Annotated in this window: 54 protein-coding genes (1 of these 54 cut by a window edge); 33 read left to right on the top strand and 21 right to left on the bottom strand. The window is 73.1% G+C overall.

Annotation, left to right across the window (positions count from 1 at the left end; all coding sequences use genetic code 11):
* Positions 1–1,944, top strand: partial view of a DEAD/DEAH box helicase gene (locus tag ACYQ77_RS26045; RefSeq protein WP_459715747.1) — the 3' portion only. Its footprint begins 561 nt before the window's first position; 1,944 of the gene's 2,505 nt are visible here — the last part of the coding sequence; its start codon lies beyond the left edge, outside the window; its stop codon occupies positions 1,942–1,944.
* An 820-nt stretch (positions 1,945–2,764) separates the two neighbouring features.
* Here the strand turns inward: ACYQ77_RS26045 and ACYQ77_RS26040 are convergent.
* Positions 2,765–3,640: an aldo/keto reductase gene (locus tag ACYQ77_RS26040; protein ID WP_459715745.1), complete on the bottom strand. Its 876-nt coding sequence runs from the start codon at positions 3,638–3,640 to the stop codon at positions 2,765–2,767.
* A gap of 87 nt (positions 3,641–3,727) precedes the next feature.
* Here ACYQ77_RS26040 and ACYQ77_RS26035 point away from each other — a divergent pair, with 87 nt between their 5' ends.
* Positions 3,728–4,276, top strand: a complete 549-nt coding sequence (locus tag ACYQ77_RS26035; protein WP_459715744.1) for a TetR/AcrR family transcriptional regulator — start codon at positions 3,728–3,730, stop codon at positions 4,274–4,276.
* Here the strand turns inward: ACYQ77_RS26035 and ACYQ77_RS26030 are convergent.
* Positions 4,273–4,767 carry a barstar family protein gene (locus ACYQ77_RS26030; RefSeq protein ID WP_459715743.1) on the bottom strand — a complete coding sequence of 165 codons (495 nt, stop codon included), beginning with the start codon at positions 4,765–4,767 and terminating at the stop codon, positions 4,273–4,275. The genes ACYQ77_RS26035 and ACYQ77_RS26030 overlap by 4 nt on opposite strands.
* A 4-nt stretch (positions 4,768–4,771) precedes the next feature.
* Complete coding sequence (locus tag ACYQ77_RS26025; protein WP_459715741.1) at positions 4,772–5,401, bottom strand: phosphoribosyltransferase; 630 nt, start codon at positions 5,399–5,401, stop codon at positions 4,772–4,774.
* 270 nt (positions 5,402–5,671) lie between these two features.
* Between ACYQ77_RS26025 and ACYQ77_RS26020 the strand changes: the two genes are divergently transcribed.
* The 6 genes from ACYQ77_RS26020 to ACYQ77_RS25995 all read left to right on the top strand — a co-directional run bounded on the left by ACYQ77_RS26020 (position 5,672) and on the right by ACYQ77_RS25995 (position 11,287).
* Positions 5,672–6,721 carry a glucose 1-dehydrogenase gene (locus tag ACYQ77_RS26020; RefSeq protein WP_459715740.1) on the top strand — a complete coding sequence of 350 codons (1,050 nt, stop codon included), beginning with the start codon at positions 5,672–5,674 and terminating at the stop codon, positions 6,719–6,721.
* An 11-nt stretch (positions 6,722–6,732) separates the two neighbouring features.
* Positions 6,733–8,199 carry a peptide MFS transporter gene (locus ACYQ77_RS26015; protein ID WP_459715738.1) on the top strand — a complete coding sequence of 489 codons (1,467 nt, stop codon included), beginning with the start codon at positions 6,733–6,735 and terminating at the stop codon, positions 8,197–8,199.
* A gap of 78 nt (positions 8,200–8,277) precedes the next feature.
* Positions 8,278–9,084, top strand: coding sequence for an AraC family transcriptional regulator (locus ACYQ77_RS26010; RefSeq protein WP_459715736.1), 807 nt, complete (start codon positions 8,278–8,280; stop codon positions 9,082–9,084).
* An 11-nt stretch (positions 9,085–9,095) separates the two neighbouring features.
* Positions 9,096–9,980 (top strand): alpha/beta hydrolase, encoded by an 885-nt coding sequence (locus tag ACYQ77_RS26005; RefSeq protein WP_459715734.1) that lies wholly within the window; start codon positions 9,096–9,098, stop codon positions 9,978–9,980.
* Positions 9,977–10,393 carry a nuclear transport factor 2 family protein gene (locus ACYQ77_RS26000; protein ID WP_459715732.1) on the top strand — a complete coding sequence of 139 codons (417 nt, stop codon included), beginning with the start codon at positions 9,977–9,979 and terminating at the stop codon, positions 10,391–10,393. The genes ACYQ77_RS26005 and ACYQ77_RS26000 overlap by 4 nt, the downstream gene beginning before the upstream one ends.
* 102 nt (positions 10,394–10,495) lie before the next feature.
* Positions 10,496–11,287, top strand: coding sequence for an IclR family transcriptional regulator (locus ACYQ77_RS25995; RefSeq protein WP_459715731.1), 792 nt, complete (start codon positions 10,496–10,498; stop codon positions 11,285–11,287).
* On the opposite strand, the gene ACYQ77_RS25990 is transcribed toward ACYQ77_RS25995, so the two are convergent.
* Positions 11,280–11,672 (bottom strand): rhodanese-like domain-containing protein, encoded by a 393-nt coding sequence (locus ACYQ77_RS25990; RefSeq protein ID WP_459715729.1) that lies wholly within the window; start codon positions 11,670–11,672, stop codon positions 11,280–11,282. The two genes, ACYQ77_RS25995 and ACYQ77_RS25990, sit on opposite strands and share 8 nt — an antisense overlap.
* A gap of 113 nt (positions 11,673–11,785) precedes the next feature.
* Between ACYQ77_RS25990 and ACYQ77_RS25985 the strand changes: the two genes are divergently transcribed.
* The gene (locus ACYQ77_RS25985) at positions 11,786–12,148 is read left to right on the top strand and encodes an STAS domain-containing protein (RefSeq protein ID WP_459715727.1); all 363 of its coding nucleotides are present in this window, start codon (positions 11,786–11,788) and stop codon (positions 12,146–12,148) included.
* A gap of 10 nt (positions 12,149–12,158) precedes the next feature.
* Here the strand turns inward: ACYQ77_RS25985 and ACYQ77_RS25980 are convergent, their stop codons facing one another.
* The 4 genes from ACYQ77_RS25980 to ACYQ77_RS25965 form a co-directional block, all read right to left on the bottom strand.
* Entirely contained in the window at positions 12,159–13,097 is a 939-nt protein-coding gene (locus ACYQ77_RS25980) for an anti-sigma factor RsbA family regulatory protein (protein ID WP_459715726.1), read from the bottom strand.
* 167 nt (positions 13,098–13,264) lie between these two features.
* Complete coding sequence (katG, locus tag ACYQ77_RS25975) at positions 13,265–15,541, bottom strand: catalase/peroxidase HPI (protein ID WP_459715724.1); 2,277 nt, start codon at positions 15,539–15,541, stop codon at positions 13,265–13,267.
* Between the two features lie 23 nt (positions 15,542–15,564).
* A complete protein-coding gene (locus ACYQ77_RS25970; RefSeq protein ID WP_459715722.1) occupies positions 15,565–15,993 on the bottom strand; it encodes a Fur family transcriptional regulator in 429 nt (142 codons plus the stop codon).
* 30 nt (positions 15,994–16,023) lie between these two features.
* Entirely contained in the window at positions 16,024–16,887 is an 864-nt protein-coding gene (locus ACYQ77_RS25965; protein ID WP_459715720.1) for a helix-turn-helix transcriptional regulator, read from the bottom strand.
* Between the two features lie 94 nt (positions 16,888–16,981).
* Here ACYQ77_RS25965 and ACYQ77_RS25960 point away from each other — a divergent pair, with 94 nt between their 5' ends.
* A complete protein-coding gene (locus ACYQ77_RS25960; RefSeq protein ID WP_459715718.1) occupies positions 16,982–17,773 on the top strand; it encodes a phytanoyl-CoA dioxygenase family protein in 792 nt (263 codons plus the stop codon).
* Positions 17,774–17,867: 94 nt separating this feature from the next.
* Here ACYQ77_RS25960 and glmS read toward each other — a convergent pair whose 3' ends face one another.
* From glmS to ACYQ77_RS25945, 3 genes are all read right to left on the bottom strand, one after another.
* Positions 17,868–19,691: a glutamine--fructose-6-phosphate transaminase (isomerizing) gene (gene glmS, locus ACYQ77_RS25955; protein WP_459715716.1), complete on the bottom strand. Its 1,824-nt coding sequence runs from the start codon at positions 19,689–19,691 to the stop codon at positions 17,868–17,870.
* 17 nt (positions 19,692–19,708) lie between these two features.
* Positions 19,709–19,981: a hypothetical protein gene (locus tag ACYQ77_RS25950; RefSeq protein WP_459715715.1), complete on the bottom strand. Its 273-nt coding sequence runs from the start codon at positions 19,979–19,981 to the stop codon at positions 19,709–19,711.
* Between the two features lie 73 nt (positions 19,982–20,054).
* Positions 20,055–21,362: an aspartate aminotransferase family protein gene (locus ACYQ77_RS25945; RefSeq protein WP_459715714.1), complete on the bottom strand. Its 1,308-nt coding sequence runs from the start codon at positions 21,360–21,362 to the stop codon at positions 20,055–20,057.
* An 80-nt stretch (positions 21,363–21,442) separates the two neighbouring features.
* Here ACYQ77_RS25945 and ACYQ77_RS25940 point away from each other — a divergent pair, with 80 nt between their 5' ends.
* A complete protein-coding gene (locus tag ACYQ77_RS25940; RefSeq protein ID WP_459715712.1) occupies positions 21,443–21,883 on the top strand; it encodes an Lrp/AsnC family transcriptional regulator in 441 nt (146 codons plus the stop codon).
* A gap of 42 nt (positions 21,884–21,925) precedes the next feature.
* Here ACYQ77_RS25940 and ACYQ77_RS25935 read toward each other — a convergent pair whose 3' ends face one another.
* Positions 21,926–22,684, bottom strand: a complete 759-nt coding sequence (locus tag ACYQ77_RS25935; protein WP_459715709.1) for a S1 family peptidase — start codon at positions 22,682–22,684, stop codon at positions 21,926–21,928.
* A gap of 299 nt (positions 22,685–22,983) precedes the next feature.
* On the opposite strand from ACYQ77_RS25935, the gene ACYQ77_RS25930 reads away from it, so the two are divergent.
* Positions 22,984–23,922: an RNA polymerase sigma factor gene (locus ACYQ77_RS25930; protein WP_459715706.1), complete on the top strand. Its 939-nt coding sequence runs from the start codon at positions 22,984–22,986 to the stop codon at positions 23,920–23,922.
* 26 nt (positions 23,923–23,948) lie between these two features.
* On the opposite strand, the gene ACYQ77_RS25925 is transcribed toward ACYQ77_RS25930, so the two are convergent.
* A complete protein-coding gene (locus ACYQ77_RS25925) occupies positions 23,949–24,344 on the bottom strand; it encodes a PAAR domain-containing protein (RefSeq protein ID WP_459715704.1) in 396 nt (131 codons plus the stop codon).
* Positions 24,337–24,939: a Pvc16 family protein gene (locus ACYQ77_RS25920; protein ID WP_459715701.1), complete on the bottom strand. Its 603-nt coding sequence runs from the start codon at positions 24,937–24,939 to the stop codon at positions 24,337–24,339. The genes ACYQ77_RS25925 and ACYQ77_RS25920 overlap by 8 nt, the downstream gene beginning before the upstream one ends.
* A 158-nt stretch (positions 24,940–25,097) precedes the next feature.
* Between ACYQ77_RS25920 and ACYQ77_RS25915 the strand changes: the two genes are divergently transcribed.
* From ACYQ77_RS25915 to ACYQ77_RS25855, 13 genes are all read left to right on the top strand, one after another.
* Positions 25,098–26,618: a phage tail sheath family protein gene (locus ACYQ77_RS25915; protein ID WP_459715699.1), complete on the top strand. Its 1,521-nt coding sequence runs from the start codon at positions 25,098–25,100 to the stop codon at positions 26,616–26,618.
* A 1-nt stretch (position 26,619) separates the two neighbouring features.
* Entirely contained in the window at positions 26,620–27,117 is a 498-nt protein-coding gene (locus ACYQ77_RS25910) for a phage tail protein (RefSeq protein WP_459715697.1), read from the top strand.
* A gap of 27 nt (positions 27,118–27,144) precedes the next feature.
* Positions 27,145–27,618, top strand: a complete 474-nt coding sequence (locus ACYQ77_RS25905) for a phage tail protein (protein WP_459715694.1) — start codon at positions 27,145–27,147, stop codon at positions 27,616–27,618.
* A gap of 19 nt (positions 27,619–27,637) precedes the next feature.
* A complete protein-coding gene (locus ACYQ77_RS25900; protein WP_459715692.1) occupies positions 27,638–28,030 on the top strand; it encodes a phage tail assembly protein in 393 nt (130 codons plus the stop codon).
* Positions 28,024–28,185, top strand: coding sequence for a DUF6760 family protein (locus ACYQ77_RS25895; RefSeq protein WP_459715814.1), 162 nt, complete (start codon positions 28,024–28,026; stop codon positions 28,183–28,185). Before ACYQ77_RS25900 ends, ACYQ77_RS25895 begins: the two co-directional genes overlap by 7 nt.
* Positions 28,186–29,704: 1,519 nt before the next feature.
* Positions 29,705–30,325, top strand: a complete 621-nt coding sequence (locus ACYQ77_RS25890) for a hypothetical protein (RefSeq protein ID WP_459715690.1) — start codon at positions 29,705–29,707, stop codon at positions 30,323–30,325.
* Positions 30,326–30,334: 9 nt separating this feature from the next.
* Positions 30,335–30,808 (top strand): phage tail protein, encoded by a 474-nt coding sequence (locus ACYQ77_RS25885; protein WP_459715687.1) that lies wholly within the window; start codon positions 30,335–30,337, stop codon positions 30,806–30,808.
* On the top strand, positions 30,805–31,971 hold the full coding sequence (locus tag ACYQ77_RS25880) for a phage tail protein (RefSeq protein ID WP_459715686.1): 1,167 nt from the start codon (positions 30,805–30,807) through the stop codon (positions 31,969–31,971). Before ACYQ77_RS25885 ends, ACYQ77_RS25880 begins: the two co-directional genes overlap by 4 nt.
* Positions 31,968–33,755, top strand: a complete 1,788-nt coding sequence (locus tag ACYQ77_RS25875; RefSeq protein ID WP_459715684.1) for a VgrG-related protein — start codon at positions 31,968–31,970, stop codon at positions 33,753–33,755. The genes ACYQ77_RS25880 and ACYQ77_RS25875 overlap by 4 nt, the downstream gene beginning before the upstream one ends.
* Before the next feature lie 9 nt (positions 33,756–33,764).
* On the top strand, positions 33,765–34,166 hold the full coding sequence (locus tag ACYQ77_RS25870; protein ID WP_459715683.1) for a GPW/gp25 family protein: 402 nt from the start codon (positions 33,765–33,767) through the stop codon (positions 34,164–34,166).
* 2 nt (positions 34,167–34,168) lie between these two features.
* Positions 34,169–36,106, top strand: a complete 1,938-nt coding sequence (locus ACYQ77_RS25865; protein WP_459715681.1) for a putative baseplate assembly protein — start codon at positions 34,169–34,171, stop codon at positions 36,104–36,106.
* Complete coding sequence (locus ACYQ77_RS25860) at positions 36,103–37,503, top strand: NADase-type glycan-binding domain-containing protein (protein ID WP_459715679.1); 1,401 nt, start codon at positions 36,103–36,105, stop codon at positions 37,501–37,503. The genes ACYQ77_RS25865 and ACYQ77_RS25860 overlap by 4 nt, the downstream gene beginning before the upstream one ends.
* Positions 37,504–37,518: 15 nt before the next feature.
* The gene (locus tag ACYQ77_RS25855) at positions 37,519–38,028 is read left to right on the top strand and encodes a phage tail protein (protein WP_459715676.1); all 510 of its coding nucleotides are present in this window, start codon (positions 37,519–37,521) and stop codon (positions 38,026–38,028) included.
* Between the two features lie 12 nt (positions 38,029–38,040).
* On the opposite strand, the gene ACYQ77_RS25850 is transcribed toward ACYQ77_RS25855, so the two are convergent.
* Positions 38,041–40,143, bottom strand: a complete 2,103-nt coding sequence (locus ACYQ77_RS25850; protein WP_459715674.1) for a choice-of-anchor D domain-containing protein — start codon at positions 40,141–40,143, stop codon at positions 38,041–38,043.
* A 195-nt stretch (positions 40,144–40,338) separates the two neighbouring features.
* Between ACYQ77_RS25850 and ACYQ77_RS25845 the strand changes: the two genes are divergently transcribed.
* Entirely contained in the window at positions 40,339–41,658 is a 1,320-nt protein-coding gene (locus ACYQ77_RS25845; RefSeq protein ID WP_459715671.1) for a COG1470 family protein, read from the top strand.
* Here ACYQ77_RS25845 and ACYQ77_RS25840 read toward each other — a convergent pair.
* Both ACYQ77_RS25840 and ACYQ77_RS25835 read right to left on the bottom strand, forming a co-directional pair.
* Complete coding sequence (locus ACYQ77_RS25840) at positions 41,651–42,277, bottom strand: helix-turn-helix transcriptional regulator (protein WP_459715669.1); 627 nt, start codon at positions 42,275–42,277, stop codon at positions 41,651–41,653. The two genes, ACYQ77_RS25845 and ACYQ77_RS25840, sit on opposite strands and share 8 nt — an antisense overlap.
* 84 nt (positions 42,278–42,361) lie before the next feature.
* On the bottom strand, positions 42,362–45,163 hold the full coding sequence (locus ACYQ77_RS25835) for a helix-turn-helix transcriptional regulator (RefSeq protein ID WP_459715666.1): 2,802 nt from the start codon (positions 45,161–45,163) through the stop codon (positions 42,362–42,364).
* 293 nt (positions 45,164–45,456) lie between these two features.
* Between ACYQ77_RS25835 and ACYQ77_RS25830 the strand changes: the two genes are divergently transcribed.
* From ACYQ77_RS25830 to ACYQ77_RS25815, 4 genes are all read left to right on the top strand, one after another.
* Complete coding sequence (locus ACYQ77_RS25830) at positions 45,457–46,608, top strand: hypothetical protein (protein ID WP_459715663.1); 1,152 nt, start codon at positions 45,457–45,459, stop codon at positions 46,606–46,608.
* Between the two features lie 31 nt (positions 46,609–46,639).
* Complete coding sequence (locus ACYQ77_RS25825) at positions 46,640–48,226, top strand: hypothetical protein (RefSeq protein WP_459715660.1); 1,587 nt, start codon at positions 46,640–46,642, stop codon at positions 48,224–48,226.
* A 118-nt stretch (positions 48,227–48,344) separates the two neighbouring features.
* Complete coding sequence (locus ACYQ77_RS25820; protein ID WP_459715659.1) at positions 48,345–48,740, top strand: YkvA family protein; 396 nt, start codon at positions 48,345–48,347, stop codon at positions 48,738–48,740.
* Between the two features lie 38 nt (positions 48,741–48,778).
* Positions 48,779–49,357 carry a DUF2231 domain-containing protein gene (locus ACYQ77_RS25815; protein ID WP_459715657.1) on the top strand — a complete coding sequence of 193 codons (579 nt, stop codon included), beginning with the start codon at positions 48,779–48,781 and terminating at the stop codon, positions 49,355–49,357.
* 265 nt (positions 49,358–49,622) lie between these two features.
* Here ACYQ77_RS25815 and ACYQ77_RS25810 read toward each other — a convergent pair whose 3' ends face one another.
* Entirely contained in the window at positions 49,623–50,132 is a 510-nt protein-coding gene (locus ACYQ77_RS25810) for a DUF1360 domain-containing protein (protein ID WP_459715654.1), read from the bottom strand.
* Positions 50,133–50,608: 476 nt separating this feature from the next.
* Here ACYQ77_RS25810 and ACYQ77_RS25805 point away from each other — a divergent pair, with 476 nt between their 5' ends.
* The 3 genes from ACYQ77_RS25805 to ACYQ77_RS25795 all read left to right on the top strand — a co-directional run bounded on the left by ACYQ77_RS25805 (position 50,609) and on the right by ACYQ77_RS25795 (position 52,585).
* Positions 50,609–51,745: a zinc-dependent alcohol dehydrogenase gene (locus ACYQ77_RS25805; protein ID WP_459715813.1), complete on the top strand. Its 1,137-nt coding sequence runs from the start codon at positions 50,609–50,611 to the stop codon at positions 51,743–51,745.
* Between the two features lie 14 nt (positions 51,746–51,759).
* Complete coding sequence (locus tag ACYQ77_RS25800) at positions 51,760–52,347, top strand: hypothetical protein (protein ID WP_459715651.1); 588 nt, start codon at positions 51,760–51,762, stop codon at positions 52,345–52,347.
* An 85-nt stretch (positions 52,348–52,432) separates the two neighbouring features.
* The gene (locus ACYQ77_RS25795; RefSeq protein ID WP_459715649.1) at positions 52,433–52,585 is read left to right on the top strand and encodes a hypothetical protein; all 153 of its coding nucleotides are present in this window, start codon (positions 52,433–52,435) and stop codon (positions 52,583–52,585) included.
* Positions 52,586–52,657: 72 nt separating this feature from the next.
* On the opposite strand, the gene ACYQ77_RS25790 is transcribed toward ACYQ77_RS25795, so the two are convergent.
* The 3 genes from ACYQ77_RS25790 to ACYQ77_RS25780 form a co-directional block, all read right to left on the bottom strand.
* Complete coding sequence (locus tag ACYQ77_RS25790; RefSeq protein ID WP_459715646.1) at positions 52,658–54,307, bottom strand: AMP-binding protein; 1,650 nt, start codon at positions 54,305–54,307, stop codon at positions 52,658–52,660.
* Positions 54,308–54,510: 203 nt separating this feature from the next.
* Entirely contained in the window at positions 54,511–55,389 is an 879-nt protein-coding gene (locus ACYQ77_RS25785) for a helix-turn-helix transcriptional regulator (RefSeq protein ID WP_459715643.1), read from the bottom strand.
* Positions 55,390–55,449: 60 nt separating this feature from the next.
* Positions 55,450–56,646 carry a lycopene cyclase family protein gene (locus tag ACYQ77_RS25780; RefSeq protein ID WP_459715641.1) on the bottom strand — a complete coding sequence of 399 codons (1,197 nt, stop codon included), beginning with the start codon at positions 56,644–56,646 and terminating at the stop codon, positions 55,450–55,452.
* Positions 56,647–56,687 lie beyond the last annotated feature (41 nt).

Here is a 56,687-nt window from a genome sequence, read left to right as displayed (position 1 = left end):
ACCCGCCGCACCGGCAAGCCGACCGCGGTCGTCACGTCGGCGGAACGGCCGGTGCCGCTGTTCTACTCGTTCCGCCTCACCCCGCTGCACGAGACGATCGAGGAACTGCTCACCACCAACCAGGCGCCGATCTACGTCGTGCACTTCACGCAGGCCGCCGCGCTGGAACGCGCGCAGAACCTGATGAGCATCAACGTGTGCACCCGCGAGGAGAAGGACCGGATCGCGAAGCTGATCGGGAACTTCCGGTTCACCGCGGGCTTCGGCAAGACGCTGTCGCGGCTGGTGCGCCACGGCATCGGCGTGCACCACGCGGGCATGCTGCCCAAGTACCGGCGGCTCGTCGAGCGGCTCGCGCAGGCCGGGCTGATGAAGATCGTGTGCGGTACCGACACGCTCGGCGTCGGCATCAACGTGCCGATCCGCACGGTCGTGTTCACCTCACTGTCCAAGTACGACGGTCAGAAGGTGCGGCTGCTCAAGGCACGCGAGTTCCACCAGATCGCGGGCCGCGCGGGCCGGGCAGGCTACGACACGGTCGGCAACGTCGTCGTGCAGGCGCCGGAGCACGTGATCGAGAACGAGAAGGCGCTCGCCAAGGCCGGTGACGACCCGAAGAAGCGCCGCAAGGTGGTGAAGAAGAAGCCACCGGAGGGCTCGATCGGCTGGGGCGAGCCGACGTTCCAGCGGCTGGTCGAGGCCGAGCCGGAGCCGTTGACGTCGAGCTTCGCGGTGTCGCACGCCATGCTGCTCAACGTGATCGGCCGCCCCGGCGACGCGTTCACGGCGATGCGCAAGCTGCTGGAGGACAACCACGAGGACCGGCCGGCGCAGCGTCGCCACATCCGGCGCGCTATCGCGACCTACCGCGCGCTGCTGTCCGCCGGCGTCGTCGAACGGCTGTCCGAACCGGACGAACAGGGCCGCTCGGTGCGCGTAACCGTGGACCTGCAGCTGGACTTCGCGCTGAACCAGCCGCTGTCGCCGTTCGCGCTGGCCGCGATCGAGCTGCTGGACATGGAGTCGCCGTCCTACGCGCTGGACGTGCTGTCGGTCATCGAGTCCACGTTGGAGGACCCGCGCCAGATCCTGTCGGCGCAGGAGCACAAGGCACGCGGCGAGGCCGTGCAGGCGATGAAGGCGGACGGGGTGGAGTACGAGGAGCGGATGACGCTGCTCGAGAACATCACGTACCCGAAGCCGCTCGCCGAGGAGCTGCTGTACGGGGCGTTCGAGACCTACCGGCGCGGCCACCCGTGGGTGGCGGACTACCAGCTGCGGCCGAAGTCCGTGGCGCGGGACATGTTCGAGCGCTCCATGACGTTCACCGAGTACGTCGCGTTCTACCAGCTGTCCCGCAGCGAGGGCATCGTGCTGCGCTATCTCGCGGACGCGTACAAGGCGCTGCGGCAGACCGTGCCGGACGAGGCCAAGACCGAGGAGCTGAGCGACCTCATCGAATGGCTCGGCGAGCTGGTGCGCCAGGTCGACTCCAGCCTGCTCGACGAGTGGGAGAAGCTGACCAACCCGACCGACGACACGGTGTCCGCGGACGCCGACGAGCGCGCCCCCGCGGTCACGCGGAACGTGCGCGCGTTCCGGGTGCTGGTGCGCAACGCGTTGTTCCACCGGGTGCAGCTCGCCGCCGCACGGCGTTACGCCGACCTCGGCGCGCTGGACGCGGACGCCGGCTGGGACACCGAGGCGTGGATGGACGCGCTGGAGCCGTACTTCGAGGAACACGACGAGATCCGCACCGGCCCCGACGCCCGCGGCCCCAAGTTCCTGATGATCACCGAACACGAGGACCGGTGGGAGGTCCGCCAGATCTTCGACGACCCCGAGGGAGATGGTGACTGGGGGATCGTCGCGGAGGTCGACCTGGCGGAGTCGGACGAGATCGGCGCGGCCGCGGTGAAGGTTCTGGACGCGGGGCAGCTTTAGCGTGCGGGGCCGGGGCCTGACCGCGGCTTGGCACGGCTGGCCCGGGCTGGTGCCGGAAGAACGCGTTGCTAACCGCAGGAGCCGGGCGCTGCGCGCCCAGCCCGCGAAGCGGGCGGGGATCCCAATGCCCGAAAGACCACTCGGCGCAACGCCGACCAGCCAGCGCACCCGCCCTCGTGAACACAGCCGGACAGCGCCGACTCCCCCGGGCCAGAGCCCCGAAGAACACCCTGCGAACCGCAGGAGCCGGGCGCTGCGCGCCCAGCCCGCGAAGCGGGCCACGACGCCTGACAACGCCGCCACGACAACCAGAACACGGCCCGACCGCGGCTTGGCAGCGCTTGCCACCCGGGGCTAATGCCCGTGCGCCTGGCAGAGGCGGGGGCGCTGCGCGCCCAGCCCGCGAAGCGGGCGGGGATCACAATGCCCGAAAGACCACTCGGCGCAACGCCGACCAGCCAGCGCACCCGCCCTCGTGAACACAGCCGGACAGCGCCGACTCCCCCGGGCCAGAGCCCCGAAGAACACGCTGCGAACCGCAGGGGGCCGGGCGCTGCGCGCCCAGCCCGCGAAGCGGGCCACGACGCCTGACAATGCCGCCGCGACAACCAGAACACGGCCCGACCGCGGCTTGGCAGCGCTTGCCACCCGGGGCCAATGCCCGAAGAGTCATGGCGCGAACCGCAGGGCGCTGCGCGTCCGGCCCGCGAAGCGGGCGCGAACGACGCTGTCCCCCCAGCCACGCGTGATCCGCGAGAAAGGCGCGCAGCACCCGGGTCCGCGAAGCAAACGACCCATCCGCCAAAGGCACCCACCACCCTCAGACCAGCGCGTCCAGCGCAGCCTTGGTATCGGCATCGAGCACGACGGCGCCCGCGGCGAGGTTCTCCCTCAGGTGCGCCGGGTTGGTGGTGCCCGGGATCAGCAGCGTGTGCTCGTAGTGGGCGAGGTGCCACGCCAGCGCGACCTGCGCAGGGGTGACACCGAGCCGCGAGGCCGCCGCCCGCACGGCGGGCTGCTCGACGACCTTGGCTGCCCCCGGGAACGCGGACCCGAGCGGGAAGAACGGCACCCATGGAACACCGTGCTCGCGGCACAGGTCGAGGACCGGCTCGCTCGTCCGGTCCACCGGGCTGTGGGCGTTCTGCACGCACGCGATCCCGACGGGCAGGGCGTGGCGCAACTGTTCGGCGCTGACGTTGCTCAGTCCGATGCCCCCGATCTTGCCCTCGTCGCGCAGTGCCGCGAGTTCCGCGAGCTGGCTGTCGAGGTCGACGCGCTGGTCACCCTCCGCGATGATGCCGGGTGGGGCGTCGGCCCGCCGCAGGTTGACCACCGCCAGTTGGTCGACGCCGAGGGTGGTCAGGTTCGCCTCGACGGCCGCGCGCAGTTGTTGCGGTCGCTGGGCCAGCGCGAGGCCACCGGGCACGTGTTCGGCGCCGACCTTGCTCACCAGCGTCAAGCCGTCCGGGTACGGGTGCAGGGCGGTCCTGATCAGTTCGTTGGCGGTGCCGGGCCCGTAGAACTGGGCGGTGTCGATGTGGTTGACGCCGCCGTCGACGGCGGCGCGCAGGATCGCGACCGCCGTGTCCTCCTCGACGACCGGGCGGCCGAAGCCCTCGGCCAGCAGCATGGCGCCGAAGCCGACGCGGGCGACCGGCCTGCCTGCCAGTGTTGTCGTGCCACCTGGGTACATGGGGTTCCCCCGTGGGATAGTGGACCTGAACCGGAGGAGCCTCCGGTTCTTCGAGCCTAGCAGAAACGGAGGAGCCTCCGGTTAGTCATGACGAGAACCGAACGCGCTGACGCCCAGCGCAACCGGAAACGCCTGCTCGAGGTCGCCCGCGAGGCGTTCACCTCGGGTGCGGGCAAGGTGTCCCTGGACGCGATCGCCCGCGGGGCCGGGGTGGGCATCGGCACCCTCTACCGGCACTTCCCCACCCGGGAGGCGCTGGTCGAGGCCGTGTACCGGGCCGAACGGACCCGCGTGTGCGACAGCGCGGCCGAGCTGCTCGCGCAGGAGCCGCCGGACCGCGCGCTGCGAAGGTGGATGGACGGGTTCGCCGCCTACATGGCGACCAAGCGGGAGATGGCCGACGCCCTGCGCGCACTGGTCGCCGACGGCACGATCACCTCGGCGCAGGCACGGGACGAGCTGGCTGCCGCCGCCCGCCTCCTCCTCGACGCCGGCGCGGCGGCGGGCGCGCTGCGGTCCGACGTGGCACCGGAGGACCTGGTCACCGGCCTCGTCGGGCTCCTCTTCGTGACCACCGGACCGGAGCAGACCACCCGGCTGCTCGACCTGCTGATGGACGCGCTGCGCGCCACCTAGTGCCGCGACTCCGCGGGGTTCCACTCGACCGGCGTCGCGCCGACCGGCGCGAACCGGAGGTCCCGGTCGTCGGACTGGACGAGGCAGATCATGCGGTGGCCGTGGAGCAGCCCGACCCGCGCGTTGTCGGCGATGATGTCGAGGACGACCTGTGCGGCCCGCCCGTCGACGGCGGCGAACGCGTCGTAGCCGGTGAACACGAAAACGGTGCCCGCCGACGCGCGGTCGGCGCCGTAGGCGTACGCGGCGACGTCCCGCATGCAGTCGTCGAACGCGTCGAGGTTGCCGCCGAAGTGGCCGGGGAAGTCCAGCTCCTCCCGCACGGCGGCGGCGAACGCCGCTCGCGTGCCCCAGGCACGCGCGTCGAACCGGTGCACGAGGTAGCCGAGCCCCGCGAGCGTCGCGACCGTCTCCTCGAGCACCTCGTGCCGGTGGTAGAGCGTCACCGGACCGTTCTTGAGCAGGTCGACGTCCGCGCCGGAGGGTGCCACGTGATCAGGGTAGTGAGTTCAGCAGCGTGCGCACCCGGTCCTCCGGCACCTGCGTGAAGTCGTCGTACCACTGCCCCACCGCGGCGAAGCGCCTCGGCGTCACCGGGCACACGATCTCGTCGGCGAGCGGGGCGAGTGCCGCGAGCGAGTCCGGCGGCGCGACCGGCACGGCCAGCACGACGTGCGCGGCGCCGAGGTCCCGGAGCACCCGCAACGCGGCGACCACGGTGGCGCCGGTCGCGATCCCGTCGTCGACGAGGATCACCGTGCGGCCGCGCAACGCCGGCCGGGCTCCCGGCCGCAGCACGGCGGCGCGGCGGCGGATCTCGGCGCGTTCGTGCTCGATCCGGTCGGTGAGGTCGTCCCACGACAGGCCCAGCTCCCGCAGCACGGCGTCGTTGCGGACGGTGACCCCGTCCTCCCCGATGGCGCCGACGGCCAGCTCCTCCCGTTCCGGCGCCCCGATCTTGCGCACCAGCACGACGTCCAGCTGCGCGCCGAGCGCGGCCGCCACCTCCGCGGCGACTGGCACCCCGCCGCGTGGCAAGCCGACGACGACCGGGTCGGCGGCGCGGAGGTGCGCCAGGCGCGCGGCGAGCGCCCGTCCCGCGTCGGCGCGGTCTCGGAAGCGCATACCTCCAGTGTGGCCCCTCGGCACGCGCTCCGCCCAGCGCCGCCGGTGGGGTTCAGCCGCTCGGCGGTGTGGTCACGGCGATCCGGTCGGCACGGGCCCGCCGAGCTCGGCGAGCATGTCGTCGGTCGCCGCCTGGCGGGTGCCGAACACGGGCGCAATCGGACACGCGGTCCGCAACCGGTCATCGTCCACAATGTACTGACGGGGCCGCGGGGAAGGAACACCCGGTACGGGGGCGTAGGCCGGCGCGCACCGGGGTAGCCGCCTGTCATGCGTGCGTTGACGGTGGCCCCGGGCCGTGCGGACTCACTCGAGGTCGGGGACGTGCCGGAGCCGGGACCGGCGGCGGGTGCGCTGCTGGTCGACGGGCTGGCGATCGGGGTGTGCGGGACGGACAAGGAGATCGCGCGCGGCGAGTACGGGTGGGCGCCGCCCGGCGCGGACCGGCTGGTGCTGGGACACGAGTCCCTCGGCCGGGTGCGGTCGGCGCCCGACGGCAGCGGGTTCACGCCCGGCGACCTGGTCGTCGGCGTGGTGCGCAGACCGGATCCGGTGCCGTGCGGCGCCTGCGCACACGGCGAGTTCGACATGTGCCGCAACGGCCGGTACACCGAGCGCGGGATCAAGGAGCTCGACGGGTACGCGGCCGAGCGGTGGCGGGTCGAGCCGGAGTACGCCGTCCGGCTGGACCCGCGCCTCGAACCGGTCGGCACGCTGATGGAGCCCACGACCGTCGTGGCCAAGGCGTGGGAGCAGGTCGAGCGGGTCGGTGCGCGGTCGTGGTTCGAGCCGCGCACCGTGCTCGTCACCGGCGCGGGACCCATCGGGCTGCTCGCCGCGCTGCTCGGCGTGCGGCGCGGCCTGGACGTCCACGTGCTCGACCGGGTCACCGACGGCCCCAAGCCCGGCCTGGTCACCGACCTCGGCGCGACCTACCACCACGAACCGGCGGACGACGTCGCCAGGCGGCTCCAGCCCGACGTCGTGATCGAGGCGACCGGCGCGGGCCAGGTCGTGTTCGACGTGCTGGCGCACAACGCCGCCTACGGCGTCGTCTGCCTCACCGGCGTGTCCGCGGCCGGCCGCCACATCCGGGTCGACGCGGGCGCGGTGAACCGGGACCTGGTGCTGGAGAACGACGTCGTCGTCGGCTCCGTGAACGCGAACCTCCGGCACTACCGGCAGGCCGCCGACGCGCTCGCCGCGGCCGACCTCGCGTGGCTGGACCGGATGATCACCCGCCGGGTGCCGCTGTCCGCCGCGGCCGACGCCTTCGCCACGCACGAGGACGACGTGAAGGTCGTCATCACCCTCGAGTGAGGAGCGAACCCATGCACAGCCGGACCGAACCGGCGACCACCGGCCGGGACAGCGGTTTCCTCGGCCACCCCAGAGCCCTCGGCACGCTGTTCGGGCTGGAGATGTGGGAACGCTTCTCCTTCTACGGCATGCAGGGGATCCTCACGATCTACCTGTACTACACGGCGGCCGAGGGCGGGCTCGGGCTGCCCGAGGGGACGGCGGCGAGCATCGTCGGCGCGTACGGCGGGCTGGTCTACCTGTCGACGATCGTCGGCGCGTGGCTCGCCGACCGGGTCGCCGGCTCGGAGCACGTGCTGTTCGCGAGCGCGGTGCTGATCATGCTGGGGCACGTCTCGCTCGCGCTGCTCCCCGGCTTCGCCGGCATCGGCGCCGGGCTGTGCTGTGTCGCGCTGGGCAGCGGTGGGCTCAAGGCGAACGCCACGTCGCTGGCCGGCGCGCTCTACCGCCGCGACGACGAACGCCGCGACGCCGGGTTCTCGCTGTTCTACCTCGGCATCAACCTCGGCGCGTTCACCGGGCCGCTGCTCACCGGGCTCGCCCAGCAGCGGCTCGGGTTCCACGTCGGGTTCGGGCTCGCGGCGATCGGCATGGCCGCGGGCCTCGTCCAGTACGTGTTCGGCAGGCGCAACCTCAGCCCCGCGTCGAACGACGTGCCCAACCCGCTGCCCGCGCACCGGCGCCCGCTGGTCGCGGCGGGTGCCGCGGGCGCCGTCGCGCTGGTCGTCGTGCTCGTGCTGACCGGCGTGATCACGGCGGCGAACCTGTCGACCGCCACCGTCGTGGTGATCGTCGTGGCCGCGGTCGCCTACTTCGCGGTGATCCTCACGAGCCGCCGCGTCGACGGGGTCGAACGCAGCCGGGTGGTGAGCTTCATCCCGCTGTTCCTGGCGAGCTTCGTGTTCTTCTCGTTGTACCAGCAGCAGTTCACGGTCGTCATCCTCTACACCGACCAGCGGCTCGACCGCTCGCTGTTCGGCTGGGACATGCCGGTGCCGTGGGTCAACAGCATCAACCCGGTCTTCATCATCCTGCTGGCCGGTGTGTTCGCGGCGCTGTGGACCCGGCTCGGGCCGCGGCAACCGTCCAGCCCGGTCAAGTTCGCGCTCGGCACCGTCCTGATGGGACTCGCGTTCCTCGCGTTCCTGCCGTGGTCCGGCGGTGCCGGCAACACCACTCCCCTGCTCGCGCTGGTGTTCATCCTGCTGCTGTTCACCGTCGCGGAGTTGCTGCTCTCACCGGTCGGGCTGTCGCTCGCCACCAAGCTCGCGCCGGAGGCGTTCCGCACCCAGATGGTGGCGCTCAACTTCCTGTCCATCGCGCTCGGCACCGCGCTGGCGGGCACGCTCGCGAAGCACTACGACCCGCACGACGAGGCGCCGTACTTCCTCACGATCGGTGGTGTCGCCGTGGTGTTCGGGCTGCTGCTCGCGGTCGCGACGCCGTGGATCCGCGCGCTCATGAAGGGCGTGCGCTGACGTCGACGCGCGCGAACGCACCGCGGGGTGGCCCGGAACCGATCTTGCCGCATGCGGGGCGCACGTACACTGGGGACGATGGGGAGGCGGATCGAGCAGCGGTGGACCGATGTCCGGCGGTGGCCGGGCATGCGGACCGAGTACAACTGGCTCCCGGCCCACGAGGGGGCGACCCGGACCGGGACCGACCAGGTCGGGGTGTCGTTCTCGCAGCACCGCGGCGCGGTGTACGAGGTCGGCGGCCGGACCGTCGAAGGCGACATCGCGAGCGGTTCGGTGTTCGTGACCGGGCCGGAACCCATTGTGTGGAACCGCATCCGGGAGCTGACCGAGGCGCTCGAGATCTACCTGGAACCCGGGTTGCTGAGGGATGCCGAGCCGGTGCCGGTGACCGCCGGTCGCGATGGGACGGTGCTCGGCGTCGCGTCGGTGTTGCGGCGGGCGCACGTCGCGGGCGCCGTCCTGTCCGACGTCGCGGCGAGCACGCTCGCGCACCGGCTCGCCGCGCACCTGCGCCGCGAGTCGCCGCCTCCCGGCGGGCTCGCGGGCGTGGCGGTCGACCGGGTGGCGGAGTACGTCGACGCGCACCTCGGGGACACGCTCACGCTCGACGCGCTCGCCGCCGTGGCGCGGCTGAGCCCGTTCCACTTCGCCAGGGCGTTCAAGGCGACCACCGGGCTCGCGCCGCACCAGTTCGTGACGGCGCGCCGGATGGACCGCGCGCTGCGCGTGCTGGTGTCCACTTCGGTCAGCGTGCCCGACGTGGCGCACGCGGTCGGGCTGTCGAACGTCAGCCACTTCCGCCGGACGTTCACCGCGCACCTCGGGGTGCGGCCCGGCGAGGTGCGCAAGATTCGACCCTCCCCGCGGCGCGGCGGCGTGTGACGATCGCGGCCGTGACCGCTTCTCCCCACCTGTTCTTCGACGGTGACGTGCCGCTCGCGGCGACCGTCCACCGCGACACCGACGACCTGCTCGACCGGCAGCCCGCCGTGATCGTCACCGGCTCCTGGCTCACCGTGAAGGAGCAGATGGCCGACCACTACGCCCGGGCGCTCGCCGCCCGGGGCTACACGGTGTTCACGTTCGACTTCGCCGGTTTCGGCGAGAGCGGCGGCGAACCCCGGCAGCTCGAGGTGCCGTCGCGCAAGATCGCCGACATCACCGCGGCCGCCCGGTACGTGTCGTCGCTGTCGTACGTCCGGCCCGGCGTCGGCTACCTCGGCGTGTGCGCCAGTGCCCAGTACGCGCTCGCGGCGATCGCGGGCGGTGCGCCGATCGCGTCGTTCGTGAGCGTCGCGGGCTGGTACCACGACACGGCGACCGTGGCCCCGTTCTACGGCGGCGCGGCGGGCGTGACCGACCGCGTGCGCCGGGCCGAGGCGGCGCTCGCCGAGTACCGCCGCACGGGCGCGATGCCGGTCGTGCCCGCCTACGAGAGCGGCAACGACCGCGCGGGCATGTTCCTCGAACTCGACTACTACGCCGACGCCGCCCGCGGCGCGGTGCCGTCGTGGCGCAACGAGATGGCCGAGGCGAGCTGGCTGTACTGGCTCACCTTCGACGGCCTGTCGGCGGCCGACCGCGTGTCGGCGCCGACGCTGCTCGTGCACGGCGACGACTGCGTGCTGCCCGCCAACGCGAAGTCCGTGCACGACCGCCTCGCCGGCCCGCGCGATCTCGTGTGGGCGCGGGGCGCCCAGACCGATTTCTACGACCAGCCGGAACAGGTCGCGCAGGCGGTGGACGCCGCGGACCGGCACTTCAGGAGGACGCTGTGACCGTGCTGACCCGGATGCTGCACGCCATCGACACCCACGACTGGACGACGCTGCGCGCCGCCTTCACCGACGAGGTCCGCACGGACTACACGTCGTTGTTCGGCGGCGAACCGGAAACCATCGCGGCGGACGACCTCGTCGCCCGGTGGCGGCCGCTCATGCTCGGCTACACCGCGACCCAGCACCTCACCGGCCCGGTCGAGGCGACCGGCGACATCCTCGACACCCACGTGATCGCCCACCACTGGCTGGACGACGCACCGGGCGGCGACACGTGGGTCGTGTACGGGCACTACACCGCGCGGCTGGCGGGCGGGCGGATCGCGGAGCTGACCCTGCACACCTACCGGCAGACCGGCAACCGCGACCTCCCCGCGCACGCGACGGAACGCGCCGCCGCCCGCACCACGTAGGCCGCCGTCCCCGGCATCTCCCGCTCGGCCTGGCGCCAGGCACGAGGCCGGGCGGGAAGCCGGTGCGCGGCCGGTGGCCCGGCGGTGTGCGAGGATGCCGACGTGTCCGATGCGCCAGCCAACCAGCCACGATCCGGCGCGCAGGCCGTCGAGCGCGCGCTGTCGGTCCTGCGGTGTGTCGAGGCCGACGACGACGGCGTGGGCGTCACGGAACTCGCCCAGCGGACCGGGCTCACCGTGAGCACCGCCCACCGGCTCGCCAGGACGCTCGCCGAGGCCGGGCTGCTGGTCCAGGACACGCGCACCGAGCGCTACCAGCTGGGGCCGGCGCTCGTGGTGCTCGGCAGGAAGGCCGAGCGGCGGCTCGGGTACCAGCAGGCGCTGCCGGTGCTGGAGGAGCTCGCCGCGGCCACCGGCGAGTCGATCAACCTCGGCATCCGCGCGGGCAACGAGGTGCGGGTGGTGCTCGACGTGGTGTCCAGCCAGCCGCTGCGGTTCGCGCAGGCGCCGGGCAGCCGGGTGCCCATGCACGTCTCGGCGATGGGCAAGTGCCTGCTGGCCAACAGCGGCGACATCGACGACCAGATCGACCGGCTCGGTGACCTCGTCCGGGCGACCCACCGCACGATCACCGACCGGGACCAGCTGCGTGCCGAGCTCGAACTGGTCCGCGAACGCGGCTGGGCGCTCAACGACGAGGAACGCAACCCGGGCGTCCGCGCCATCGCGGCGCCCGTGCTCGCGCCCGGCGGCGACGCGCTCGCGGCCGTCGCGGTCCAGGGCCCGACCGTCCGCATCACCGACGACCGGCTGCCCGAGCTGGCCGCGCTGCTGGACAAGGCCACCCACCGGATCGCGCCGCTGCTCGCGGTGCGGGCCCGGGACACTAGGTGATGCCGGGCGACCCGCCGTCGGTCACGGGCAGCCCCGCCTCCTCCCACGCCTTGAACCCGCCGATCATGTCGGTGGCGTGCGGGAGGCCGACGCGGCGCAGGTCGCGGGCCGCGAGGCTGGACGCGTAGCCCTCGTTGCAGAACACGATCACCGTGCGCTCCGCCGAGATCTCCGGGATGCGGTGCGGGCCGTCCGGATCGAGCCGCCACTCCAGCACGACCCGCTCGATCGGCAGGGCGCCGAGGACCTCGCCCTCCGCGAGCCGGTTGTAGTACGGCCGGATGTCCACCAGCAACGCGCCCTCGCGTTGCAGCCGGTAGGCCTTGAGCGCGTCGACCCGCTCGATCTCGGCACGGGCCTGCGCGAGGAACGTCTCCGCGGTCATGTCCGGATCGTGGCACCTCCCGCGCACCGGCACAGCCGCTTCCACGATGTGGGAGCCGATTCCACGAGGGTCGGCGCATGGACCGACCAGGCAATCCATGGCAGGGTCTACCCGTGGACCACACGGCAGCGGACGATCTCCTGAGCCTGACGAGCGAGGTCACCGACCGGGCGGTCGTGGTCCACGCGGTCGGCGAGGTCGACCACCTCACCGCTCCCCGCCTGGCGGTCGAACTGGGCAAGGCAGGTCAGGAAGCGTCCGCGACCCGGCCCCTCGTGCTCGACATGACCAGCGTCTCCTTCATGACGTCCGCCGGCCTCGCGGTGCTCGTCGAACACCACCAGGACCAGGCTTCCCACCACGAGCTGCGGATCGTCGTCGGCGACTCCCCCGTCGCGCAGTCACTGCGGCGGACCGGGCTCCTCATGTTCCTGTCGACCTACGGCACGCTCGCGGCGGCCCTCGCGGACGAGTGACCCGCGCCGTTCAGGCGCGGTCGAACCGGAGGTAGGCCCGGATCGTGGTGCGCCCGGGCGCGGTGTGGGTGCGGACCAGGTCGGACAGGCCGTGCACGAGCAGCAGACCGCGGCCGGACAGCTGCCCCTCGACCGGTGGCCGCCGCCCGGCGAGCGGGTCGGTCCACTGCCCGGGGTCGGTGACCTCGCAGACGAGGTGCTCGTCGTCGGCCCACAGCCGCACGTGCGCGGAGCCGCCACCGTGCACGATGCCGTTGACGACCAGCTCGTTGGCGATCAGCTCGAGGTCGGGGAGCCGGTGCGGCGCGAGGCCCAGCACGGCGGCGCGGTCGGTGACCCACTGGCGGGCGGCGGGCAGCTCGCCGAGCGCGGCCACGTCGAGGGACAGCATCCCGTCCACCCGGCCGTTGAGCGGCTCGTTGTAGCGGGCGACGACGCCGTCCCAGTCGTACTCGGCGCTGGCGCGGCGGTCGTCGGCCAGCCAGACCTCGGGGTGGGTGGCGTACGCGTCGGCCACCACGTGGCCGGGGAGCCTGCTCGTGTCGTACGGGCAGATGATCGTGACGTCCCGGCCCGCGAAGGCCGGGTTGATCAGCGCCTCGTGCTGGACGCAGGCCGGGTACTCGACCGGGGTGCGCTCCGCCCAGATCGGCTCGCCGACGATGCGGACGTGCCGGTCGGGGTGGGCGTCGGCGAAGCGGCGGAGCACCCCGGCGATGATCCGGCCGGGGTTGCGGCCCGCCTCCTGCATGTTGATCATGGTGATCGCGTCGGCGTCCGCGCCGAGACCCGACCGCAGCACGGCGAGGCGCTGCTCGGGGACGGCCACGGCGACCGGCTGCCCCGCGGCGAGCCCGTCGGTGACGAACGGCACCAGAACGGCCAGGTACTCGTCGTCCGAGCGGTAGAAGAACGCTGGGTGGACGAAGGGTCCGGCATCCGCCGTCACGACACGGGCTCCATCGCTTTCCTGCTCATGCGGGCGCCCGCCGCGGCGCGGCCCCTCGCCTGTCCCGGCCCATCGTATGCGCCCGGCGCCCGGAACAGGGACACGATGGCACGCCGAGCGGGCCCGGCCGGTCGCGAAGACCGGCCGGGCCCGGGCATCACCGCAGGTCAGGACAGGTCGAAGCGGTCGAGCTCCATGACCTTCGTCCACGCCGCGACGAAGTCCGTGACGAACTTCTCGCGGGCGTCCTGGCTGGCGTACACCTCGGCGAGGGCACGCAGCTGCGAGTTCGACCCGAAGATGAGGTCGACCGCGGTGGCGGTCCACTTCACCTCGTCGGTCGTCACGTCGCGGATCTCGTACACGTTCTCCTCGGCCTCCGACGCCTTCCACCGCGTGCCCGGCGAGAGCAGGTTGGTGAAGAAGTCGTTCGTCAGCACGCCCGGCCGGTCGGTGAGCACGCCGTGCCGCGAGCCGCCGGTGTTGGCGCCGAGGGCACGCAGACCGCCGACGAGGACGGTCATCTCCGGCGCGGTCAGGTTCAGCATGTACGCGCGGTCGACGAGCAGGACCTCCGGCTGGAGCTTCTCGCCCGCCCGCAGGTAGTTGCGGAACCCGTCGGCACGCGGCTCGAGCACCTTGAACGAGTCGACGTCGGTCTGCTCCTGGCTCGCGTCCGTGCGGCCGGGGTGGAACGGCACGGTCACCTCGACACCCGCGTCCCGCGCCGCCTTCTCGACCGCGGCCGAGCCGGCCAGCACGATCAGGTCGGCGAGGGAGATCCGGGCGCCGCCCGCCTCGTTGAACTCCCGCTGGATGTCCTCGAGCTTCGACAGGACCGTCGCGAGCTGCTCGGGCTGGTTGACCTCCCAGCTCCGCTGCGGCTCCAGGCGGATGCGGGCGCCGTTGGCGCCGCCGCGCTTGTCGGTGGCCCGGAAGCTCGCCGCCGACGCCCACGCGGTCGTGACCAGCTGGGCGGTCGTCAGGCCGGAGTCGAGGACCTTCGCCTTCAGCGCGGCGATGTCGGCGTCACCCACGAGGTCGCCCTCGACGGCGGGCACCGGGTCCTGCCACAGCTGCGGCTCGGGGACCCACGGCCCGAGGAAGCGGCTGACCGGGCCCATGTCGCGGTGCAGCAGCTTGTACCAGGCCTTGGCGAACGCCAGCGCGAACTCGTCCGGGTGCTCCAGGAACCGGCGCGAGATCTTCTCGTACGCCGGGTCGACGCGCAGCGACAGGTCGGTCGTGAGCATCGTCGGCTTGTGTTTCTTCGACGGGTCGTGGGCGTCGGGGATGATCTCCTCGGCGTCCTTGGCGACCCACTGCTTGGCACCGCCGGGGCTGGTGGTGAGCTCCCACTCGTAGCCGAAGAGGATCTCGAAGAAGCGGTTGCTCCACTGCGTCGGCTTGTCGGTCCACGTCACCTCGAGCCCGCTGGTGATCGTGTCCGCGCCCTTGCCGCTGCCGTGGGTGGACAGCCAGCCGAGGCCCTGCGCCTCCAGCGGGGCGCCCTCGGGCTCCGGGCCGACGTGGTCGTCGGCGACACCCGCGCCGTGGGTCTTGCCGAAGGTGTGGCCACCGGCGATGAGGGCGACGGTCTCCTCGTCGTTCATCGCCATCCGCGCGAACGTCTCGCGGATGAAGTGGGCCGCCTCCTGCGGGTTCGCGTTGCCGCGCGGGCCCTCCGGGTTGACGTAGATGAGGCCCATCTCGGTCGCGCCGAGCTCGGGCACCATCTCCGTGTCGGTGGCGTAGCGCTCGTCGCCGAGCCACGCGTCCTCCGGGCCCCAGAAGATCTCCTCGGGCTCCCAGACGTCCTCGCGGCCGAAACCGAAGCCGAAGGTCTTGAAGCCCATCGACTCCAGCGCGACGTTGCCCGCGAGCACGAGCAGGTCGGCCCACGAGATCTTCTGGCCGTACTTCTGCTTGACCGGCCACAGCAGCCTGCGTGCCTTGTCGAGGTTGGCGTTGTCGGGCCAGCTGTTGAGCGGGGCGAACCGCTGGCCACCGTCGCCCGCGCCGCCGCGGCCGTCGTGGATGCGGTAGGTGCCCGCCGCGTGCCAGCTCATGCGGATCATGAGCCCGCCGTAGTGCCCGAAGTCGGCAGGCCACCAGTCCTGCGAGGTGGTGAGCACCTCGACGATGTCCTTCTTGAGGGCCTCGACGTCGAGCTTGGCGAACTCCTTGGCGTAGCTGAAGTTCTCCCCCAGCGGGTTGCCTTTGGACGAGTGAGCGTGCAGCACCGACAGGTCGAGCTGGTTGGGCCACCAGTCCCGGTTGGTGCGCGGGCGGCGGCCCGTCTTCGCGCTCGGCGAGTCGATCGCCGGGTTCTCGCTCTCGCTGCCGTGCGCCGTCACCGAGTCGTGCGCGACGGGGCACCCGGCCGCGGCCTTCTCGTCCACACCCTGCGCGCTGGAGGGGACGTTGTCCTGGGTGGAGCTCATCTACTTCCTTCCGATGTGGCGTTTCATGAGGGGGTGCGCGTGGCCGCGCAGTCGGGGCAGGTGCCCCAGTAGACGACCTCCGCCTCGTCGACCACGAAGCCGTGGTCGTCGGCGGCGGTGAGGCAGGGAGCGTGGCCGACCGCGCACTCGACGTCCGCGATGGCACCGCAGGAACGGCACACTACGTGGTGGTGGTTGTCCCCGACACGGGACTCGTAGCGGGCGGTCGCGCCCGCGGGCTGGATGCGCCGCACGAGCCCGGCGTCGGTGAGTGCCTGCAGCACGTCGTAGATCGCCTGGTGTGACACCGCGGGGAGGTCGGTGCGCACCAGTTCGATCACCGTCTGCGTGTCGATGTGCGGGTTGTCGCGCAGCGCGGCGAGCACCGCCATCCGGGGTCTGGTCACACGCAACGAGACCGCCCGGAGCTGCGACTCGAAGTCGGACGTCACAGCACGACCCTATCGCCTATCTGGAACAAATCAACTTATAGTCGCGCGTGTCGCCCGGCTGTGTCGCCGGTAGTCACTCGGGGTGAGGCCGACCAGCGCCCGGAAGCGGCGGGCGAAGTACGTCGGGTCCGGCCAGCCGACGGCGGCGCCGACCTGGGCGGCGGGCAGGTCGGAGTGCGTCAGCAGGGTAGCGGCGCGCTCGGCGCGCACCCGCGCCAGGAACCCCATGGGCGTCACCCCGACGTGCTGCACGAACAGGCGACCCAGGTAGGCGGGGTCCAGGTTGACCGCGCTCGCGAGGTCGGCCAGCCGCCACGGCCGGTCGAGCGCCGCCTCGAGCCGCGCGACCGTCGCCGCGACGGCGGGGTGGGGCGCGGGCTCGGCGGGCACGCCGCCCCTGCCGTCGGCGAGGACGCCCAGCACGGTGACCAGCCTGCCCAGCAGGCGGCCGGGCCGGGGCGCCGCGAGGTCCCGTTCGAGCCTGCCGATCTCCGCGATGGCCTCCTGCGCGGCGGCCTCGTCGACGGTGACCACGGCGACACCGCGCGTGCCCGCCGCCATCGGATCGGTCCACAGTGTCCTGCGCAGCGCCGGGAAGTCGTGCAGTGCGGCCAGTTCGGTCCGCAGCGCCTGCGCGGACAGGCAGCAGTTGGCGACCGTCAGGTCCGCGCAGCCGGTGAACCCGTGCCACGCGCCGGGACGCAGCACCACGACCTGCCCGCACCGCACGTCGTGCTCGCCCCGGCTGGTGACGTGCCTGCCGCGGCCGGACCCGATCACGGCGATCTCGAGGAAGTCGTGCGCGTGCGCATCGACGTCCGTGTCCAGGTGGTGGACGCCGCCCCAGATCGGCCCGTCCGCGAACAGCGCGTGCTCGTGCAGGGTCGGTGTCATGTCGGGATCGTACGAGCACCGGCAGGGATCCGACTAGGCACCGCCGCGCCTCGCGCCGACACTGAGGTGGTACCCGGACCCGTGGGAGGACAGGATGTTCACGACCGAGAAGACCGGCCCGAGCGATGTCGGCGTCGACGGCCGCGTGCCGGACGAGCTGGTCGGCGCGTACCGCGAGCACGGTTTCGTCCGGGTGCGCGGCGTGCTCGACCCCGGGCAGGTCGCGCGGTTCCGGGCCGGCGCGGCGGCGTTCCTGGCGGCGCACCGCGCGGAGAGCCTGGAGAAGCGGGGCACGTTCAGCCAGCTGGTCAACGTCTGGCAGCGGGACGAGACGCTCCGCGCGCTCACCCTGGACGCGCGGCTCGGCCGCGTCGCCGAACAGCTCGCCGGGTTCCCGCTGCGGCTGTGGCACGACCAGCTGCTGGTCAAGGAGCCGCACAACGACCGCGCGACGGAGTTCCACCAGGACCGCCCGTACTGGCCGCACGCGGGTGACCGGCTGCCGTTGTCGGCGTGGGTCGCGCTGGTCGACGTCCCGCCGGAGCGGGGTTGCATGACGTTCCTGCCCGGCACCCAGCACCGCACCGGCCTGCGCCCACAGGACCTCCACGACGAGGAGGACCTGTTCGCGGCTGATCCGGCGCTGCGCTGGGTGCCGCGCGTCACCGTGCCGCTGCGGGCAGGCGACTGCACGTTCCACAGTGGATACACCGGCCACATGGCGCTGCCCAACCGGACCGGCCTGGCGCGCCTCGCCCACGTCGTCATCTACATGGACGCGGCGACGACCTACGACGGCACCGCGCACGTCGTCACCGACCCGCTCGGCCTCGCCCCCGGCGACCGGCTGGACGGCGAGACGTTCCCCCGCCCGTGGGGTGCCTGACCGAGGCGGTGGCGGACCCACACCCCCGGTTCGACGGACACGGCGTGGTCGTGCTCGCTGCCGTGGGGCACCGGCACGAGCCCGCCCGGCGTCCTCACTCGACGGTGACCGACTTCGCCAGGTTGCGCGGCTTGTCGATGTCGTAGCCGAGGGTGAGCGCCGCGTGGTAGGCCAGCAGTTGCAGGGGGATGGTGAGGAGGATCGGGTCGAGCTCCGGCTCCGTCTTCGGCACCACGATGCGCGGCACGTCGAGCTCGCCGAAGTCGACGTCGTCGTGGGTGACCGCCAGGACCGGGCCGCCGCGGGCCTTGATCTGCTGCACGGCGGCGAGGTTGCGCTCGGTCAGCTCGTCGGACGGCACGATCGCGACCGTGGGCACCGACTCGTCGATCAGCGCCAGCGGGCCGTGCTTCAGCTCGGAGGTCTGGTACGCCTCGGCGTGCCGGTAGGAGATCTCCTTGAACTTCTGCGCGCCCTCCCTGGCCACCGGGTAGCCGCGGACCCGGCCGACGAAGAACAGGCTGTTCGCGGCCGCCGCGGTCTTCGCGTGTTCCGCGATCGCCGCCTCCTGGTCCAGGATCGCCCTGACCTGGCCGGGCAGCGCGCGGATGGCGGCGATGACGCGCTGACCGTCCGCGTTGGACAGGTCGCGGACCCGGCCGAGCGCCAGCGCGATCAACGCGAACCCGACGGCCATGTTGGTGAGCGCCTTGGTCGACGCGACCGCGATCTCCGGGCCCGCGTGCAGGTACACCCCGCCGTCGCAGGCGCGGGCGATGGTCGACCCGACGACGTTCACCAGGCCGACCACGCGGCCGCCCTTGCGCCGGATCTCCTCGACCGCGAACGCGGTGTCCATCGTCTCGCCGGACTGGCTGACCGCGATGTACAGCGTGTCCGCCTCGATGATCGGGTTGCGGTACCGGAACTCGGACGCGGCCTCGGCGTCCGCGGGGATCCGGGCCAGCTCCTCGATCATCGTCGCGCCGATCTGGCCCGCGTAGTAGGCGGACCCGCAGCCGAGGATCTTCACGCGGGTGAACCCGCGCAGCTCGCGCGGCGACAGGTTGAGCCCGTCCAGGCGGGGCACGCCGAACCGGTCGTCCAGCCTGCCCCGGATCACCCGCGCCACGCAGTCGGGCTGCTCCTGGATCTCCTTGTACATGTAGTGCGGGTAGCCGCCGAGCTGGAGGTCGTCGGCGTCGATGTCGATCTCGGTCGCCGGCTTGGTGGTGTCGCTCTCCTCGACGGTGAAGGTCCGGTACCCGGTCGCGGACACCGTCGCGAACTCGCCGTCCTCCAGGTGCGCCACCCGCGACGTGTGCCGGACCAGCGCGGCCAGGTCGCTCGCGACGAACATCTCGCGGTCGCCGACGCCGATGATCAGCGGCGACCCGTTGCGGGCCACCACGAGCCGGTCGGGCCGCGCGGTGTCGAGGACCGCGATCGCGTAGGTGCCGGTGACACGGGACAGCGCGTCGACCACCGCGTCCTCGAGCGTTTCCGCGCTCGACCGGCTGATCAGGTGGGCGAGCACCTCGGTGTCGGTCTCGGAGGTCAGGGTGACGCCCGCGTCGGCGAGGTGCGCGCGCAGGGCGTCGGCGTTGTCGATGATGCCGTTGTGCACCACGCAGATCCGGCCGTCCTCGGACGTGTGCGGGTGCGCGTTGTCCTCGGTCGCGGGCCCGTGCGTCGCCCAGCGCGTGTGGCCGATGCCCGCCTTGCCGGTCATCCGCTTCGGCAGGGCGGCGGCGAGGTTGCGCACCCGGCCGACGACCCGGTGGACCTGCGCGCTCCCCTTGGCGCCGACGACGGCCAGCCCCGCCGAGTCGTAGCCGCGGTACTCGAGCCGGGTCAGCCCCTCGACGATCACGGGGACCGCGTTCTGGCCGCCGATGTAGCCGACGATTCCGCACATGCTGAGTTGACCTCGCTTCACCCGTAGACGATGCGCCGCAGCTGGCGCTCGGAGAGGACCGGCGCCGCGACGAGCCGCCCCCGCAGCTCGGCCGCGATCAGGGGGAAGATCTCGGGGTTCTTCTTCCCCTCGGCCTGCAGCTCCGCGTGCCTGCGGCGGACGTACTGCTCGGCGGGCAGCCGGTAGTAGGCCAGGACGTCCTCGACCACCCGGGCGGCGACGTTCGGCGCCAAGCCGGTGGACGCCGCCACGCGTTCGATGAGGTCCGCATCCCGCACGCCGGACATCATGCACACACGAGGGTTCGAATAGCCAATTCTTGCCCGAAATCGGGCAAGAACGACGTCTGCAGGGCTCCGGAAGTCAGACTTCGCGGGCGGTGGCGGTCAGCGCCTGGTCGAGGATGTCCAGGCCGCGGTCCAGCTCGGCGTCGGTGATGGTCAGCGGCGGGGCCATGCGGAAGATGCTGCTGCTCCCCGGGAACTGGACGATGTTGAGGTGCAGCCCCAGCTCGAGGCACCGCTCGATGACCTTCGACCCGAACTCGCCCGCCGGGGTCTTGCTGGTCCGGTCGGTGACGAGCTCGATGCCCTGCAGCAGGCCGCGGCCGCGGACGTCACCGATGACGTCGTGGCGGGACCGGAGGTCGAGCAGGCCGTCGCGGAGCCGCTTGCCCAGGCGGCGGGCGACCTCGTCGTAGCCGTCGCGGGCGAGGACCGTCACCACGGTGAGCCCCACGGCCGCCGCCAGCGGGTCGTTGACGTGGGTGGTGCCGAAGTAGAACCCGCGCTCGTGGCAGGCCTCCTCGATCTCGTCGGTGGTGATCACCGCCGACAGCGGCATGCCCGCGCCCAGGGTCTTGGACAGGGTGAGGATGTCGGGGCGGACGCCGTCGCGCTGGAAGGCGTACCAGTCCCCCGTGCGGCACAGCCCGGTCTGGGCCTCGTCGAGGATGAGCAGCATGCCGCGCTCCGCGCACTTCCGCTTGAGGGCGGCGAAGTAGCCGGGTGGGGGCTCGATGACGCCGCCGGTGCTGAGGATGGGCTCGGCGATGAACGCGGCCAGGCTGCCCACCGACTGCCGGTCGACCAGGGTGAACGCGTGGTCGAGCTCGGCCTGCCAGTCGTGGCGCCCGTCGCGGGTGAACAGCGGCCGGTAGGCGTTCGGCGTCGGGACGACGATGTTGCCGGGCGCCACCGGCCCGTACCCGGCGCGCGGGATGGCGAACGTCGCCGCGCCGGACGCGTGCGTGACGCCGTGGTAGGACTGGTCGAACGCGACGACCTCGTGCCCGCCGGTGTACAGCTTGGCCATCCGGATGGCCGCCTCGTTGGCCTCGCCGCCGGTGCTGAGCAGCAGCACCTTGCTCAACGGCGCGGGCAGCGTCCCCACCAGCGCCGCGGCCAGGTCGACCACCGGGCGGCTGAGCATCCAGCTGAACAGGTGGTCCAGCGTGGCGACCGACCGGCGGACGGTCTCGACGATCTCGGGGTGCGAGTGGCCGAGCAACGCGCTCATCTGCCCCGACGTGAAGTCGAGGATCGCGCGGCCGTCGCTGTCGAACACCTCCGCCCCGGCGGCGCGTTCGATCACCGCGGGCACGAAGTCGTTGGCGGCGTAGCGGATCAGCCTGCTGCGCGCCGTCGTCCAGAACTCGGTGGCTGCGTCCATGCGGGCAAGGTTAGGGAAGCCGGGGCGGCACGCGATTGCGCGTCATTGCCGCATCGGGAACGCGTGCGCATAATCCGCGCGTGGATCGCATCGACCGCGCGATAATCGACCAGCTGCGCCGTGACTGCCGTCAGACCAACACCGAACTGGCCGACCGCGTCGGCCTGACCCCGTCGCCGTGCCTGCGCCGCGTGCGGCGGCTGGAGGAGGACGGGGTGATCGTCGGCTACCACGCGCGCGTCGACCCCGCCGCGCTCGGCCGCGGTTTCCAGGTGCACGTCGAACTCGAGCTGGCGAACCAGACCCAGCGCACGTTCGAGGAGTTCGAGACCGCGCTCGTCGCGCTCGACGAGGTCGTCGAGGCGCGCCGCATGTTCGGCGCGCCCGACTACATCGCGCTGGTCGCCGTGGCGGACGTCGCCGCGTACGAGCGGTTCATGACCCAGCGGCTGGCCACGCTGCCCGGTCTCGGCAAGCTCCAGTCCCGCTTCGCCATGAAGACCCTCAAGGCCGACCGGTGAGCACCGGCGCGTGGCGCGGGCGGCGCCACGCGCCGGCGGTGGTCACAACGCGCCGGTGTACTGGGCGATCCAGCTCCGGAAGTACGGCACGTCGACGTAGATCGACGGTTCGCGGGCGCACGTGGCGCTGCCGCCGGAGCGGCTGGTGGCGCCGATCAGCTGCCACACCCCGTTGACCCGCTTGACCTGCGGGCCACCCGAGTCGCCGTAGCAGGCGCCGCGGCTGTTGTCCGGGTTGTCCGTGCAGATCTCACTGGCACCCCGGATGCCGCCGCCCGCGCACTCGCTGTCGTTGACGATCGACGTGTTCAGCTCCTGCAGGGTGATCGGCGCCGAACCGCAGCCCCGCGTCGGACAGGTCTGACCCCAGCCCATGATCCGGGTCTGGGTGCCGACCGGGCCGGACGTGGTCGCGACGGCGACCGGCGCCTGGCTGACCGACGTCGACAGCTGCAGCAGCGCAAGGTCGGCGGTCGGGTGGGCGACGCGTCTCGACACCCGCGCGACGCTGCCACCGCTCGTCCGGTTCGTGGTGCCAACCCGGACCTGGTAGGGCGTGCCGCAGTGCGCGGCGGTGACCACCCAGTTGGCCTTGATCAGCGACCCGCCGCACGAGTGGCTGCCGGAACTGCTCTGCAGGGAAGCCATGAACGAGTAGGTCTCGGTGGCGTTGCCGCCGCCGACGATGAACGGGGTGACGTCGTCAGCCGTCGTGGCACTGGCCGTGCCAGGCAGGCTGAGACCGGCTATCGCGGTGGCGGCCGTCGCCACCAGGGTCACGAGCAGGGATCGTGTCCGCACAGTGGGTTCTCCTTTGGTGTGCCGGGGCCCTCGACCCGGGTACACCAAAAGTAGGGACGCTCAGATCGCCCGAAACACCTCCATTCGGACGCCCGCATACACAGTAGGCCGCCCGTTCTCTGGGACGATCTACCGTCTTTCGTCCTCAGTGGACAGTACGGGACGCCGCGCCCCGGTTCACTGCTCCAAACAGGTGACAACATCGATTTGTTGGTTGAAGCCGCAACCTCATCCCGTCGCCTCCGTTATGCCGGACATCGACGTCTGCACGTGCACATGCACGGTCATCAGGAGGTGGGATGGCGGAGAACGCGGCCGGTAGCGTCGCCGGGACGCCGAGCGACGAGGCACTCGCCACGGCGGTCCGTGACGGGGACATGGCCGCGTACGGACTGCTGTACGCGCGCCACTTCCACGCGGCACGGCGGCTCGCCGCGTCCCTCGGCATCACCGGGGCGGAGCGGGACGACCTGGTGGCCGAGGCGTTCACGCGCGTGCTGCGGATCCTCCGCGCGGGCGGCGGGCCGGGCGAGGACTTCCGGCCGTACCTGCTGACGACCATCCGCAACACGCTGATCAGCTGGCGGCGGCGCAGCCGCGACATGTGGCCGGTCCCCGACGTGCCCGACGTCGCCCCCACCCCGGGCCCCGAGGACGCGGTCTGCACCCGCATGCACGCGTCGACCGCCGCACGCGCGTTCGCCAGCCTGCCGGAACGCTGGCAGGCGGTCCTGTGGCGCACCGAGGTCGAGAACGAGTCGCCCGGCGAGATCGCGGAGGCGCTGCGGATGACACCGAACGGCGTGGCCGCGCTCGCCTACCGCGCCAGGGAGGGGCTGCGGCAGGCGTACCTGTCCGAGCACATCCCGGCCACCGACCGCGGGACGTGCCGCACCATCGCGGGCCAGCTGGCGAACTGGATCCGGCACGGCGGCACCGAGCACCGCACCCGGCGGATCACCACCCACCTGCACGGCTGCGGGGAGTGCCGCGACCTCGAGGCAAGCCTGCGGCACCTGAACCAGGAACTGCCCGCGATCCTCGCGCCGCTCATCCTCACCGCGCCCGCGTTCCTGGCGAACTGCGCCGCGTCCGCGACGGGCCCGTGGCTGTCCGCCGTGAAGTCGATGATCGCGGGCGCGGTCCTCGTCGCCACGGCCGTGCTCGGCACCGGCCCCGCAACTCCCGGCGCGACCGCACCGCCGACGACGGTGCTCGAGGCGAGCACGGGGCCGTAGCCCAGCGGTTCGACGGCACCCCGCCGTTACCGTCCGATGAGGACGGTGCTGGTCGCCTGGACGACACCGGACGGGGCGTCCGCGGGGTCGTTGCAGGTGAGCACGCGGTCACCGGCGCGGGCGGCGGGCTTGCCGTTCACGAACACGGTCGCGCTGCCGAGCAGGACCCTGCCCCGGTTCGCCGGCTCCCGCGCGAAGCGGCCGGTCGGCGCCACGTGCGGTGGCTGGTTGGCCGTGCCGGACCCGGCGACGGCGGCCGCCTTCCCCTCGATCGACACGTCGGGGCTGCACCGTTCGGTGATCGTGGCGGTGAACGGCAGGGACATCGGCGTCGGCACCGGACCGCCCGAGGACGGCACGAGGACGACGTGCACGTCGGTGCCGATCACCCGGTCGCCCTGCTTCGCCGCCGCCTCACCCATCGCGGCCCTCCCGGATCCGCCTGCCGGGCGGGCCCGCCTGGCGGCCGCGCTGCGCTGTGCGCGGCGCCCCGGCCACGACCCCGAGGTCCACCGTGTCCGGTGCGGGCGGCAGGCCGGTCATGTCGGATCGCACGCATGGCGCGGTGACCACCACGTCGAGCGCGGGCCGGGTGCCGACCGCGGCCAGCACCGCGCGGGTGAGCTCCGGCAGGCCAGGGGGCGCGACCTGGAGCGGCACGGGCAGCGCCGCGTCCGCGGCCATGCCGGTGAGCAGGCCGGCGGGCACGACCGGGTGCGCGGCGAGCACGACGAGCGCGCGGCCCAGCCAGTCGTGGGCGGTGGCGGGGTCGCCCGCGTCGGCGAACACCAGGTAGCGCAACCGGAAGCGGCGCACCGGGTGGCGGCGGGACACCACGCGCCCCGTCGCGTCGTGGTCGTCCTGCCACATCGCGGCCAGCGCACCCTGGTCCTCGCGCACGTCGTGCAGCAGCACGCGCAGCCCCGGCTCGTCGCCGCCCGGGCCGAGCAGGACGGCGACGCCGGGGACGCCCGTGCCGAGCAGCGCGATGAGCGCGTTGTCGATGTCGCGGAGCACCCCGCCATGATCACCGGCCGGGCGCGATCCGCGGGGGACTCGTGGCCAAGCGATCGGGCACACGCGCGTGCGCATTGGCTTCGCACCGAGGCGTCTGGCACGACGCGGTTGCGGACCGGACAGTCGACGGCGTCAGTTCGCGCACCACGGGAGGGCCGATGCCCAACTACCTGTCGCCCGGCGTCTACACCGAGGAGGTGTCGTCGGGCACGAAGCCCATCGAGGGGGTCGGCACGGCCATCGCCGCGTTCGTCGGCTTCGCGGAACGCGGGCCCGCGCACGTGCCGGTCCTGGTCACCAACTGGACCCAGTTCACGCAGACCTTCGGCGGCTTCGTCCAGGGCGGCTACCTCGCCCACGCCGTGTACGGGTTCTTCCAGAACGGCGGCGGCTCCGCCTACGTCGTCCGGATCGGGGCGCGCGACGAGACGTCCGAGAGCGGCACGGCCATCGCGGCGGCGCAGCTCGACGCCGCGGGCCCCGGACGGCCACTCGCCCTGCGCGCGCGGCACCCGGACGCCGGCGGTGGCGAGGTGTCCGTGGAGGTGCACGAGCCGTCCGAACCCGGGGACGGCGTCTTCAAGCTCGTGGTGCGCAAGGACGGTGTCGAGGAGGTGTACGACAACGTCGTGGTCCGCCGCGGCGCCGGGAACGTGGTGACCGCGCTCCGCGAGTCCGCGCTGGTGGCCGTGGAGGAGACGAAGGGCGGTCCACTCGCGACACCTGCCATCGGGTCGCGGGTCACGCTCGCCCGCGGACCGGACCGGCCGGTGGTCGACGCCGCGGAGTACGTCGGCGACGCCGACGAGCGGACGGGTTTCGCGGGCCTCGAGGCGATCGACGACGTGACCATGCTGTGCGTGCCGGACCTCATGAGCGCGCACCGGGACGGCCTCATCGACGACGACGGGCTGCGTGCGGTGCAGCAGGCGATGATCGCGCACTGCGAGCTGATGGCCGACCGGGTGGCGATCCTCGACCCGCCGCCGGGCCTGTCGCCGCAGCGGCTCAAGCACTGGCGGACGGAGGTCGCGGGCTACGACTCGAAGTACGCGACCCTGTACTGGCCGTGGCTCACCGTCCTGGATCCCTTGACGGGCAAGCGGGTGCAGGTCCCGCCGAGTGGTCACGTCGCCGGGATCTGGGCACGCAACGACGACACGCGCGGCGTCCACAAGGCGCCCGCGAACGAGGTCGTCCGCGGCGTCGTCGAGCTGACCGCCGGGCTGACGAGGGGCGAGCACGACCAGCTGAACCCGATCGGGGTGAACTGCCTGCGCTCGTTCCCGGGGCAGGGCATCAGGGTCTGGGGCGCGCGCACCCTGTCGAGCGATCCCGAGTGGCGGTACCTGAACGTGCGCCGCCTCTTCAACTACGTGGAGAAGTCCATCCTCAACGGCACGAACTGGGTGGTGTTCGAACCGAACGACCGGTTCCTGTGGGGTTCGGTGCGACGCACCATCACGATGTTCCTGCGCCGGGTCTGGCGCAGCGGCGCGTTGTTCGGCAGCACCCCGGAGCAGGCGTTCTACGTGAAGTGCGACGAGGAGAACAACCCGGAGGAGAACCGCGACGCGGGCATCCTGACCGTCGACATCGGGATCGCGCCGGTCAAGCCCGCCGAGTTCGTGGTGTTCCGGCTCTCGCAGCTCTCCGAGGGCGCGGCGCTGGAGGAGTGACGTGATCCCCGACCTTTCCGCACCCGACCTCGCCGCGCCCGACCTGACGACGGAGAGCCTGCCGCTGGTCGAGCCGGTCAGCGCGGCGCGGTTCGTGGTGACCGTGCTCGGCTGGTCGCAGGGGCTCGGGTTCACCGAGCTGGCCGGGTTCAACTCGGCGGTGGAGTCGAGCGAGTACTCCTACAACGGCAGGCTCGGCAACGTCCGCACCAAGCAGTTCGGCAGGCCGAACCCGCCGTCGATCACCTTGAAACGCGCGCTCGACTCGATCGGGTTCGCCCAGCTGTTCGCGTGGCACACGCTGGCACGCACCAACAACCCGGCGGCGAAGGTGCCCGCCTCGTTCACCATCCTCGCCGCGAGCGGGCTGCCGGTGGCGGCGTGCACGCTCGAGAACGCGTGGTGCGCGCGGCTGGAGATCGATCCGGCGCAGGCGGGCGGGGCCAACGTGGTGATGATGAAGGTCACGCTCGAGTGCGACGACATCGTCATGCTCTAGTTCCGTTATCTGACAAGGAGTGCTCGCATGGGCGACGCAAAGACACAGTCCCAGGTGATCTCCGCCGCACGCTTCTTCATCGAGTTCTCGCACATCGGCAGGATCGCCTTCTCCGAGCTCGGCGGCATCACCACCAAGGTGTCCACACAGGAGTACATCTACAACAACGACCGCGGCGAGACCGTCCACACGAAACAGTACGGCAAGACCGAACCACCGACGATCACCCTGAAGCGGGCGCTGGACGCGGACGGCAACGCGAAGCTCATGGCGTGGCACGCGCTGTCCCGGCACGGGGACCCGGCGGCACGCACGTCGGGGACGCTGGTCGTGATGGACGCGTCCGGCAACGGCGCGAGCGAGATCACCTACAACATCCACGGCGGCTGGTGCTCGGAACTGCAGATCACGTCGCTGAAAGCCGGTGACGCGGGCGTCGCGATGATCGAATGCAAGATCACGTGCGAGGAGATCGAGGTCCCCCAGACCGGGATGATCTGACGGCACAGGAAGGACACCGATGAGCACGGCACTGACCCCGGCGCTGCGCACCGAGTACCCGTTCACCCTCCCCCGCGGCTTCGTCGACGAGCAGGGCACCGTCCACCGCGACGGCGTGCTGCGCCTGGCGACCGCGCGGGACGAGCTCTCCACCCACACCGACCAGCGGGTGCGCCAGAACCCGGCGTACCTGACCGTGCTGCTGCTGGCCAGGACCATCACCCGGCTGGGCGCCCTGTCCCAGGTGGACACACTGGTGATCGAGAGCCTGTTCGCGTCCGACCTGGCGTTCCTGCAGGACCTGTACCGCCGCGTCAACGCCGACGGCCACACCGAGGCGGAGGTCCGGTGCCCGTCGTGCGCGCAGGAGTTCACGGTGAGCCTGGCAGGTGACCGCCCGGGGGAATCCTGACGTACACGACCACCCGCCTCTGGGACGAGGTCGTGTACGTCGCCTACCACCTGCACTGGCCGCTGGCCGAGATCGCCGACCTCGACCACCGCACCCGCACCGAGGTGATCAGCCGGATCGGCGCGATCAACGCCCGGCTGTCCCCCGCCACCTGAGGAGCCCACCATGCGCTGGCCCCGATTCCGCCGCCGCAGGCCGGCCGCCCCCGCGCCACGGCAACGACGCGCGTGGGCGCGGCTGCCCGCGTTGCGCACCGCGACGAGCGCCGGCGCCATGGCGCTGCTGAACCCACCGAGCGTGGTGACGACCCGCGACCCGCTGCCGGCCCCCCGGCGGTGGCCCCCGCTCGTCTCCCCGGCCGGGCGGGTGGGCGGCCTGGCACGGGTGATCGACGTGGCCGACGAACCCGCGGTGACCGTCCCGGCGGTCGCCCTGCCGTGGACATCCCCGACGCCACTCACAGGCGAGGCAACGGTCCCCGCTTCCCCGGCGACAACGCTGCCCTACCTGACGAATCCCGCGACCGCCCTGGCGGCACCCACACCACCGACATCCCCGCCAGGCCCGGCAACCGTCCCGGCCGGCCCCGCGAACGCCCCGGCAGCAACCACAACCCCGGGGTCCCCGACGCCACCGGCGACGAACCCGGTTGACCCGCCCAGCCCCGCGATCGCCCCGACGGCACCCACACCACCGACAGGCCCGGCAACCATCCCCGCCTACCCGACCGCTCCCGCGACCTTCCCGACAGCAACGGCCCCGACACCACCGCCGACGATCCCGGCCAACCCCGCGACGCCGACAGCACCCACACCACCGACGCCCACGGCAGGCCCGGCAACCGTCGCGGCCAACCCAGCAAACGCCCCGACAGCAACCACAACACCGACATCCCCGACAGGCCCGGCACCCATCCCAGCCAACCCGATCAATCCCGCGACCCCGACAGCACCCACACCACCAACGCCCCCGACAAGCCCGGCACCCATCCCAGCCAACCCAGCAAACACCCCGACACCAACCACAACACCAACATCCCCGACAGGCCCAGCAACCCTCCCGGCCAACCCCGCGACCCTGACAGCAACCACACCACCAACATCCCCGACAGGCCCAGCAACCCTCCCGGCCAACCCCGCGACCCTGACAGCAACCACACCACCAACGCCCCCGGCAGGCCCAGCAACCCTCCCGGCCAACCCGATCAATCCCGCGACCCCGGCAGCACCCACGCCACCAACGCCCCCGGCAGGCCCGGCACCCCTCGCGGCCAACCCCGCAAACACCCCGACACCAACCACAACACCGGCGACCCCGGCAGAACCGGCACTCATCCCGGCCTACCCGGCGACCGGCCCGACACCAACCTCAACAACACGCCCGGCCCCCACCAGCCTGGCAGCAACCACGACACCAACGGCCCTCACGCCACCGGCACCCATCCCGGCCCACCCGACCATCGCAACCGCCCTGGCACCACCGGCAACGATCCCGGTTCCCCCGCCCGCCCCGGCGACGACCACGACATCGGCGCTCCCGGCACCACCGGAGAGCCGGGGCACCGCCACGACACCACCGAGCGACCCCGCGATCATCCCGGCGGCCCCGCCATGGGTTTCCCAGCCCGAGCACTCGCCGGTCACACCGCCACCTGCCGGAGCCCCGGTCGGCCCCGTGCGTGCGACCACTCCCCTGCCGACCGCGTCCACAGGACCGGCCCTGCTCTTCTCCCCACCCCAGACCCCGGAGGACCGCGCACCCCGCCCGCTCGTGGAACTCCGGTTCCGCGCGCCGGACGAGCCCGCGCGACCGGTGGTCGTGGCGACACCCGCGTCCAGACCCCCGATGACGGTGGCGGACGAGCGCTTCGTCGGCGAGCCGGTCGCACCTGCCACCCCCGTCCGCCACCTCACCCAGTTCGACCGGCTGGTGGCGCAGTACTCGAACCTGCCGCTCGACGCGGCCCTCGGTCTCGCGACCACGTCGCCGGAACCCAGCGCCGAGCAACCGGCGGCCCCGCCACCTCCCCCGCGGGCCGCGACCCTCGGCGAGAGCAGGCGACGGGGGCTCACCGGCTACCGGAAACCCCGGGAGCCCGAACCGGAACGCGACGACCCGGAAGAGCAGGACGACGAGCGTCCGCCGCCGGCCACTCCGCACTCCTGCCCGGACCTGGGCGACACCAACACACTCGACGACCTCGCGGGCCGGTTGTACCGGCACGTCCGCACCCGGCTGCGGACCGAACTGCTCGTCGACCGCGAGCGGTCCGGGCTGCTCGCGGACCCGATGTAGGAGGCCGGCATGCACCGGAAAGTGACCTCGCTCCTCGACCTCGTGCCCGACCAGGTGGCGATGACCCACCGCTTCATCGCGTGCGTCGACGACAGCGACTACGACTTCGGCACCTGGTCGCAGGTCAGCGGTCTGGACGTCAGGTGGGAGGAGGTGACGTACCGGCCCGGCGAGCGGTCGGACACCGAGGTGTTCGGCGGCGCGGTGCGGTACTCGCCGATCAAGCTGGCGCGTGCCGCGTGCGCGGACTCGGCCACCGTCAAGGCGTGGCTCACCAAGACCGCCGCGGGCAGGCAACCGCTGTCCGGTGCGATCCACATGCTCGACTTCCTCGGCATGCCGGTCATCACCTGGGAGCTCAAGCAGTTCTTCCCGATCTCGTGGTCCATCTCGGGGTTCGACTCGTCCTCCGCGAAGACCGCCATCGAGGAGCTGTCGCTCGCGCACGCGGGGTTCCTCGACAGCGAGGCGAGGCTCCCGTGATCGGCCCGGGTCCGGTGCGGGCCGCGTTCGCGGCGCCCGCCGCGCTGACCTCGTCGGTGCCGAAGCCGTCGAGCGGGGTGTTCGTGCCGGAGTACGGCATGACCATGTGGTTCAGCGTCAGCGTCGGCATGCCCGGCGGAGACCTGGGCCTGTGGTCGAGCTGCGGCGGCCTCGACGTCAAGTTCGGCTCCGAGACGGTGAAGGTCGGCGGCCGCTACGACCGCGAGACCGTCCTGCCCGGCGCGATGAGCTACGGGAACATCACCCTCGAGCGCGCCATGACCTCCGTCGACTCGCGGAAGGTCCAGGACTGGCTCCGCCGCGTGGCCGCCACCTGGGTCAACTCCGCCGAGGGCGGCGCGCCGCCACCGGCCTCGGGCGGCGGCGGCCGGTTCCACCCCGGCACGACCGTGCGGATCGAGCTGTTCCACCGCCTCGGCGAGCCGCCGGTGGCGTCGTGGAACCTGCGTGACGTCGTCCCGGTGTCGTGGTCGGCGCCCAAGCTCGCCACCGCGGGTGGCACGGTCGCGATCGAGACACTCGTCCTCGCCCACGGCGGCTTCCTCGACAGCGACACCGCGGGCGGCTCGCCGTCGGTCGCGGGCGAGGGGCAGCTCGTGCTGTCGGGTCCGGACGGGACGTCGCTCCCGTTCCAGTACAGCCCGGAGAAGGTGACCGTGACCAAGATGGTCGCGGTCACCACGGGCAACCGCCAGAACGAGGACGACTACGACCTCCAGATCAGCAACAACGACAAGTGGACGCTCTCCTACGACAACCTGGTCGTCGAGGGCGAGGCGAAGGTCCGCGCGGTCACCGAGGCGCTGCGTGCCTGGACCACCCCGGCGCCGACCGAGGTCAAGATCCCGAAGAAGGTCACGGTGCGGATGGGCGACGGGCGGAACCCGCTGCTGAGCCGCGAGGTCGTGCTGACCCAGGTCAACATCACCTACAGCCGGTTCACGCAGGCGGGCGCGCCCAGCCGGGCCACGGTGCGGTTCGAGTGCCACGGCGTGTCGCCGAGGATCGACGGGGTGCCGCCGCAGTGGCGCGCGGCGGCCGCCGCGAAGAACGTCGACGACCCGCTGCGGCCCGCGCCGCCCGCACCCCGGCCACAGCCGCCGCGCCAACCCGGGCCGCAGATCGGCGGGCGGCGCGCATGACCACCGCGGGCATCCCCGCTCCGGTCGTGTCCGTCGGCGCGACCGGCACCCCGCTGCCCGACGCCGTCGCCCGCCGGATCGCGCGTGTCGTCGTGGACAGCCACCGGCACCTGCCGGACATGCTGGAGATCACCTTCCACGACCGGGACGGCACCGTCCTCGACGAGGCGGGCATCCGGCTCGGCACCGTGCTCACGGTCAGCGCCACCCGCGCGCAGGACCCCGCACCGCACACGCTGCTGGTGTGCGAGGTCACCGCGATCGAGGGGGTGTTCGCCGAGGCCAACCACACGGTCGTGCGCGGGTACTCCGCCGACCACCGGCTCATGCGCGCCCGCCGGTCCGCGACGTTCCCCAACGCCACGGACAGCGACATCGCGCGCCGCGTCGCGACCGGCGCGGGCCTCCGCCCGTCCACTGTGGACCCGACGACGACGCGGCACGAGCAGGTCTCGCAGGTGAACCAGACCGACTGGGAGTTCCTGCGCGCCCGCGCGGGCGAGGCGGGGTTCGACTTCGGCGTCCGCGACGGGCGGTTCTTCCTCGACGCGGGCGGCGCGCCACCGTCGCCGATCCCGTTGCGCTTCCCCCGCGAGCTGCGCATGTTCCTGCCACGCGTCACCGCGGGGAACCTGACATCGTCGGCGGAGGTGCGGGTGTGGGACCCGATGGCGGGCAGGGTCGTGAGCGCCACGACCCCGACCGCGACCCGTTCGGTCGACCTGCCGGGCACCACCGCGGCCTCAGCGGCGCAGCCGTTCGACGCACCCCGGCCCGCCCCGGCCGCGTCCTCGCCGAGGGGTCCGGAGCCGGTGGCTGGGCACGTGGTGACCGGGCGGCCGGTCGCGAACGGCACGGCGATCCACACCGCGGCGGCCCGCGCCGCGGACCAGGTGGCGGCGCACTGGGGCGACACGTACGCCGAGGCGGAGGGCGAGGCGGCGGGCGACCCCCGGCTCCGCGCGGGTTCCGTCGTCGACGTGTCCGGGGTGTCGTCGGTGTTCTGCGGCCGCTGGACGCTCACCAGGGCCAGGCACGTGTTCGACGACGCCGACTACTACACGCAGTTCGAGGTGAGCGGGCGCCACGACCGCTCGATCATCGGCCTGGTCGCCGGTGCGCGGGGCCGGGACGGCGGCCGGGTTCCCGGCCTCGTGTGCGGGATCGTCAGCAACATCGCCGACCCGCTCGGCAAGGGGCGGGTCAAGGTCGACGTGCCGTTGCTGGCACCGGGTTTCCAGACCGACTGGGCGCCGGTCGCGCAGCTCGGGGCCGGCGCGCGGAGCGGCGCACTGTTCGGGCACGAGGTCGGCGACGAGGTGCTGGTCGGGTTCGAGTGCGCGGACCCGCGCAGGCCCTACGTACTGGGTGGCCTCGTCAACGCGGACAGCTCCTACTCGGTCGGCGGCCCGGCCGTCCGGGGCGGCAAGACCGGTTCCGCGCTGGTGCGCCGCGGGTTCGTCAGCCCGTCCGGCAACCGGCTGACCTTCCACGACGACCACGCCCCCAGGACGGCCGAGATCGTCCTCGGCACCGCGAAGGGCGACGTGGCGCTGGTGATCGACCAGGTGGCGGGGACCGTGACCCTCCGCTGCGACCCGGCGGGCGGTGCGGGCGCGATCGTCGTCGAGTGCGGCGCAGGCGGCTCGGTCGACGTGCGGGCCGGTGCGGGCGGTTCGGTGACCGTCGACGGCGGCGCCAGGCTCGACCTGTCCGCCGAGACCGTGCGGATCGCCGCCACCGGCGAGGTCGCGATCACCGGCAAGCAGATCAAGCTGAACTAGGAGGGCGTGATGGCCATCGACGTCGGGACCGGCTGGCACTTCCCGTTGCGGACCGGGCCGAGCGGGCGGTTCGCGACCGCGGGCGGGACGGACAAGCTCGAGCAGGCGATGCTGCTCATCCTCGCCACCTACCCCGGCGAACGGGTGGCGCGCCCCGAGTTCGGTTCGCGCCTGCGCGACTACGTGTTCCGGCCCATGACGCTCGACACCGTGGCCGGGGTGTCGCACGAGGTGCGGGAGGCGCTGCGGCGCTGGGAACCACGCGTGGTCGTCGAGGACGTCGACGCGAGCCCGGTCCCCGGGCACGGCGGCCTGCTGCACATCACCGTCGGCTACACCGTCCGCGCGACGGACGAGCGGCGCGACCTCGTCGTCCCCTTCCACACCCACCCCGACGGCACGCAGGAGTGACGATGGCACTGCCCGCCCCGGACCTCGACGACCGCGGCTACGACGACCTCGTCGACGACGCGCTGCGGCTCGTGCGGCTGCGTTGTCCGGAGTGGACGGACCACAACCCGTCCGACCCCGGCGTCACGCTGATCGAGGCGTTCGCCTACCTGACCGACGTCCTGCTGTACCGGCTCAACCGGGTACCGGACCGCCTGCACCTGAAGTTCCTCGACCTGATCGGGCTGCGGCTGCGGCCGCCGACCGCCGCGCGGGCGCCGCTCACGTTCTGGCTGTCGGCGCCCGCGACCGCGCCGCTGACCGTGCCCGCCGGGACCCAGGCCGCGACGGTGCGGGCCGAGGGCGCCGAGCCGGTCGTGTTCAGCACCACCGAGGACGTGACCGCACCGCCCTGCCGGCTCGTGCAACTCCGCACCAGGGCCGGTGGGGAGAGCACCGCGCGCGAGGGGTCGTTCCCGGTGTTCTCCGACCCGCCCGCCCCCGGTGACGAGTTGCTCGTCGGCCTGGACGCGGCGACCCCGGGCTGCGCGGTGCGGTTCGACGTGGCCGCGCACGTCGACGGGCTCGGTGTCGACCCCCGGCGGCCACCGCTGCGGTGGCAGGCGAGAACGGCGGACGGGTGGGCCGACTGCGACGTCGAGGAGGACGGCACCGGCGGGCTGAACCGGCCGGGCGCCGTCGTGCTGCACGTGCCCGCGGGGCAGCGGACGTCGGTCGAGCACGGCACCCTCGCGGCCTGGTTCCGCGCGGTCGTCGTGGCGCCCGCCGACGGGGGCCGCGCGTACACGGCGTCCCCGGTGCTGTCCGAGCTCACCGCGGGGACGGTCGGGGTGACCGCGCCTGCCGTGCACGCGGAGGTCGTCGACCAGGAAGACCTCGGCACCGCGGACGGCTCCGCGGGCCGCGCGCTGCGGCTCGGGTCGGCGCCGGTGCTGGCCGGCTTCGGCGACACCGTGGTGGAGACGTCGTCGGACGAGGGCTGGCAGGAGTGGCACGAGGTCGCCGACTTCACCGGCAGCGGCCCCGCCGACCGGCACTTCACGCTCGACGCCGTGCTCGGGGAGGTGCGCTTCGGCCCGGTGCTGCGCCTCGCCGACGGCAGCACCGCCCAGCACGGGGCCGTGCCGCCCCGCGGCGCCGCGATCCGGATCCGGCGCTACGCGACCGGCGGCGGCGCCCACGGCAACGTCGGCAGGGGCACGGTGACCGCGTTGCGCACGTCCGTGCCGTTCGTGTCCGCGGTGGAGAACCGGGCCGCCGCGCAGGGCGGCACGGACGCGGAAACCGTGGCACAGGCACGGATGCGCGCGCCGATGCTGCTGCGCACCCGCGACCGCGCGGTGACCACGGAGGACTACGAGGCCATCGCGTTCGCCGCGGTGCCCGGGCTCGCACGGGTCCGGTGCGCGCCCGCGGGCGAGGACGGCACCGCCGCGGGCACGGTCAAGGTGCTGGTCGTCCCCGCGGCCGCCGAGGAGGACGGCCGGATCCGGTTCGCCGACCTGGTGCCTGACGAACGGACGCTGCGGTCGGTGGCGGAACGGCTCGACGCGGTGCGCACCGCGGGCACCAGGGTGCTCGTGGAACCACCGCGGTACCGGGGGCTGACCGTGGTCGCCCGGCTGGTGGCGCGCCCGAGGGTGGCGCCCGCGGACGTGGCGGCGGCGGCGGTGTCCGCGCTGTACCGGATGTTCAGCCCGCTGCCGGGCGGTGGCCCGGACGGCACCGGGTGGCCGTTCGGCCGGTCGGTGCGCACCGGCGACGTGTACGCGCTGCTGCAACGGGTCCGCGGCGTCGAGTACGTCGAGGACGTGCGGTTGTTCAGCGCGAACCCGGTGTCCGGCAAGCGCGGGGACGAGCAGCAGAGCATCGAGGTGTCCCGGCACAGCCTCGTCTTCTCGTTCGACCACCAGGTGCGGGTGGAAACGGAGGAACCATGATCGTCTGCACCGAGTGCGGCCACCGCAACGCCGACCGCGACAGCTTCTGCGGCGCGTGCGGCAGGTTCCTGGAGTGGACCGGCGAGCGCGTCGCGGCGCCGGCCGCGCCGGAGCCCGTGGCCGCCGCCGCGCCGGCGCCGCGGCGCAACCTGCTGCGCCGGGTCATCGACGCCGTCGTCACCGCGGACCCGCCACCCGCGCCGGTCGCGAAGCCCGCCGCCCCGGCCCCGGCGGCGCCCGGCGGGGCGCCCCCGCCACCCGGTGCCCCACCACCACCACCGCCGCCGGGCGGGGCCGCGCCGCCGCCTCCTCCCCCGCCTCCCGGTGGGGCGCCCCCTCCGCCGCCACCGCCACCACCCGGCGGAGCGGCACCGCCCCCGCCACCGCCACCACCACCCGCCGGGGCGGCACCGCCGCCACCTCCCCCGCCGCCACCGGGTCCGGCGGAGGTGGCTCCCCCGCCGCCTCCGCCACCACCGGAGCCCCTCGACGTGGCCCTGCCTCCGCCCGTGGGACCGGCGAACGACGCGGGCGCGCTGGTGGTCCCCGTCGCCAGGCTGGAGGAGGAGCTGCCGCCGCAGCCGGAGGCGCCCGCGGCGCCCGTCGTCACCCGGGCCGCGCCGACGAGGAAGGTGCGGCCGGGCGAGAAGGTGTGTCCCGAGTGCGGCGAGGGCAACCAGCCGGTCCGCAAGTTCTGCGGTCGCTGCGGTCATTCGCTCGCCGAGGCCGTGGTCGTCCGGGTGCCGTGGTGGCGCCGGATCTTCCGCCGCCGCGGCCCGAAGGTGCTCGGCGCGGGCAAGCGGCCGGGGAACGTCGCGGTCGCGGGTGCGGGCAAGCGGGTGCTGCGGTTCGCACGCCGCGGGTTCTGGGTCGTCCTGCTGGTCTTCAGCCTGCTCGCCGGTGTGTACCCGCCACTGCGCACGACCGTGGTCGACTGGTTCCAGGCGGCCAGGGACAAGGTGACCAACGCGGCGGAGCAGACGTTCAACCCGGTCCGCCCGGTGGCGGTGACGGCGAGCGCCGAGTCGCCGGGGCACCCCGGCAAGGCGGCCGTCGACCAGTTCACCGACACCTACTGGGCGGCACCGTGGTCACGGGAGCGCGGCCCGCTGCTGACGCTCGACCTCGGCAAGCCGACCACGGTGGTCAAGCTGATCGTGACCAGCGGCGCGAAGAACGAGTTCGCCGCCAGGCACCGGCCGTCGCTCGTGGTCCTGTCCTACTCCAACGAGAAGTCCGACACCGTGCTGGTGCGGGACACGCCGGAACCGCAGGAGTTCACGCTGTCCAACGGGATCGGCGCGCGCGAGGTGCGGGTGCAGGTCCTCGACGTGTACCCGGCCGAGGGCGCCACCGAGGTCGCGCTGACCGAGCTGGAACTGTTCGCCATCGGGTGAGAGGAGACGGCCGCCATGCGTGGAGCCGCACGAGAGCTCGGCAACCCGTTCCCCCTCGCCGGGTTCCTGCCCGCGGTGCTGCAGGAGGACCCGCTGCTGGAGCGGCTCACCTCGGGGCTCGACGACGTGCTGTCCCCGGTCATCGCGACACTCGACTGCCTCGACGCCTACCTGGACCCGGCGATGACACCGCCGGACTTCCTCGACTGGCTCGGCACCTGGGTGGGCCTCGAGCTGCCCGGCGACCTGCCCGCGGCACGCAAACGCGCCGCGGTGGCCGGCGCGATCGGCCTGCACCGCGGGCGCGGCACGGTCGCCGGCATCCGGGACCTCCTGACCGCGCTCCTCGACGTGCCCGTGACCGTCGAGGACAGCGGCGGTGTCAGCTGGTCCACCACGCCGACCGAGCCCACCGAGGACGAGACCTGGCTGCGGATCACGGCGCCGGGCGCCGACCGGGCGGCGGTCGAGGCGGTCGTCGCCACCGCGGTGCCCGCGCACGTCCCCCGCACCATCGAGACCTGAGTGCCGGGGATGTCAGCGGCGGCCGTGCATGCCCGGCGGCTGGTAGGTGCCCGCGACCACGAGCAGCGGCGCCGACGCGGTCACGTCCGTGCCGGGCACGGCCGCCGTGACCCCGCCGGAGGGCGACGGGCCGACGGTGACCAGCTCGGCCGTGAACCGGCCGGTCTGGTCGGCGCTCACCGGCCCGGTCGGCAGCGCGCTGCCCGTGACGGTCACCCGGTGCCCCGGCGGGTAGTTCGCGCCGGTGACCGTGACGACCCGGCCCCCGGCGACGACGACGGGGTCGAGCGTGACCGCAGGCACCGCGCCGGTCGCGTACAGGGCGATCACGACGGAACCGGGTCCGTCCGTCGTGGTGACGACGAGCGCGCCCGAGCGCGGGCCACCGCCGCGCGGGGTGGCGACGACCGACACCACGCACCGCTCCCCCGGCGCCAGGGTCCGCCCGGTGCACCCGGTCGCGGTGAAGTCGGCGGCGTGCGGCCCGGGGAACGGCGCGATCCCGGTCACCGTCACCGGCTCCGCACCGCCGTTGGTCAGGGTCACCGGCACCGGCGGGCTCGAGGTCATGGGCAGCCGCGTGCCCGCGAAGGTGATCGACGCCGGCTCGGCGGTGAAGGTGCCGGCGGCCGCCGTCACGGACTCGCCGCGCAGCGGCACCCGCGTGGTTCCGCTGCTCGTCGTCACGACCAGCGTCGCCGCGCGCGCCCCGGCGCCGCCGGCGGTGAACCGGACCGCGACGGCGCAGTCGTCACCCTCGTACAGGGTGGCGCCCGTGCAGTTCTCGCCGGGGTGCACCGCGAAGCCGTCGCCCTCGATGCCGACCGCGGACACGCGCAGCGGGCCGAACCCCTGGTGCCGCAACGTGATCGACACCGTCCTGGCGTCGCCTTCCGGCAGCGCGCCGAAGTCCATCTCGGGGGCGGTGAGCACGGGGGCGAAGTCGCGGGCGTACACGTCGCGTCCGCCGTCGGTGTCCGCGGCGGCGAGCTGTTCGGCCGAGTCGAACACCACGGTGACACCGTCGGCGGACAGCGCGGCCGCCGATCCCCCTCCGGAGGGCGCGACCCGCTCCGCGGGCAGCGGCGGCCGGCCCGCGCCTGCCCGGGCCGCGTCGACGACCAGGTCCCGCGCGAGCACGTCGGGTCCCCGGTAGACGAGGTAGCGCCCGTCGCCGGACAGCGCCGGGGCGGCGCCCGCCGCGACCACCCGCCTGCCGGACGGGCCGTCGACGACGACGTTCCCGTCCCGCACCCAGGCGAGCACGCGGCCGTCCCCGGACACCGCGGGCGCCGTCGCCTGCTCGTCCACTTTGGTCATCCGCAGCGGGTGCAGGGTCGCGCTGTACACGGCGGGCACGACCCGCGGCTGCGCGTGTCTCCCGTTGAGGGACAACAGCTTCCGCCCGGCGAGCGCGGGCAGGCAGTACCTGGCGCACAGGTCGGCGGGGAAGACCACCGTGGTCCCGTCGGCCGACACCCTGGCCTGCGCACCGGTGCCGAGGACGTACTCGGCGGCGGGATCGGCGGGGACCAGCTCGGTCGCGGCGCCCAGCTCGCTCAGCGCGCCGTCCTCGTCGCGACCGAACTCGGTCACCATCGTCACCCACAGGCCGTTGGCGCGCTGCCGGGTCCACGCGAGCGTCACGGCCCCGTCGGCGAGGCTCGGTGCGGAGTCGGCGACCCACACGTCGTCGTCGGGCGCACCGGCGCGCAGGCAGCGCAGCTCCGGGGCACGTGCCAGGTCGCACACGACCACCACCGGCACGCCCGGCGCGGCGGGCTCGATGCCGGGCAGGTCGGCCGAGGTGGTGTCGAACGCGAGGTAGCGGCCGTCCGGCGACAACGCAGGACGACGGCTGTCCCCGCTCAGGTCCCCGGTGTCCGCGACCGTCCCACCGCGACGGTCGCGCACGGACACCACCCACCGCTCGGTCCCCGGTGCGAGTGATTCGTAGGCGACGTACCGGCCGTCGGCCGACACCGACGGCGTCTGCCCGTCGCCGGTGACCGACACGAGCTCGGCGGTGTCCGGCGCGGCCGCGGTCGCGGCGGTCGCGGCCACACAGCTCGCGAGGAGGACGAAGGCCAGCAACGGCAACGAGATCGTGCGCACGGGTGACCTCCAGGACAGGCGTCGCGCAGCCCGACCGTACGCCCGCAGCGGCGCCGGTGTCGCCGGTCCGCGGCCAGGTCGTCCCGATCGGGAAAAGCGCGGGGGAACCGTTGCTCGTTCGGGCACGCGGGGTTGCCCGAGTCGTGGGACGAGGACACCACCTCGGTGCGGTGGGCGTGGCCGACACTGGCCGCCATGACCGTCACCGCAGACCTCGCGAGCACGGAACTCACCGTTGCCGCCGGCGAGGAGACGACCACGGACCTGCGCGTCGCGAACCGGGGCGACGTCGTCGACCAGCTCACCGTCGAGGTGCTCGGCGACGCGGCCGGGTGGTGCACGCCCGCACCGGACACCGTCAACCTCATGCCGGGCACCGACGGCACCGTGACCCTCCGGTTCGCACCCCCGAGGTCGTCCGAGGTCAGCGCGGGCCGGATCCCGTTCGGCGTGCGGGTGCGCTCCCGCGAGTACCCGGACTCGTCCACTGTGGCCGAAGGCGAGGTGGCGGTCGAGGGCTTCACCGACCTCGTCGCCGAGCTGGTGCCGCCGCGCCGCAGGGCCCGGCGCAGGGCGCGCTACCGGCTGGCGGTGGAGAACGCGGGCAACCGGCCGGAGGCGGTCGAACTGGCCGCGTTCGACACCGAGGGCGACGAGCTGGACCTGCGGCTGAACCCGCCGGACGTGATCACGCGGCCCGGTACCGTCACCGTCGTCCGGGTCTCGGCCAAGCCGAGGCGGCGGATGCTCCGCGGCGAACCGCGGCCGCACCCGTTCCAGCTCGAGCTGTCCAGCGTCGACGGCCACCTGCCGGAACCGGTGGTCGTCGACGGGGTGATGGTGCAGGAACGCCTGCTGCCCAAGTGGTTGCTGCCCGCCGCGGTGGCGCTCGCCGCCTGCGTGGTCGCGGTCGCCGCCTTCTGGTTCGCCGTGCTGAAACCGACCGTGCAGTCGGTCGCGGCCGAGCAGGTCGCACCCCAGGTGGCCCAGGCGAGCGCGGCGGCAGCACAGGCGGAGGACGCGGCCGCCAGAGCCGACGAGAGCACCGGCGGCGGCACCGACGGCGCCGGCGGTCCGGGTGGCTCCGGGGCGGGAGCGGGCCCCGGCGCGGACGCGGACGCGGCGGGCGGAAGCCCTGCCACGACCACCGGCCCGGCGCGGCCTGCCGGCGAACCGGTGGACTTCCGCGTCGCCACCTCCTCCCCCGCGGTGACCGACACGTCCTACCGGCGCTTCACCTTCACCGCACCGGACCGGCGCGCGATGGCGATCGGGGACCTGGTGCTGCAGAACCCGCGCGGTGACAACGGTTTCCTGCGCATCCGGATCGGCGACGACATCGTGCTGGAGAGCGGGCTCGCGAACTTCCGCGACCTCGACTACCACTACGTCAGCCCGCTGCACGTGGGCGGCGGCGTGCCGGTCGTGGTCGAGGTGAACTGCGTGGCGCCCGGCTCAGGCGCGCCACGCTGCACACCGTCGGTCTCCTTCTCCGGCACGCTGTTCGCTAGATGAAGCCCTCGCGCAGCGCGTACGCCACCGCGTGCGAACGGTTGCGCAGGCAGAACCGGCTCGTGATCCCGTACAGGATGTTCTTGACCGTCCGTGAGGAGTAGGACAGCGACTCGGCGATCTCGTCGGTGTCCAGACCGTCCGCGACGAGCCGAAGCACCTCGGTCTCCCGGGGCGACAGCCCGGCGACGGTCAGCCCGCGCGGCGTGAGCACGTTGTGCTGCAACCGCGAGATCTGCCGCAGGAGCCTGCCGAGCACGTCGGACGGCAGCGTGGCCTCGCCGTTGGCCGCCTTCACCACCAGGTGCGCGAGCCGGGACGGCGTGGCCTCCGCTCTCGGCACCAGCGCGCAGATGCCGACCTCGATCGCCGACAGCAGCGCGGCGTCGTCGAGCGAACTGGTGACCAGGACCGCGTTCCTGCCGCCGAGGCGGTTGAGCTCGCGCAGCTGTCTCAGGGTGTCGGCGTCCATGGCGTCGGCGGCGACGACGAGGACCGTGCCGTCACCGACCCGGTCCCGGTCGACGACGTCGAGCTGGTCCTCCTGGCGCAGCTGGGTCTGCAGTCCGAACTTCGTGATGGCGTCGGTGGCGTGGACGTGCACGGGGATTCGTCGTGACATCGGGCTGTCTCCTAGCGACCGCACGGTTTCGATGGCGGTCCCAGGGTGCGTCCCCTGGGGTCCCTGGCGCCCTGGTGACGCACCCTAGGACCCCGTCGTGTCATTCCCTTGGGCCGTTGGGGTGATCCGCACCGCGGGTCGTCCGGCCAGCCGGTCACAGAGCGCGCGCCGCGTGCCGATGCCGAGCTTCGCGTAGATGTTGCCGAGGTGGTACTCGACCGTCTTCGTGGTGACGTAGAGGCGCGCGCCCACTTCCCGGTTCGTGAGGCCCTGGCCGACCAGCCGGGCGACGTCCCACTCGCGGTCGGTGAGTCCCGCGATCATCTCGCCGGGCCGCCGGGCCACCGCGCCACCCCGGCGCAGGTCCGCGTCGACGCGCTGTACGAACGGCACGGCGCCGAGCCTGCCGAAGACGCCCTTCGCGGTGTCCAGCGCGGTCATCGCGTCCGCGCCCCTGCCCTCCGCGAGCAGACGGCGGCCGTGCTCGTGCTCCAGGAGGGCCGCCACGAACGGTGTCGACGGCCGCTCCGGCTGGCGCAGGAACCGCTCGGCCTCGTCGAGCGCGGCCCGCGTGTCACCCCGCAGGTCGAGCAGCCACGCGGTCAGCCGCGCGACCGTGGCACCCATGTGGGGGACATCCCGTGCCCGCCCGGTCAGGACGGTCAGATGTGCCTCGGCCGCCTCTGCGCGGCCGCTGCCCAGCAGCGCCTCGACGAGCAGCGGCCGCCACCACAGGTCCCACCACAGGTGCGCGCGGTCCTCGCCGCCCGGGCCGTCGACGTCCAGCCCCGGCACCTGCCGCATCGCCGCGAGCATGCGGGCGTGGTCGCCCCGCGCCTGGTGCAGTACCGCGGCCGCGATCGCCGCGTACCGCAGGTCCTGGGGCCCGCCCACCCGCTGGGCCAGCTGCTGCGCGGCCCGCACGTGCTCGGCGGCGGTCTCCCACTCGCCCCGGCCCGCGGGCACGAACACCGACGCCATCCGCCGCATGACCTGGTTCTGCGGCTGCTCGTCCTCCTCGGCGAGGTTGCGCGCCTGCTCCATCACGATCGCCGCCTCGTCCCACCGGCCGCGCTGGTAGTGCCCGGCCGCGAGGTAGCAGTACGGGACGGTGCCGCTGATCACGAACGTGCCGGTCCGCTGCCTGCGCACCACGTTCTCCAGGTCGACGGCGGCCTGCTCGTGGCGCCCGAGCATGGTCAGCACCGCACCGCGGCACGCGAGCGAGTCGAGGTGCGCGGTCGACACCGCGCCGGGGTTGCGCGGCAGGTCGGCGAACTCGTCGAGCGCCGCGGCCATCCCGTTCAACCGCGCCGTGCCGGTCGCGAGCAGCACCCGGGTGTAGTCGTGCAGCATGACGGGCAGTTCGCCGATGGACAGCGCCAGCCGCGCGGCCTCGACCGACTCCTCGACGCGGCCGCCCCACGTGTGCGCGCCGGCGAGACCCGCCGCGGCGGTCGCGCGGATCCACTTCGGCACCCCCGGCGCCGCGCCGAGTTCCAGCGCCTCGGCGAGCCAGCGCTGCGCACCGGGCCAGTCGCCGCGCACGAGGAGTGCCGTCATCCCGAGCGCCAGGGAGCGCAGCGCGGAATGGCCGCACTGCTCCATTGTGGACCACAACGGCGCGACGGACCGGCGGTCCCTGCTGAACAGCACCTGGACACCCGCGGTCAGCAGGCGCCGCTCGCTGTCGGCCTGCTTGGGCGACAGGTCGGCGGCCCACCGCAGGTACCTGGCGGCCAGGCCGTGGTGCGCTGCCGCGGCCTGCTCCTCGGCCGCGGCCTCCAGCTCCCGCGCCAGCGCCTCGTCCGGCTCGCTCGCCGACGCGACGCGGTGCGCCCAGGACGCGCCGCGGTCCACGACGGACGCGGCCCGCTCGTGCAGGACGCAGCGCCGGTCCGGCGGGAGCCCCGAGTAGATCGCCTCGCGCTGCAGGTCGTGGGCCATGCCGACCGGGCTCGACGGCTCCTGCGGCCACCACCGCGTGAGCCCGGCGTCGAGCGCGGGCCGCAGCGCCTCGGCGGGCCGCGGCACGCCCGCGACGTGGGCGGCGCGGGCGAGCGGGCCGGGCGTGCCGAGCACCGCGAGCGCCTCGACCAGCTGCTGGCTGGCGGCGGGCAGCCGGTGCACGGTCGCGCGCACGGCCGACACCAGCGAGAGCGGCATCGAGATCCTCCTGCCGCGCAGCTCGTCCGCGGGCACCTCGGCGAGCAGCGTCCGCAGGTACAGCGGGTGACCGCCGGTGAACGACCGCAGCCGCTCCGCCGCCGCGACGGGCAGGTCGTCACCGACGACCACCCGGGACAGCCGGACGATGTCGGACGCGGCGAGCCCGGCGAGCTCCATCGTCGTGGCAGGCGGGCCGGCCCGGAACAGCCTGGTCAGCAGCCCGGCCACGCGATCGTCCACGGTGGGCCGCGTGACGATCACGACCATGACCTGGTCGGCCCAGACCCGGCGGAGCACGAAGCCCAGCGCCTGCAGCGAGGACACGTCGGCCCACTGCGCGTCGTCCACCACGAGCACGACCGAACCGGTGGACTGCAGTGTGCCGAGCACGTCGAGCAGCTGGGCGCCGACGGCGAGCGGGCTCGCGTCCACCGGCACCGACCGGGCGAGCAGCGGGTGGCCGGCCCGGACCGCGGCGGGCACCCGCCGCACGAGCTGGTCGACCACGCCGTTGTCGACCACGGTCTCCGTGACGTCCGCGGTGGCGCTGAGCACGGTGAAGCCGGTCAGGTCCGCCATGAACCGGCGCACCATCGTGGTCTTGCCGATGCCCGCGACGCCGCGCACGCACACGACCTGCGGCTGCCCAGTGCGCACCTTGGCGGCCATCTCTGCCAGACGGTCGAGTTCGGACTCCCGACCCACGAAGTCGGCCATCGCACCACCCGCAACCCGCGCCCCGGCCCGAGCGGACCGCGCCGCATGACGACGGTATCCGCCGAAGACCCCGCCGTCTGCGAAAACCCGGACCTTTCACTCTTCCGACTGGTCAACGACGGGCACCGGTGCGAGATGCGCGATCCGGCACATTTCGCGCAATCGTGGTTGCCCGATCGCTTGACCGGACTTACTCCGCGTGGTCGTCCGACCGGCCGATGCTGGGGCGTGCACGGCCGCGAGCCCGTCCTCAACGGTCCGGGCGGTGGCTCCACAACGGAAGGACGCCAGAGATGGAACAGGCAGAAACCGTCGTGCTCACGACGGTGCGGCATCCCGACAGCGCCACCGCGGAGAAGTGGTTCGCCCTGCTCTGCCGCGCGTACCGGCAGGTCGAGGCGGCGGGCACCCGATCGGTGCCGGAGGTGCTGGCCGCCATCCGTGCGGAGTGGACGTCCGATTCGGACCTGGAGGCGTTCCAGCGCGCCCTCGACGGGCTGTCCTCGCCGTGGGAGACGCTCGGCAAGCTGGTCGAGTACGACACCCGGCTGCCCGCGGAGTACGCGGCGGCCGTCCAGGCCGCCGCCGCCCAGGCGCCCGCGCCGGTGGACCCCGCGGCCTGGCACCGCTTCTTCGCCGAGCACGGCCCGCGCTGGAACGGCACCGAGCAGGCGTGGGACCAGTTCCGCACCTGGTTCCTCTACCAGGCGGGCCAGGCAGGCGTCACCGCCGCCGCCACCGGCTTCCTCACCGAGGCCGAGAACGGCGAGAAGATCGCCGTCTTCGCCCGGCACGGGGTGCGGATCGCCCCTCCGCAGACGGCCGATCCGGCCGCCTGGCACCGGTTCTTCGCCGCGCACGGTCCACGTTGGAACGGCACCGAACAGGCGTGGGACCAGTTCCGCACCTGGTTCCTCTACCAGGCCGACCAGGCAGGCGTCACCGCCGCCGCCACCGGCTTCCTCACCGAAGCGGAGAACGGCGACAAGATCGCCGTCTTCGCCAGGCACGGCGTCACGATCGCGGCGCCGGCCGCGGCCGCACCCGCCGCGCAGGCACCGTCCGCCGAGGACGGTCCCGGCGACGCGGCCGGTGACGAGCCGGCCGTGACCGAGCTGCGCTGGGTGACCGCCCAGCAGATCGAGAGCCTCGGTGAGCTGGAGGAGACGCTGGGTCCCTGGGAGTCCTGGCTGCCCGAGGAACTCGACGGCAGGATCCCCGGCTGGACGGCGCTGTCGCCGGACACCCTCGTCGAGCGGCTCGACGCGATGATCCCGTTCCTCGTGCTGCCCGCGGCCGACGCGCTGGAGGACGTCGCGACCGACATGACGGAGAAGCTCCAGCAGCTCGCCCAGGACGATCCGGAGGTCGCGGAGCTCCTGTCCGAGATGGACCGCGAGGAACTCGGGGAGCTCATCGAAGAGGCCCTGACGCCGCAGAACTGACCCACGCGCGAGCACCGAAACGGAGAAGCAGATGACCGCAGGCACGGCGGAGAAACCGAAGAAGCTGGGCAAGACGGCGGAGAAGCAGGCCGCGCGCCAGAAGGTCCTCGACTACATCAGGAACGACGTGTCGAACATCGACGTCGTCTACCCCGTCACCGTGATCAAGTCGTTGAGCCGCCTGGTGACGGTCAAGGTCTCCGACTCCGTCGAGAAGAAGCGGGAGAAGGCCAGGCTCGAGAAGCTGACCAAGGAGTACAAGGAGTCCGGCTCCTCGGTCCCGTACAAGTACGTCCGCAACGTCAGCGCCGACATGAAGCGCGACTTCGCGGGCCTGGAGAAGGTCTACCACATGTTGCGCGACAACATCAGGGCCTGGACCAAGCTCGAGCTGATGCGGTTCACCGAGCACGGCAAGGCGGCCACGGACATGGCCGCCCTGATGGTCGACTCGCTGTACAAGGAGTCCGTCGAGGTCTACTCCGACTGGGACAAGCTGATCAAGGACAGCACGGGCCTCGTCGCGAGGGGCAAGAAGCTGTTCCCGGGCGAGAACCTCGACGAGGTCCTCGTCGCCGCCATCGACACCGAGTTCGACCTCGCGTGGTACCTCCTCGAACAGCGGGCCACCAAGGCGCTGCGCCGCGGCGAGCGGGACGTCAAGGCCATCGAGGTGCTGATGAACAACGCGCTGGAGTTCGAGGGGTTCAAGGCGGTGGCCATCGCCGACCCGGGGAAGGCACAGAAGCGGGTCAAGGACGCGAACCGGGTGGCCACCCAGTTCCTGGCCGCGTCCCAGACGGCGTCCGAGTGGGTGCCCTCGAGCGCGGGCACGATCCACGGTTCGATCAACGCCATGGCCGAGGCGGCCGTCGCCTTCGTCTCGAAGGTCAGCACGGCGGAGGTCAACGACCGGGCGGCCAAGAAGATCATGGCGGACCCCAAGCTGCGCGCGGAGGCCCTGCAGAAGCTCAACGACAACAAGCTGCTCGTGGCAACGTACCTGAAGGACAAGTACATCGCCAACCTGGAGTACAACCTCAAGATGCTGTCGCCGCTCACGTACGGTGGCACGCTCCTCATCCAGGTGGGTCTCGACGCGACCGGCGCGGGCGCGGTGGCGGGCCCGCTCGTCAGCCAGGTCTGGCCCGCGCTGAAGGAAGGCCTCGTCGCGTTCGTCAGGGGCATGCAGAACGCCCGCATCGAACGCGCCGCGGAGGAGCACGGCATCGACATCAGCGGCGCGCGGGGCGACGTCTACGCCGCCACCAAGAAGAAGGTCGACGACTGGCAGGAGAAGGCCTGGGGCGACATCGCCGAGTTCCTCGGCGTGCAGAAGGAGAACAAGTTCGTCAAGCAGGTCGAGGACGCGCTGAGCAAGGTGGCGGCCACCTTCGCCCAGGACGCGGACGACACCGCCAAGCAGAGCGCGGCCAGCTTCCTCAGCGCGCCGGGGATGATGACCCAGGTCGCCGGCAAGTTCGCGTCGTTGTTCATCGAGAAGATCATGTCCGAGCTCAAGGTGAAGTCCGCCCAGGTCGTCACCGGCGACGACATCGTGGCCCACGTCGCCAGGAACACCAACACCATGGACAAGGTGTTCGCCGACCTCGCATGACCCGGTGCCCGGTCACCCCGCACGGGGGTGGCCGGGCCATGGCCACCGGCTGCTACGTTCAGGGTGTGACAGGTGCGCCGGCACGTCGTCGCACCGCCGAACACGTGGGTGAGCGCTGATGCCCGGCTGGCTCCAGGCGATCCTCATCGCGGCCGGCGTCGTCCTCGCGTCGTGGGTGGTGCTGGTCGTGCTGGCCGCGCGGCTGCCACCCGGCCTGGCCCGCGACCTCGCCCGCTTCCTCCCCGACTGCGTCACCGCCGCGCGCCGCCTGCGCCGCGACCCGCGCGTCCCCCGCCGCGCCAAGGTCGCCGTGGCCATCGCCGCCGTCTGGGTCCTGTCCCCGATCGACCTGATCCCGGAGTTCCTGCCGGTCATCGGTCCCCTCGACGACATCGTCGTGGTCGTCATCGTGCTGCGCTACGCCGCCCGCAGCGTCCCGCGCGAGGTGCTGCTCGAGGCCTGGCCGGGCGATCCGCGGCTGCTCGAGCGCCTCATCGGCCGATCCGGCGGCTGACGTGCGGTGAACCGGCGCGGAGCGGGTAACCGGCCGGTATGGACCTGCACAACCTGCTACGACGGTTCGAAGACCTGCGCGGCCTGGACGGCGCCGCCGCGGCGGTCGCCGGTGCCGTGCGCACGGCGCTCCGCACGACCAGGACGAACGCGGCCCTGCGCGGCAAGTGGCTCGGGCACCCGTTGCACCCGCTGATGGTGACCGTGCCCATCGGGGCCTTCGTCGGCACCGCGGTGCTCGACATGGCGCCCGGCACCCAGGACGCGGCGCGGAAGCTGACCGGCCTCGGGCTCGCCGCGACCGCGCCCACCGCGCTGCTGGGCCTCGCCGACTACGCCGACCTCGACGAGCGGCAGCGCCGCGTCGGCGTCGTGCACGCGATGACGAACACCGTCGCCGCGGCGCTGTTCACCGGCTCCTACGTCAGCCGCGCCCGGGGTGCCCACCGGCGGGGCACGGTCCTGAGCGCGCTCGGGCTCACCGTGCTCAGTGCCGGCGGGGCGCTCGGCGGGCACCTGTCCTACGCACAGGGCGCCGGGATGTTCCGCTGGCAGAAGCCCGACGACGTGGTGCGGGCGACGACGCCCCGGCCCGCCGCCGCGCAGGCCGGGTCATGAGGGCGTGCGGACGAACCCGCTCGCGAGACGGGGCGGGACCGGCCGCCGATGAACGGCGCGAACGGGTGGCATCGCCCCAGCTCGTGCGCGAAGGCCTCGGCGTAGGCGGGGTCGCCACCGGTGCAACGCGTGGCCCGCGCAGGCACCGGCGCGCACGCTGGTCACCAGGTGCCTGAGCCACGCCTCGCTCCTGCCGCGCGTGGTCCTCGTCGTGGAAGAACCGGGTGGCGTCCGGGGTGCGCCGAAGTGCCCGAGGGCGCACCCCTCACACGGATTTCTTCGCGCTGTCGTAGAGGATCTGCAGCATGTCGGAGACCGCGATCGCCGTCAGGGCGGTGCTGACCAACCGCGTCACCTTCGGTGCGAACACCAGGCCCGCGGTGAGCCCGCCGGCGATCCACACGCCGAGGCAGAACGGGCACGTGAGCAGCTCGCCGATCGTGTGCCGGGCGCCGTGGCCGCGGGCGGACTCGTTGACCTCCGCCTCGCCGGCCGGCTCCCGGTAGGTGGTGAACGGCGCCCGCAGCGGGCTCGTCACCGATTCCTTGCTGATCAACCGGCTCGCCTTGTGCGTGGCGAGGCACACGAGCACGGTGTCCTGCACACCGAACCGCGCAGGCAACCGGACACCGCGGGCCCGCCCGACCGCGCTCGCCAGGCCGACGAGTCCCGTGTAGCCGCCGAGCACTACCGAGTACGCGAGCAGCGGCCGGTCCTGCTTTCCCGAGTACCGCTGCCGGAGCCGCCGCCCGTTCCGCCGGATCCGGTCTGCCACGCTGGTCACGTTCGCCACGCCCGCTGGCTACCCGGTCCGGCGCCGGCTACACCGCCACTGCCGACGGACACCGGGCGGCTCGGTCCCGGGCGCTCCGCGCGTGCCGGGACAGGCGAACGCCGACCCACAGGTGGCGGTCATCGACCCGACCACCACACCGATGCGGAACGATCCTGGTCGTCCGGGCGGTGCCGGTACACCACCACGGATCCGCGCAGCTGTCCTGGTCCACCGGTCGTCGTTGCTCGTTCGTCGAGCGCCCGAAGCGGTCCGGACGGACCAGATACCCCCGGGCACGTGCCGGAAACCCCGGACGGCCACCGCGCGGATCCCGCGCCCGCGGAGTGGAAGGTCCGCAGGTTACGCGGGGACGCGGCGGGTACCCCGCCCAACCGCGGGTGGCCCGCCGTCGCGACCGCAGGCTCGCCGATCCGAGCACCCGCCGACGACTGCCCGGAGGAGGCGCTGTGCGCGCGATGGTGTACCGCGGACCGTACAAGGTCCGGGTCGAGGAGAAGGACCGGCCGGCGCTCGAACACCCGGGCGACGCGATCGTCCGGGTCACGATGGCGGCCATCTGCGGGTCGGACCTGCACCTGTACCACGGGATGATGCCCGACACCCGGGTCGGCATGACGTTCGGGCACGAGTTCATCGGGGTGGTCGACGAGGTCGGTCCCGACGTGCGCGACCTGCGTCCCGGGGACCGCGTCATGGTGCCGTTCAACGTGTTCTGCGGGACGTGCTGGTTCTGCGCCCGGGGCCTGTACTCGAACTGCCACAACGTCAACCCGAACGCCACCGCCGTCGGCGGCATCTACGGGTACTCGCACACGTGCGGCGGGTACGACGGCGGCCAGGCCGAGTACGTGCGGGTGCCGTTCGCCGACGTTGGCCCGGCCGTGATCCCCGGGTGGATGGACGACGAGGACGCCCTGCTGCTCACCGACGCGCTCGCCACGGGCTACTTCGGCGCCCAGCTCGGGGACATCGTCGAGGGCGACGTGGTGGTCGTCTTCGGCGCCGGGCCGGTCGGGTTGTTCGCCGCGAAGTCGGCGTGGTTGATGGGGGCGGGCCGGGTCATCGTCGTCGACCACCTGGAGTACCGGCTGGCGAAGGCACGATCCTTCGCCCACGCCGAGACCCTGAACTTCACCGAGTACGACGACATCGTCGTGCACATGAAGAGGATCACCGGCCACCTCGGCGCCGACGTCGCGATCGACGCGGTGGGCGCGGAGGCGGACGGCAACCTCCTGCAGCACGTGACCGCGGCCAAGCTGAAGCTGCAGGGCGGTTCACCGGTGGCGCTCAACTGGGCGATCGACTCGGTCCGCAAGGGCGGCACGGTCTCGGTGATGGGCGCGTACGGCCCGATGTTCAGCGCCGTCAAGTTCGGCGACGCGCTCAACAAGGGCCTCACGCTGCGGATGAACCAGTGCCCCGTCAAACGGCAGTGGCCGCGGCTGTTCGAGCACATCCGCAACGGCTACCTGAAGCCGAGCGACATCGTCACCCACCGCATCCCGCTCGAGCACATCGCGGAGGGGTACCACATCTTCTCCGCGAAGCTGGACGGCTGCATCAAGCCCGTCATCGTCCCGAACGGATGAGGGAAGGAACACCCATGGCCTACACCTCGGACCGCCCGCCGCTCACCGAGTCGAGCGACCAGCTCCGGGCCCGCATCCCGGGCTGGGGCGCGGACCTGGACCCGAACGACCGCCCGTCGGTGCCGAAGCTGCGGTGGCAGGCGGACCGCACCGGCGCGCACTGGGACTTCCCGGCACGCCAGCCCGAGAAGTGGCCGCGGGAGCGGTCGATCGAGCACGAGTTCCTGACCCCGGTCTTCGGCACCTCGTGCCCGCCGCGGGGCGTCTCCGGTGCGCTGCGCAGGCTCTCCTACCGCAGGTACAGCGAGGGGCGTGCCGCGCACTGGTTGCTGCTCCTGGCCGCCGACCGGGTCGACGCGTGGGAGAGCCACCTGCGCTCGTTCCTGACGGCACGCCCGGACAACCCGGTCACCGAGACCGGGGTGACGAGCGAGTTCTCCCGGCACGGCGTCGCGTCGCGGTACGGGAAGAACCGCGCCGACACCCGCCACCACCTGCTCGACCCGATCATCGTGGCGGGACCGTGGGTACTGGCGGGCGGCCTGGTCGTCGCCGTGGTGCGGCGCATCCGCGCCCTGACGGCGAAGGACGGTGCCCGGTGAGCACGGTGGACACCGACGACGTGCGGCGGCTGCTGGCGTCGGACGACGAGGACCCGGTGCTCGTGCTGCTGCGCGGCGGCCGCGGGTGATCGCGGCACGCGACCAGGACGCCGGGGAGTACCGGGGCGCGTTGTTCGTCGCGTCGCGGCGCAGCGTCCTGGCACAGGCCGGGGACCCGCCGGATCCGGAGCGGCTCGCGGCCATCCTCAGCGACATGGCGGACCGGCTGGGCGCGTGAGCCGCGCTCACACCGGGAGCCGCTCCTGGAGGCGGGCGGACCTGCCGGTCGCGGAGATCGCACTGACCGGGTTCACTCCCCCTGGTGCGACCGGTCGAACATCGCGCGTAGCTCGTACTTGCGGAGCTTGCCCATCGGGTCGCGGGGCAGTTCGTCGACCAGTTCCAGGCGGTCCGGGTAGTACGCCTCGGTCATGCCGCTGCCGCGCAGGTGGTCGCGCAGGTCGTCGATGGTCAGGGGCTCGCCGCCGGGGACCACGACCGCGCACACCTGGTCGTGCGTGCCGTCCGTGCAGCCGATGATCGCCACGTCCTTGACGCCCGGGTGCTGCTGCAGCTCCTCCTCCACGTCCCGGACGGGGATCATGACCTCGGCGTGCCGGTCGTAGACGCGGTCGGCGACGCGGCCCTCGATGCGGATGCCACCCCGGCCGTCCGGGCGGGCGATGTCGCCGGTGTCGAACCAGTCGCCGTGGCCGGTGCCGGTGGTCGTGACGGTCGCGATGCCGCCGGTGATCGTGCCGACGCACATCGACGCGCCGCGCACCTGCAGCGCCCCGGTGGTGCCCTCGCCGTCCGGGGTCACCACCCGCACCTCCAGGCCGGGCAGCGCGCTGCCGTCGCTGTGCGCCGACCAGTCGTGCGGGTCGTCGGCGCGCACCGCCGTGCCCACGACGTTCTCGGTCATGCCCCACACGGCGCGCAGCGGCACCCCGAACGTCTCCCGCACCAGCGGCACCATGCCGGGTGGCACGGTGGTGCCGCCTGCCATGACGGTGTGCAGCGACGTCAGGTCGCGGGGCCGCTCACGCTGCGCGGCGATCAGCGCGGCCAGGCTGGGCGCGGAGGTCAGCAGGCGGGTCGCCTCCGCCCGCGCCATCAGGTCGAGCATCACGCCGGGGTCGGCGCCGTCCTGGAACACGCCCGCGCCGCCGGTCAGCAGGACGCCGAACACCGCCCACAGCGGGCACGCGATGTGGCTCACCCGCATCGTGGTCGCCGCGCGGTCCGCGGCCGGCCCGCGCACCGCCTCGGCCATGAACCCGCTCGTGCCCGCGTAGATCGTGTTGCACGTGTGCAGCACGCCCTTGCGCTCACCGGTGCTGCCTGAGGTGAACAGCACCACCGACGGCCGGTCCGGGTCCACCGGCGGCAACGCGGACAGGTCCGGGTCCGGCCGGTCGACGAAGCACGCGTGGAAGTCCAGCGCGCCGGTCTCGCCCGCGTCGCCGTGCACGACCCGGTGCCGCAGCTCCGGCAACCGGGGCGCCATCTCGGCGATGGCGCGGGCGTGCCCGTACCCGGCCCAGCTGTCGACGGTGACGCACACCCGCGCGCCCGTCCTGGCCAGCACCCGCTCGATCTCCCGCGCCCGCAGCTGCGGCACGATCGGCTGCGCGACCGCGCCTGCCCGCATGCACGCCAGCAGCAACGCGGCCGTCTCCCACCAGTCGGGGAGCTGGAAGGCGACCACGTCGCCCGCGCGCACGCCGAGGTCGAGGAGACCACCCGTCATGCGCCGGACCGCCTGGTCGAACTCGCGGTAGGTCACCACGCGCACGGTGCCGTCGGTGGTCCGCCCGTTGACCATCACGGGCGCGGCGGGACGCAGTCGTGCCGACTCGGCCAGGTCGTCGAGGAAGGTCGTGTCCCGCCACCAGCCGTTGCTCCGGTAGCGGCGTGCCAGATCGGGGTCGGCCGTCAGTCCAACCAGGGACGTCACGCTGCGTCCTCCGCGGAGTTCGAGGTCCGGCGGGTCGAGGGCCCGCGATGCCGAGGACGCACAGTACCCGACCGGCTACCGCAGTCAATCGCTCTTGTCCGATCGGCGGGCTCGTGTGTCAATCGCCCGGACCGGGCTGCGCCATCCGGGGTCATCCCTTGGTACGTCGGCGGGCTCCTGGCCGGCGTCACGTCCGCGGGCGGTCAGGCGTGGTAGGGCACCTGGTCCGCGGCGAGCGCGGCGAGGAGCCGCAGTTTCTCCGCCGACGGCGAGCCGGGTGCCGCGGTGTAGAGCATGACGACGAGGCCGGGTTCGGCGGTGACGGCGAGCTCCTCGTAGGCGAGGACGAGCTCGCCGACGTCGGGGTGGTGGAACCGTTTCGTGCCGGTGCCGTGGGTGCGGACGTCGTGGGCGCCCCACAGCGTGCGGAACGTCGCGCTCTGGGTGGACAGCTCGCCGACGAGGTCCTGCAGGCCGCGGTCGTGCGGGTCGCGCCCGGCCTCGGCACGCATGATGCCGACGCACATGTGCGCGAACAGGTCCCAGTCGGGGTAGAAGTCGCGGGCGGCCGGGTCGAGGAACTGGAACCGGGCCAGGTTCGGGACGCGGCCGCCGTCGCCGATGAGCGGTGAGTAGAACACCCGGCCGAGCGCGTTGGTGGCCAGCATGTCCTGCCGGGCGTCGCGCACGAACGCGATGCCGTCGGTGAAGGCGTCCAGCGCCCACCGCAGGCTGGGCCGCGACGCGCTCTGTGCGGCCGCCCTGCGGCGCCTGCGCCCCGAGGCGGGGATGCCGTCGGCCGCGCGGGCCAGGTCGAACAGGTGCGCCCGCTCGGTGTCGTCGAGCCGCAGGGCCTGGGCGATCGCCTGGAGCACGGACGACGACGCGCCCGCGATGTCGCCGCGTTCGAGCTTGGCGTAGTACTCGATGCTGACCCCGGCGAGGACGGCCACCTCGCCGCGGCGCAGGCCGGGCACCCGCCGCCTCCCGGCCTCGGGCAGGCCGACGTCCGACGGCGTCAGCTTCGCCCGGCGTGAGACCAGGAACTCACGCACCTCCGCCCGGTTGGCCTTGCTGCTCATGACCTCGACGGTACTGCCGGACCGCGCCGCGAGGGATGCCCTGCCGGTACACCCCTGCGATCAGCGCGCACCCGCGACACGGCGCGGCAGCGCGCCCGCGCGCATGGCTGCGCGCAGGCGGGCGGGCGCGGCGCGGTGCACGGCCGCCATCGCGGCGATCGTGCCGGGGAGGTCGTCGCGGCGGCACAGGTACGCGTCCTGCAGGTGCCCGGGGATGGCGAAGAACGTGTCGAAGAACTCGGGCACCTGCGCAGGCGAGAGCGTCAGCAACGTCCGCTGTCCCCACATCCGCAGGCTGCGCACGACCCGCGCGCGGTAGGGCCACAGCTGCGCCCGCGCCGCCCGCCGCGCCTCCGCACGCCCGCGTGGCAGCGCGTCCGCGATCGCCCTGGCCAGGCCGGGCGCCGCGGTGAGCGCCTCGCCGACGCTGTAGCCGGTCGCGGGGTGCATCATGCCCGCGGCGACGCCGAAGGAGACGTCCGCGTCGTGCGTGGCGGGACGTGGTGCGTCCATCGCGAACCGCACGTGCTCGGTGCCCGTGGCCGCGTCGGCCGGGATGCCGGCGTGCGCGAGGCGGTGCAGGAGCCGCCGTTTCAGCTCGGTCAGCGCGAGCCCGGGTCTGCGGACGAGCGAGGTCTCCTCGATCAGCACCCGGTCACCCGGCAGCGGCACGGCGTAGAGGAACGTCGGGTCGTCGCGGCTGTCCCGGTCCCAGCGCATGAACACGGCCTCGCGCGCCCCCACCACCGGCTCGGCGACGGCCGAGGGGAAGACCATGCCGTACGCGGTCTGCTCGGGCCGGGTGCCGCGCCGCGGACCGCCGGAGAGCACCCGCTGCCGCCCCGACGCGTCGACGACCAGCCTGCACGGCAACCGCTCCCCCGCCGCCAGCTCGACGACGGCGCGGTCCGTCCCGTGCGTCACCCCGGTCACCGCGCCCGCCACGGTCCGCACCGGCTGGGCGACGTACGCGCCCTGCACGGCCTCGTTGTCGAGGATGGCGTACTCGCGGTCCAGCACCCGGTCGCCGGCCAGCACCCGCCGGGCCCGGACGACGGCCGAGCCGGGCGGCAGCGCACCGGTCTGGGTGGTCCACACGCCGTAGGTCGCCGGCCAGGGGGCGGTCGGCGCGGGCGCCACGAGCACGGTGTCCAGTGCGTTGCGGGCGCAGTGGTCCGCGATCGCCCAGCCCGCCGGCCCCGAGCCGACGACGACGACGTCGGCGACATCGCCGCGCGAGCTCGCTGGGACCACCACGGCCGTCAATCTACGGGTCCGCGACCGGCCGGGCGCGGCGA

The organism is Actinophytocola sp. KF-1 (assembly GCF_054661535.1).
The sequence above is the reverse complement of the archived record's forward strand: the minus strand, read 5'-3'. Positions and strand labels throughout refer to the sequence as shown.

Excerpts from the sequence above, each read along its gene's own strand:
- ACYQ77_RS26040 (WP_459715745.1), bottom strand. The coding sequence starts at position 3,640 with ATGTACCCAGGTGGCACGACAACACTGGCAGGCAGGCCGGTCGCCCGC.
- ACYQ77_RS26035 (WP_459715744.1), top strand. The coding sequence starts at position 3,728 with ATGACGAGAACCGAACGCGCTGACGCCCAGCGCAACCGGAAACGCCTG.
- ACYQ77_RS26025 (WP_459715741.1), bottom strand. The coding sequence starts at position 5,401 with ATGCGCTTCCGAGACCGCGCCGACGCGGGACGGGCGCTCGCCGCGCGC.
- ACYQ77_RS26020 (WP_459715740.1), top strand. The coding sequence starts at position 5,672 with ATGCGTGCGTTGACGGTGGCCCCGGGCCGTGCGGACTCACTCGAGGTC.
- ACYQ77_RS26015 (WP_459715738.1), top strand. The coding sequence starts at position 6,733 with ATGCACAGCCGGACCGAACCGGCGACCACCGGCCGGGACAGCGGTTTC.
- ACYQ77_RS26010 (WP_459715736.1), top strand. The coding sequence starts at position 8,278 with ATGGGGAGGCGGATCGAGCAGCGGTGGACCGATGTCCGGCGGTGGCCG.
- ACYQ77_RS25990 (WP_459715729.1), bottom strand. The coding sequence starts at position 11,672 with ATGACCGCGGAGACGTTCCTCGCGCAGGCCCGTGCCGAGATCGAGCGG.
- katG (WP_459715724.1), bottom strand. The coding sequence starts at position 15,541 with ATGAGCTCCACCCAGGACAACGTCCCCTCCAGCGCGCAGGGTGTGGAC.
- ACYQ77_RS25965 (WP_459715720.1), bottom strand. The coding sequence starts at position 16,887 with ATGACACCGACCCTGCACGAGCACGCGCTGTTCGCGGACGGGCCGATC.
- ACYQ77_RS25960 (WP_459715718.1), top strand. The coding sequence starts at position 16,982 with ATGTTCACGACCGAGAAGACCGGCCCGAGCGATGTCGGCGTCGACGGC.
- glmS (WP_459715716.1), bottom strand. The coding sequence starts at position 19,691 with ATGTGCGGAATCGTCGGCTACATCGGCGGCCAGAACGCGGTCCCCGTG.
- ACYQ77_RS25950 (WP_459715715.1), bottom strand. The coding sequence starts at position 19,981 with ATGATGTCCGGCGTGCGGGATGCGGACCTCATCGAACGCGTGGCGGCG.
- ACYQ77_RS25945 (WP_459715714.1), bottom strand. The coding sequence starts at position 21,362 with ATGGACGCAGCCACCGAGTTCTGGACGACGGCGCGCAGCAGGCTGATC.
- ACYQ77_RS25930 (WP_459715706.1), top strand. The coding sequence starts at position 22,984 with ATGGCGGAGAACGCGGCCGGTAGCGTCGCCGGGACGCCGAGCGACGAG.
- ACYQ77_RS25925 (WP_459715704.1), bottom strand. The coding sequence starts at position 24,344 with ATGGGTGAGGCGGCGGCGAAGCAGGGCGACCGGGTGATCGGCACCGAC.
- ACYQ77_RS25915 (WP_459715699.1), top strand. The coding sequence starts at position 25,098 with ATGCCCAACTACCTGTCGCCCGGCGTCTACACCGAGGAGGTGTCGTCG.
- ACYQ77_RS25905 (WP_459715694.1), top strand. The coding sequence starts at position 27,145 with ATGGGCGACGCAAAGACACAGTCCCAGGTGATCTCCGCCGCACGCTTC.
- ACYQ77_RS25900 (WP_459715692.1), top strand. The coding sequence starts at position 27,638 with ATGAGCACGGCACTGACCCCGGCGCTGCGCACCGAGTACCCGTTCACC.
- ACYQ77_RS25885 (WP_459715687.1), top strand. The coding sequence starts at position 30,335 with ATGCACCGGAAAGTGACCTCGCTCCTCGACCTCGTGCCCGACCAGGTG.
- ACYQ77_RS25875 (WP_459715684.1), top strand. The coding sequence starts at position 31,968 with ATGACCACCGCGGGCATCCCCGCTCCGGTCGTGTCCGTCGGCGCGACC.
- ACYQ77_RS25870 (WP_459715683.1), top strand. The coding sequence starts at position 33,765 with ATGGCCATCGACGTCGGGACCGGCTGGCACTTCCCGTTGCGGACCGGG.
- ACYQ77_RS25865 (WP_459715681.1), top strand. The coding sequence starts at position 34,169 with ATGGCACTGCCCGCCCCGGACCTCGACGACCGCGGCTACGACGACCTC.
- ACYQ77_RS25860 (WP_459715679.1), top strand. The coding sequence starts at position 36,103 with ATGATCGTCTGCACCGAGTGCGGCCACCGCAACGCCGACCGCGACAGC.
- ACYQ77_RS25855 (WP_459715676.1), top strand. The coding sequence starts at position 37,519 with ATGCGTGGAGCCGCACGAGAGCTCGGCAACCCGTTCCCCCTCGCCGGG.
- ACYQ77_RS25845 (WP_459715671.1), top strand. The coding sequence starts at position 40,339 with ATGACCGTCACCGCAGACCTCGCGAGCACGGAACTCACCGTTGCCGCC.
- ACYQ77_RS25840 (WP_459715669.1), bottom strand. The coding sequence starts at position 42,277 with ATGTCACGACGAATCCCCGTGCACGTCCACGCCACCGACGCCATCACG.
- ACYQ77_RS25835 (WP_459715666.1), bottom strand. The coding sequence starts at position 45,163 with ATGGCCGACTTCGTGGGTCGGGAGTCCGAACTCGACCGTCTGGCAGAG.
- ACYQ77_RS25830 (WP_459715663.1), top strand. The coding sequence starts at position 45,457 with ATGGAACAGGCAGAAACCGTCGTGCTCACGACGGTGCGGCATCCCGAC.
- ACYQ77_RS25825 (WP_459715660.1), top strand. The coding sequence starts at position 46,640 with ATGACCGCAGGCACGGCGGAGAAACCGAAGAAGCTGGGCAAGACGGCG.
- ACYQ77_RS25820 (WP_459715659.1), top strand. The coding sequence starts at position 48,345 with ATGCCCGGCTGGCTCCAGGCGATCCTCATCGCGGCCGGCGTCGTCCTC.
- ACYQ77_RS25815 (WP_459715657.1), top strand. The coding sequence starts at position 48,779 with ATGGACCTGCACAACCTGCTACGACGGTTCGAAGACCTGCGCGGCCTG.
- ACYQ77_RS25805 (WP_459715813.1), top strand. The coding sequence starts at position 50,609 with ATGGTGTACCGCGGACCGTACAAGGTCCGGGTCGAGGAGAAGGACCGG.
- ACYQ77_RS25800 (WP_459715651.1), top strand. The coding sequence starts at position 51,760 with ATGGCCTACACCTCGGACCGCCCGCCGCTCACCGAGTCGAGCGACCAG.
- ACYQ77_RS25785 (WP_459715643.1), bottom strand. The coding sequence starts at position 55,389 with ATGAGCAGCAAGGCCAACCGGGCGGAGGTGCGTGAGTTCCTGGTCTCA.